This window comes from Pseudomonas sp. ML96, from assembly GCF_000761545.1.
Lineage (GTDB): Bacteria > Pseudomonadota > Gammaproteobacteria > Pseudomonadales > Pseudomonadaceae > Aquipseudomonas.
Genome location: NZ_JPMY01000003.1, coordinates 226,286 through 278,275 on the forward strand (window position 1 = coordinate 226,286; position 51,990 = coordinate 278,275).

Here is a 51,990-nt window from a genome sequence, read left to right on the forward strand (position 1 = left end):
TGGTTCTGCTGCTGCGCGAGCAGATCGCCAATATCTACAGCCCGGACCCGGCGGTGATCGCCATGGCGGCCACCCTGTTGGTGTATTCGGCGCTGTTCCAGTTCTCCGACGCGGTCCAGGTTACCGCCGCCGGCGCCCTGCGCGGTTATCAGGACACCCGCGCGACCATGCTGATCACTTTGGTCGCCTACTGGGGCATCGGCCTGCCGGTGGGGTATGCCCTGGGACTGTCCGACTGGTTCGGCACGCCGTCCGGGCCGAGCGGGCTATGGCAAGGTCTGGTGGTGGGCCTGACCTGCGCCGCCGTGCTGCTCGCCGTGCGCCTGGCACGCAGTGCACGTCGGCATATCCGCGCCGCGCGCTAACGCTGGCTCAGTCGAGCTTCTTGCGAATCCAGTACTGGTAGGTGCCGCCGTCCTCGCCCTGCTCCAGCAGCTCGTGGCCGAGGAACATGCAGAACTTGGGGATATCGCGCTTGGTCGAGGGGTCGGTGGCCAGCACCTGCAGCAGGCCACCGGCCGGCAGGTCGCGCACCTTGTTGTGCAGCATCATCACCGGCTCGGGACAGAACAGGCCGGTGGCGTCGAGGATGGCGTCGGGTTGCAGGGACATGAATCTAACTCCGAAAACAAGCCGGCATTATCGCCCAAGCGGGCGGCCGGGTCTGCCCCGCCGCATCAGATCCAGATAAAGAGCGCGATCACCACCGCCAGCAGCAGCCACTGCAGGCCGTAATAGAGGCTGCGATTGCGTTTCTTCAGGGCCTTGGCGCGCAGGCGCAGGCGGTAGAGCTGCTGGAAGGCGCGGTTGATCCCGCCGGTGGCGTCCTGCTCGTCGTTCGGCGAGCTGGCCGCCGCCATCACATTGCGACTGAACCAGCGATTCAGCGCCGCGGCCCAGCGGTAGCGCAGCGGGCGCTCGACGTCGCAGAACAGGATCACCCGGTCCTGCTCGGTCTTGTTCTCGGCGTAGTGGATGAAGGTCTCGTCGAACAGCACCGCCTCGCCGTCGCGCCAGAAGTAGCGCTCGCCATCGACCTCGATGAAGCACTCGTCCGAGTTCGGCGTGACCAGCCCCAGGTGATAGCGCAGCGAGCCAGCGTAAGGGTCGCGATGGCGCACCAGGCGCGCACCGGGCGGCAGCTCGGCGAACATCGCCGCCTTGATCTGCGGAATCGATTTGACCAGCGCCGTGGTCTGCGGGCACAGCTCCGCCGCAGACGGGTGACTGTCGCCGTACCACTTGAGATAGAAGCGCTTCCAGCCGGTCTTGAAGAAGGAGTTGAAGCCGGCATCGTTGTAGCCGTCGGCCTTGCGGATGCGCCCGGCCTCGCGCAGCTGCAGGGCTTCGTGGCGGATGCTCTGCCAGTTCTCCTGCAGCACACCCAGCTCGGGGAAATCCTGCGGCGAGTAGTAGGCCTGACCCGGCAGCCGCGAGCTCAGATAGAGCAGCGAGTTGATCGGCGCGAGGAAGGTCGAGTGGTCCTTCAGCTGCCGACCGATGCCGTGACGAACCCGGCCGCGCAGATGAACGTGGCACACACTGGCAACGAACAGCAGCAGAACGACGATCTTCATCGCGACGGACTCATGCCGGAAAGTCGCACTCTAGCCGCGAATCCCCCGAGTCGACAACGGCCCTACTTCAGCCCAGGCGGCGCAGATGGCAGGTCACTTCCTCGCGGTCGTGGTAGAGCTGCTTGCAGGCGATGGACACCTTGAGCTTGCGCGCGCTGAAGGCATCCTCCATGCGCTGCAGCAGCTTGCACACCTCGGCGTAGCGCTGCTTCATCGGCAGCTTGAGGTTGACCACCGCCTCGCGGCAGTGTCCGCCGCCGATCCACTCCTCGATCATCGCCGCGGTACGCGCCGGCTTCTCGACGATGTCGCAGACCATCCAGTCCACCGGCTGCTTGGGCTTCCAGGTGAAGCCGTCGACCATCAGGTGGGTAACCAGGCCGGTATCCATCAGGCTTTCGGCCATCGGGCCGTTGTCGATGGCGGTGACCAGCATGCCGCGGCGCACCAGCTGGTAGGTCCAGCCGCCGGGAGCGGCGCCCAGGTCGACGCCGGTCATCTCGTCCGACAGCCGTGTTTCCCACTGCTCGCGCGGGATGAAGGTGTGCCAGGCCTCTTCCAACTTGAGGGTCGAGCGGCTCGGCGCCTCGCGGGGGAACTTCAGGCGCGGGATGCCCATCGGCCATTGCGCCTGGTTGTTGGCCTCGGCGAGGCCGAGGAACACCTCGCGGCCGCTGACGAAGGTCAGCAGCAGGCGCGGCTTGCTCGCGTCCTCGACCAGCCGCCCGGACTTCTCCAGCGCCTTGCGCAGCGGGCCCTCGAACTTCTTGCAGAAGTTCGACAGCTCCTTGCCCTCGTTGGTGTCGAACACTTCCAGCCACAGGCCGCCGCACACCGGGTATTCAGCCAGGGCCTGCTGCACCACGCTGATGCGATCCGTCTCCGGCAGTTGCAGATAGCTGCCCCGCGCCCACTGACGCGGGAAGATCAGGCGCTTGAACTGCACGCCCTGCATCAGGCGCTCGGCGCCGCCGGGCTCCATGCAGGTGAACTCGGCGTGGGCGCTGTTCGGTTTGGCCTTGGCGTAGCCGGCCACGCCCAGGCGCGCGGCCTGGTCGCTGATCTCGGCGCAGACTTCACCCTCGAAACCGGGGCGGCAATGCAACAACACAACGTTCATGGGGGGACTCTCCTCAGGCCGCGCATGATAGCGAAGTCGGGAACCCCCGGCGCGCCCAACCTGTCCAGACCAATGGCAGGAGCTGGCCTGACGGTCTAGTTTCACTAGTTCAATCGAACAGGAGTGCAACCATGCCCTCGCTGGATAGCCTGAAAAGCCGACGTGAATTGCAGGTGGGCAACAAGACCTACCACTACTTCAGCCTGCCGGAGGCCGCCAAGAGCCTCGGCAACATGGACCAACTGCCCATGTCGCTCAAGGTGCTGCTGGAGAACCTGCTGCGCTTCGAGGACAACGCCACGGTCAGCGCCTACGACATCAAGGCGATGATCGACTGGCTCAAGGAGCGGCGCAGCGACCACGAGATCCAGTACCGCCCCGCGCGGGTGCTGATGCAGGACTTCACCGGCGTGCCGGCGGTGGTCGACCTCGCCGCGATGCGCGCGGCCATGGCCGGCGCCGGTGGCGACCCGCAGAAGATCAACCCGCTGTCGCCGGTGGACCTGGTCATCGACCACTCGGTGATGGTCGACAAGTACGCCTCCGCCGCCGCCTTCGAGCAGAACGTCGACATCGAGATGCAGCGTAATGGCGAGCGCTACGCCTTCCTGCGCTGGGGCCAAAGCGCCTTCGCCAACTTCAGCGTGGTGCCGCCGGGCACCGGCATCTGCCACCAGGTCAACCTGGAATACCTGGCGCGCACCGTGTGGACCAAGGACGAGGACGGCGTCACCTTCGCCTTCCCCGACACCCTGGTCGGCACCGACTCGCACACCACCATGGTCAACGGCCTCGGCGTGCTCGGCTGGGGCGTGGGCGGCATCGAGGCCGAGGCGGCCATGCTTGGCCAGCCGGTGTCGATGCTGATTCCCGAGGTGATCGGCTTCCGCCTCAGCGGCAAGCTGCGCGAGGGCATCACCGCCACCGACCTGGTGCTGACCGTGACGCAGATGCTGCGCAAGAAGGGCGTGGTGGGCAAATTCGTCGAGTTCTATGGCGACGGCCTGGCCGACCTGCCGCTGGCCGACCGCGCCACCATCGCCAACATGGCCCCGGAATACGGCGCCACCTGCGGTTTCTTCCCGGTGGACGACATCACCCTCGGCTATTTGCGCCTGTCCGGCCGCCCGGAGGACAGCGTGCAACTGGTGGAGGCCTACGCCAAGGCCCAGGGCCTGTGGCGCGAGCCCGGCCACGAGCCGCTGTTCACCGACAGCCTGGAGCTGGACCTCGGCGAGGTCGAGGCCAGCCTGGCCGGGCCCAAGCGCCCGCAGGACCGCGTTCTGCTGTCCAACGTGCCGCGCACCTTCGACGAGCTGGTCGGCCTGCAGCTCAAGTCGCCGCCCCAGGAGGAAGGTCGCCTGCTCAGCGAAGGCGGTGGCGGTGTCGCGGTGGGCAACGCCGCCCTGGTCGGCGAATCCGACTACCACTACGAGGGTGCTACCCATCGGCTCAAGCATGGCGCTGTGGTCATCGCCGCCATCACCTCCTGCACCAACACCTCCAACCCCAGCGTGATGATGGCTGCCGGGCTGCTGGCGAAGAAGGCAGTGGAGAAAGGCCTGCAGCGCAAACCCTGGGTGAAGAGCTCGCTGGCACCCGGCTCCAAGGTGGTCACCGAGTACTTCAAGGCCGCCGGCCTGACCACCTACCTCGACCAGCTCGGCTTCGACCTGGTCGGCTATGGCTGCACCACCTGCATCGGCAACTCCGGCCCGTTGCTCGAGCCGATCGAGAAGGCCATCCAGCAGAGCGACCTGACTGTGGCCTCGGTGCTCTCCGGCAACCGCAACTTCGAAGGCCGCGTGCACCCGCTGGTGAAGACCAACTGGCTGGCCTCGCCGCCGCTGGTAGTGGCCTATGCCCTGGCCGGCAGCGTGCGAGTCAACCTCGGTGAAGACCCACTGGGTACCGGCAAGGACGGCCAACCGGTGTACCTGCGGGACATCTGGCCGAGCCAGCGGGAAATCGCCGAGGCCGTGGCCAAGGTCGATACCGCCATGTTCCGCCGCGAGTACGCCGAAGTGTTCGCCGGCGACGCCCAGTGGCAGGCCATCGCCGTGCCCCAGGCCGCCACCTACGAATGGCAGGCGGACTCCACCTACATCCAGCATCCACCGTTCTTCGAGGGCATCGCCGGCGAGCCACCACATATCGGCGACATCAAGGATGCCCGGGTGCTCGCCCTGCTTGGCGACTCGGTGACCACCGACCACATCTCCCCCGCCGGCAACATCAAGAAGGACAGCCCGGCTGGCCGCTACCTCAGCGAGCACGGCGTGACACCGGTGGACTTCAACTCCTACGGCTCGCGGCGCGGCAACCACGAGGTGATGATGCGCGGCACCTTCGCCAACATCCGCATCCGCAACGAGATGCTCGGCGGCGAGGAAGGCGGTAACACCCGCCATGTTCCGAGCGGCGACAAGCTGGCGATCTACGACGCAGCCATGCGCTATCGCGACGAGGGTGTGCCGCTAGTGATCTTTGCCGGCAAGGAGTACGGCACCGGCTCATCGCGCGACTGGGCGGCCAAGGGCACCAACCTGCTCGGGGTAAAGGCGGTGATCGCCGAGAGCTTCGAGCGCATCCACCGTTCCAACCTGGTCGGCATGGGCGTGCTGCCGCTGCAGTTCCAGAACGGCCAGGACCGCAAGAGTCTGGGCCTGACCGGCAACGAGCGGATCAGCATCAAAGGCCTGGATGGCGCCGAGCTGCGCCCGCGCATGACCCTGACTCTGGATATCCAGGCAGAAGACGGCAAACGGCAGCAGGTCGAGGTGCTCTGCCGCATCGATACACAGAACGAGGTGGAGTACTTCAAGGCCGGCGGCATCCTGCACTACGTGCTGCGCCAGCTGCTCAAGGAGTAACCTTCGGCGAGATGAAAAAGGGCGGCCAGTGGCCGCCCTTTTTCATTCACGCAGCTGACTCAGCCAACCGAAGCCGACTGCAGCTGGGTGCGCCCGTAGACGTCCTCGAGGCGCTCGATATCGTCCTCGCCCAGGTAGCTGCCCGACTGTACTTCGATGATCTCCAGCGGGATCTTGCCGGGGTTGGACAGGCGATGCACCGAGGCGATCGGGATGTAGGTCGACTGGTTCTCGGTGAGCAGGAACACCTTGTCGTCACAGGTCACCTGAGCCGTGCCGGAGACCACGATCCAGTGCTCGGCGCGATGGTGGTGCATCTGCAGCGACAGCTGCGCGCCGGGGCGCACGGTGATGTGCTTGACCTGGTGGCGATTGCCGTTGTCCACCGAGTCGTAGCTGCCCCAGGGGCGGTACACGGCGCAATGGCTCTGGGTTTCCTGGCGGCCCTGGGAGTCCAGCACGTTGACCAGCTTCTTCACGTCCTGCACGGCGTTCTTGTGGGCGATCATCACCGCATCCTTGGTCTCGACCACCACCACGTCGTCCATGCCGATCAAGGTCACCAGCTTGGAGGTGCCGTGCACGAAGCTGTTGTGGCTGGAATGGGTCACCACGTCGCCCTTGAGCACGTTGCCGTCGCTGTCCTTCTCGTGCACGTCCCACAGCGAGGACCAGCTGCCCACATCATTCCAGCCGGCGGCCAGCGGTACCACGCAGGCGCGGCTGGTTTTCTCCATCACCGCGTAGTCGATGGAATTGTCCGGGCAGCACTCGAAGGTACCTGGGTCGATGTTGACCACCCCGTCCACCGCCTTGCTGCGCTCCAGGGCCAGCACGCAGGTGTCGTAGATGTCCGGCTCGTGGCTGCGCAGTTCGTCGAGGAAGCGGCTGGCGCGGAACAGGAACATGCCGCTGTTCCAGTAGTAGCCACCGCTACGCACGAACTCGCTGGCGCGCTCGTGATCGGGCTTCTCGACGAATTGCTGGACGCGATAGGCGCCCGGCACCAGATCGTCGCCCTCCTCCAGACGCGCCGCTTTGATGTAGCCGAAACCGGTTTCCGGGCTGTTGGCTGGAATGCCGAACAGCACCATCTCGCCTTCGTCGGCGGCGATGCGCGCCAGCTCCAGCGCCTTGCGCAGGCCCAGTTCGTCATCGATCACGTGATCGGCCGGCAGTACCAGCATCAGCTCGTCACGGCCCTCGGCGAGCAGTTGCAGCGCAGCCATGGCCACCGCCGGTGCGGTGTTACGGCCGAAGGGTTCGAGCACCATGCTCTGCGTGGTGATGCCGATCTTGGTCAGCTGCTCGTTGACGATGAAGCGGTGTTCGACGTTGCACACCACCAGGGGCTTCTGCATGCCGTCGAAGCTCAGCCGCTTCAGCGTCTGCTGAAACAGCGACTGCTCGCCGGTAAGGGCGAGGAACTGCTTGGGGTACATCTTGCGGGACAGGGGCCAGAGGCGTGAACCGCTACCGCCAGAGAGGATTACCGGAATCATGGTGTTTCTCCTTTCAAATCTCTGTCGTTCCCGGGCCAAGCCCGGGGTTGCACATCAGGGCCGAACTCAAGGCAGTTGCCCGGAAAACAGCTGGGTCAGGTCGCCACCGAGCCGGTAGGTGCTCAGTGGCTCGATCGAGCGTCGCCACGCATTGGTGCTCTGCGAGCACGGATACAGCGCGCAGTAAGGCTCCAGCCAGGCAAACCGGCTGCTCTGTTGCAGGTCTACATCTGCCTGCTCATGGCCGGTTTTTTGTTGGAATTTCTGTGGGTCGCGGAGGCCGTTCTCCACGTTCTTGACCAGGCGCAACATGGCGCCATCGTTCTCGCCACGCAGGTCGAGGCCATTGGCCTTGGCGAAGGCGGAAACCATCAGCAGCGGCGCGATGCTGTAGTTGTGGTAGGACAGCGCGCGGGTCTCGCGCACCAGCTCGCGGGGTAGATAGCCGTCATTGGTTATCTGATCCACGCCGCGGCGATATTGTTCAACCGACCAGTCGAACAGATCGCGACGATCGAGGGCCACGGCGCTGGCCATCACCGACCAGGCCGCCCAGTAGTTGTGGTTGTTGCTGCGCTCCTTGGGATAGGCATTCCAGTCGCTCACCACCTTGTCGGCCAGCTTGCCGAACCAGGCCTCGACCTTCTGGCTCTGCGCGGCGTGGGCCTTCAGCGGCTGCGAAGTGGAGAACTTCAGCTGCAGGTAGGCGCCCGCCAGGCTGCCCAGGGTCCATTTGCGCACCGACATGCCGGTATGGTTGTGCTCGTCGTTGAGCAGCGCGCCGGCATCGGCCCAGCTCTCCAGCCAGTCCATGGCGCAATCGACCTCCTGCGGGCGGCCGTACTTGAAGTAACGACCGACCATGCGATTGACGCCCATTTCCATCTCGCGCATGTCGCCGGTGAGCTTGAGATAGCGCTGCTCGGCGCCGCGGTTGAGCTGGTCACGGGCCTTGCCCGAGCCCTCGTACTTGCTGGGGAAATTGAGGCTGCCGGTATACGGCTGCGGCGGCTTCTCGCACTCGCGCGGCTTGCCCTCCGCCTCGGGCGCTGCGCGGTAGTAGCCGGTTGGCGCCACCAGAGCCCCGGAACTCGCCGAACCACCCTCGTGGCTCGGCGAGCAGCCCGCCAGCAGTGCGCTCAGCACTGCGACGGACAGGCCCAGACGCGCCGGCATCACTCGCATCACTCTGCGCCCGCCGGGCGCTGTACCCACACCGGGGTCAGGCTGGAGCCGCTGCCGGTGACGTAGAGGGCAGCCACTTCACCGCGCTCGAGCACGACCTGGTTGAGGTCGCTGACCTTCTTGTCGCCAGCGAACAGCGCCAAGCGCACCTTGACCGGATTGATCTCGCGGTCGCCACGGCCCTTGCCGGCGACGGCTGGAACGACCTCGGTCTTACCATCGGCGGTCTTCAGGGTCACCGGGGTATCGGACAGGTTCTGCACGCGCACCAGGGCCTTCTGGCGGTTCTTGAAGGCCGGGTCCTCGACCAGGTTCAGGTTGCCGCCGGGCATCTGCACCAGGGTGTAGTACTGGTTGGCCTTGAGGTCCACCGGCAGGCTCTTGCCCGCGGCACTGGCGCTGTAGCTGCCGGCCGGGAGGAAGGAGAAGTCGCTGCTGCCGCGCGGCGCCACGTCCTTGATGTTGACCGAGCCGAGGCTCAGGTTGAGCTCCGAGGAGCCGGCGTTGTAGGCGCGAACGAAGGCCGAGCCGGCCGGTGCGGTCGGGCCGTAGAGGCCGCCCTCGTCGGCATGGGCGAGGTTCATGGCGGCCGCGAGGCTAAGGCAGCCCAGTCCCAGGGCCAGCTTGCGAAGGGTGGTTTGCATGGTCATCTTCCTTTCGTGAGTACTTATTGGGCCGCCAGGGATTTGGCGGGGCCTTTCGCGGCCAACTGGTTGGCCGGTGCGTGGCCGGAGCCCAGCTGGGCCAGCCATTGCGGATCGAATTCGCTGAGGTCGCTGGACAGGGTCAGGTAGCGCTCCGGCACCTCCCACAGCACCAGCTTGAGGCCCTGGGTCTCCTCCTCGCCCTTGGCCAGCAGGCGCAGCATCGGCACCAGCGGGCCGTGGCCGTCCTCGGCGTAGTTGTAGAGGTCGGTGCCCAGCGCCTGGCGCAGCGCGCCGAGGAAGTTCCACTTCGGATTGGCGCTGTAGCTGGTACCGACCAGAGCGATCTGCGGTGCGCTGTCGCCGAACAGGTCGCCACCAGCGCCCTCGTCACTCTGTTCGGTCACGCGTTTCTCCAGGGGTTCCTTCGCCGGTTGCATGGCGGCGAAGTACGGGTCGAGCGGCAGGTAGCTGAGCAGGTCGCCCTTGTGCGTCTCGCTGCCGACGCGACGGGTCTCGTAGCTCAGCGCACCGCTCTGCCACAGGTTGCGCTGCAGCAGGTCCTCGGCCACCGCGCGGGCGGCCAGGTCGGCGCCCAGCGGCGTCCAGTGGGTGTCGGTGCGCAGGAACACCAGGCCCTGGCTCTTGCCCGCATCGAGCACGCTGAACAGGTCGGCGCCCTGCAGGCCTAGGCCCTGCAGGCGCTGCCGAGCCTGCTCGTACAACGCCTGTTGCTGGGCCACCGGACGCTGCTCGGCGACGAACTCCGGATACAGCCGCGCCTTGGCCGGCAGCAGCACGACCTGCAGCTGGATGCCACGACGTTGCAGCTCATCGCGCACGCCGGTGATCAGCTTCCAGTTGTCTTCGACCTGACTCGGCTTGATCGCCGGCTTGAACTCTTCGCTGGTGAACAACCAGCCCTTACGGCCGATCACCACGCCCGGCCGGCCCTCGCCGAACAGGCCGTACTCCAGGGCAGCCCAGGCATTGGTGCCGAGTTCCTTGACCGGGAAGCCCTTGTCATAGTGCTTCTCGATGGCGTGGGTCAGCTTGCCGTTGAGGAAGGTGGTTTCCGAAGCTGCCGAGAAGCGGAACAGGTTCGGCAGCGAAGCCAGCGACAACGCCGCGAGCACCACGACGAAGGTCAGGCTGTAGAGAATGTGGATGGTGCGCATGTCGGCTCCTCCTCAGAACTGGAAGTACAGGAAGGGTGAAAAGCTTTGCGCCGACAGCTTCAGTACCGAGGCGACAAACAGCAGCAGGACCAGCAGGCGGCCAAGCGCGACCGCGTAGGCCGGGGCCACGCCGGCGGCTACCGCAGTGGCGCCGCCCAGCGGGGCGACACTGCCCTCCTCGCCGGCCTTGGCCTTGGGTGCGCGGCTGGTCAGCGGATTGGCGTAGAACTGGCGGATGCCGAAGAAAGCGATCACGCCGTAGGCCAGGACCAGGGTGGCGATCTGCAGGCTGGTGAGCTGCGCGACAGTCAGCTCGGACAGCCCCCAGTCGGAGAACTCGAACATGGCCGAATACATGCGCCAGGCCACGTCGAGGTTCTCGGCGCGGAAGATCACCCAGCCGAGCACCACCAGCAGGAAGGTGAAGGCCCATTTCAGCGGGTTGATGGTGCGCGGCGCGGCGTCCGTGCCCAGGGCGCGTTCGATGGCCAGCCACATGCCATGCCAGGCGCCCCAGATGATGTAGGTGAAGTTGGCGCCGTGCCACAGACCGCCCAGCAGCATGGTCAGGAACAGGTTGCGGTAGGTCTGGAAGGTGGTACCGCGGTTGCCGCCCAGGCTGATGTACAGGTAGTCACGCAGCCAGGTCGACAGGCTGATGTGCCAGCGCCGCCAGAACTCGGTGATCGACTGGCTGATGTAGGGCTGGTTGAAGTTCTCCATGAAGCGGAAACCCATCATCAGGCCCAGGCCGATGGCCATGCTGCTATAGCCGGCGAAGTCGAAGTACAGCTGCGCGGTGTAGGCCACGGCGCCGAGCCAGGCCTCACCGGTGGTCGGGTCGGACAGCGCGAAGCAGTGGTCGGCAATCGGTGCCACGCTGTCGGCGATGAACACCTTCATGATGAAACCCTGCATGAAGCGCGTGCAGCCCTCGGCGAACTTGTCCACCGTGTGGGTACGGTGGTTGAACTGGTCCACCAGGTCGCGGAAGCGCAGCACCGGGCCGGCGATCAGGTGCGGGAAGATCGCCACGAAGGCCGCGAAGTCGATCAGGTTGTGGGTGGCCGGCGTATCGCCGCGGTACACGTCGATGATGTAGCTGATCGACTCGAACACGTAGAACGAGATACCGATCGGCAACAGGATATGGGTCAGCACGAAGGGGTCCATGCCGAAGGAGCTGACCACCATGTTGAAGCTCTCGACCCCGAAGTTGGCGTACTTGAAGTAGCCCAGCACGCAGAGGTCGACCACCACACCGAGGATCAGCCAGCGCTGCGCGGCCTTGGTCCGCACGCCAGCGGCGCCGATACGCAGGCCGATCCAGTAGTTGAACACGGTGACGCCGGCGAACAGCGCGAGGAAGTCCACCCGCCACCAGGCATAGAAGATGTAGCTGGCGACCAACAGCAGCAGGTTGCGGTAGCGATTACCGCTCAGGTAGTACAAGCCGAGGAAGATCGGCAGGAACAGGAACAGAAACACGTTCGACGAGAAAACCATCCTAGCTTCTCCTGGGAATGGGTTTGCCACCGGCCGCCGCAGCGACCGGGCCGGAACAAGGCAGAATCAAGGGTTGCTGGCGACGTGCTGACGGCCGCCGCTGTCGCGGCGCTTGCACACGGTTGCCTCCACGGTGAGGCCTTCCGGCATGTTTTCGGGCGCTTCCATTTCCAGGCCCATGAGGGTCAGGTCGGCCCAGTCGTTTTCGTCACGCAGCTCGAACAGATAGCGGCCACCGGTATCGATGCGCTCGCTCTGCTCCAGCTTGTAGCCCTCCTTGCGCCCGCTGAAGTACCAGACGGTGCTCTTCGCCTCGTGGATGGCCGGGTCGCTGAAGCGCACGTCGATCATGTGGTCGGCGCTGCGCAGCTCCTTCAGGCCACTGGTGCCGTTGAGCAGGATCTGGTTGTTGCCCGGGTGCATCTTGACCTTGGCGGTCATCAGCGCCGGCTGGCCGACGCAGCCGTTGTCGACCATCGGCACCGCCTGGCGGTAGAAGTCGCGTAGCGACATGTCGTAGTGGGTAGCGAACTCCCAGACCACCACCTTGGGCGGGTTCTTCTGGAATTCCTCGCTGGCTAGCAGCTGCAGCATGGCCGCCTCGTAGCCGCCGCCGGTAACGGCCATGTTCATCACCGACACGCCGCTGTACTGCTCCAGGTAACCGGCGAAGTTGTAGGCAACGCCGCTGTTACTGGTACCAACCAGCACCACGTCGGGGCTGGACTCGTCGCCGAACAGGCTGTCGCCGGAGCTTTCGTCCGCCGGCTCGGTGGTGAAGCGGTCGACGTACTCGGTGTCGTAGCTGTTGTTGCAGATCTTGCCTGCGGCTTCGCCGGAGCTGCCCGGACTGCCGAGGATGCCGACGCGCTTGGTGACGAACTCCTTCTTCGGCATATCGGCGTAGGCCGGAATCTGCTTCAGCACCTCGGCCGTCAAACGGGCCGTGTCCTTGGCACCGCGCGGGGTCCAGTGGTGGTCGTCCTTGAAGAAGAAGTCGGTCTGCTTGCCCTGCTCATCGAACAGCGGCGAGTAGTCGGCCGCCCAGATCCCCGCCTTGCGGAAGTTCTCGATGGTCTTGATGTAGTTTGCCTTCGCCGTCTCGTAGTCGAACTTGGAGTACCACTCGGGCGTCAGCTTGTTGCGTACCACCAGGCCCTTGGTCGGCTGGAACACGATCAGCAGCTCGGTGCCACGCGCCTTCAGCGCGTCGCGGAAGCGCTTGAGCTGGGCGTAGCCCTGCGGCGTGGTGCCGATGTCGGTGCGCAGGTCGTTCTTGGTGCGGAACAGCCAGCCGTTCTGCCCATCGATCAACATGCTGTGGAAGTCGAGTTCCTTGGTGTTGTAGTTGGCCGGGTTGTGCGCCGCCGGGCACAGGCCGTCGATCAGTTCGATGTCGTACTGGGGAAACTCCGCCGCGAAGGCGGTCGATGCGGACAGCAGCAGGCCCAGCGCCATGCTGCCGCGAGCACTTGGAAACAGGCTCATCGTGCGGCCTCCATGTCCTTGCCGAGGTAATCGATCAGTACCGGTTTGTCCTGGCGCACCATCAGGTCGAGGATCTTGTCCTGGAAGGGGCCGAGGATGCCCGGCAGAGTGATGCCGGCGCTCTTGGTCGGTGAGAGCATTTCCACGCGGTAGAGCTCGAGGCTCAGGGGCGAATCCACCCCCATCGGCCCGGAGGCGTTGGCCACCAGCTTGCCGCCAACGATGAGCATGGAGATGTTGGTCTCGAAGGGGTCGAGGAGGATGTCGCGGTCGGTGTTGCTGAGGTCCTTCACGTGGCCGTAGACGCCCAGCTTGCCGTTGGTCACCACCAGGTTCTCGTACAGCTTGACGTTCATGCTGTTGCGCACGCGGATGCCGTGGCGCTGGTTGTTGTAGGCCTTGTTGCCCCACAACAGGTTGTTGCCGCTCTCGTAGATGGTCACGCCGTCGGACTTGTTGCGGTACGTCTCGTTGTAGGCCAGTACGTTGTTCACGCTGCTACGGTCGATGACGATGCCGGACAGCTCGTTGTCGTAGGAACGGTTGTTGAAGATCCAGCTGTCGTTGACCTCGCGCGAGATGATGATGCCGTGCTTCTGCTTGGTGCCGTAGGCGGTGTTCTCGGCGATGATCAGGCGGCGCGAACGGTCGTGCGGGTCGATGCCGTAGACCAGGTTGTTGCGGTAGGTGTTGCCACGGATCACCACGTCGTCGGCCTCGTAGCAGTAGAAGCCGTACCACATGTCGTCCCACATCGAATTGAGCAGCCAGCCGGTGGGATGGCCGCGCTTCATCTTCGGATGCATCGACGGGCTGTACTGCGAGATCGAGAAGCCGTAGGACTTACTCTTGGTGTAACCGAGGCTGGAGATGGTCGAGCCGACGATGTAGGTCTCGGTGCCCCCCCAGGAGTTGATGAAGGGACGGAACTCGCCCTTCTTGGCGAACCAGTCCTGCTCCTTCTTCGCCTCGTTCCAGGCGGTGACGCGGGTGTCGGTGACGAACAGCTTTCCGTCGTTGACGATGAACGCGCCGCGGTCCTTGGACAGGCGGAAATCCTTGGTCGCCTGGTCGATGTGCAGGGTCGCGCCAGGCATCACCACCAGCGGCAGGCGCAAGGTGTAGATGCCCGGTTCGGTCTCCTCGAAATAACGCGGCTGCAGCGCCTTGGCCAGGTCGGCCGGGGTGACGTAGCCACCCTGGATGACGATGGCCTGCGGCATGCCGCCCTGGCGGCTGACCCACTCGCGCAGGCGCTGGTCACCGCCGGTGAACTCGCTCAGCTGGTCCATGCCGATCATGCGTTGCAGGCCGATGCTGCCGGCGGGCTTGCGCTGGATCTTGGCCTGCACCGCCTCGGGGGTGTAGGGCGTCAGGTCCGGCAGCTTGGGCGCCTCCATGTGCAGCGGCTCGGCCGGTGCACTACTCACCCGATAGTTCTCGGGCGAGGCCTCGGTATTCACCGCCTGGGCGCTGCCGGCCATCGCCAGCCAGGCGCAGAGGCCAAGCCCGACGCCGCGCGGCCAGCTGTGATTGCACTGGTTCATGCTCGCCTCCTCAATAACGCCAGATCACGTCGAGCATGACCCGGTGCATGCTCGAATCGGTGCCACTGCCAAAGGCATCGCCAGGGAAGAACACGCCGCCGCGCAGGCGTACCAGGGCCGAGTCGGCCTCGACCACGCCCAGCTCGCTGCGATCGAAGTAGCGGGTCAGCACCAGGTCGACTTCCTGGCCGAGGTCCTTCTCGCCCGGCTCCAGGGCCACGTTCAGGCCACTGGCGCTGTCCGCATCGTCGTCCACGCGCCAGAAGCGGTGGTAGACCAGGCTGGCGTCATACTGCTTGTCCATGATCCAGCTGCCGAACAGCGACGCGGCCTGCAGGTTGTTCAGCTCGCCGCGGTAGGCCTCGCCGAAGCGGTGCACGGTGGAACGGGTGCCGGTGAAGCGCGCGCGGTTGCTCTGCAGGTCAGTCTGCATGAACTGGTCGGAATCGCCGTCGCTGTCGCCACCGCCGCTGGCCCGCGACAGGGTGCCGCCGACGCGCCAGCTCTCATCGATGTTCCAGCGCAGGCCGAGGTCGACGGCCCAGCCATCGACGTCCTGATCGCGGCTGCCCACCGCCAGGCGCTCGCCGCTGACGTTGCTGGTCTGCAGCAGCTCGGCGTCGCCTTGCATCACGGTGGCGGCGGCCCAGTAGTTGACCGGCGCGGTGCTACGCGGATTGAAGAAATCGCCGTTGAGTTCGGCACCCAGCCAGGTGATGTCGCCGGTGTAGGTCTTGCTCAGCTCGTCGATGCGCTCGCCGGGCTTGGGCAGGCTGCCGTTGTCGCGGCTGTGGTGCAGCTTGAGGCCGGCCCAGTGGCCCGGACGCCACTGGGTGGAAACGTCGGCCATGAAGTGCTGGCGATCCTCGTCCTGGGGCGCCAGGTCGTCGAGGTCGGTGCGATAGTCGCTGAAGCGCTCAGCGACGCCGATGTGGGCGTCGAGCAGCGTGGTCTCGAAGTTCCAGCGCAGCGCTTCGATGTTGGTATCCCACCACAGGCCATCGTTGGCGCGAATGCGCTGGCGACCGAAGCGCAGCGACTCGCCGGGGTAGGAGGTCAGGCCGCCGTAGTCGACCCAGAATTCGTGCAGCGCGAGGAAGTTCTCGTCGCGCTCGCGGGAGTCGGAAGAATCGATGGTGTCGCCGTTGACCTGGGACGACTCCAGTACATCGCTGGCGACGAAGGCCTCGCCGAGCACATAGCCCGACCAGTCGCCACGCGTGCCATAGACCCAGGGCCGGGCGCTGAGGCCGACGCCGTTGAAGTCGCCTTCGTCCTGGGTGCCCAGGTCCAGATCTTCGGTGGACTGGGCGGTGAATTTGAAGTTGATGCCGTAATCGAAGCTCGACGCTTCTTCGGCGCGCACGCCACTGACGGTCAAGGTCCCACTGGCCGCAATGACGACACTGAGAAGTGATCTTCTGAAGGTCATAGTGTTTCCCGCACTTGATTATTGGAGGTGCCCAGACTCAGCTGTTCGCCGGTCCTGGCCGCCTTTTCCTTGGCCACCATCGCCCTCACCCGCTCCATGTCACCGGGCTGCAGGCGTGGCGCGATGCGCTCGAGCCACTGATCGGCCTGGGGCATGCCCTGCTCCTTGGCCAAGGTGGCGAAGCCGTACGCGTAGACGGGGTTGATGCGGATGCCGCGGCCCTCGCCGAACAGCTGGGCCAGGGCCACGTCGGCGCTGGGATTGCCGCTGCGTGCGACGATCAGCAGTTGATCGCGGGCCTTGTCCGGCTCGACCGCGCCGAGTTTTCCCTCGCGGTACAGGCGCGCCAGCATGATTCGCGCCTTGGGCTCCTGCGGCGCGGCCATCAGCAGGTACTTCTCGGCTTTGTCCGGCTCCGCCGGTACCAGTTGGCCGTTCAGATAGACCTGACCGAGACCGGCGGCAGCCTTGCTGGAGCCGGCTTCGACGCCCTTCTCCAGGTACTCGACCACCTGCTCGCCCTCACCCAGTTGCGGGTAATTGCGCACCAGGTCGGCCAGGCCGGCCCAGGCATCCGGCCACTGCGGGGCGATCATTTCGTAAAGCTGCTTGGCTTCCTCCGGGCGTGGCTCGCCGGAGCCCTCGCCCGCCAGTGCGCGGGCCACCGACTTGACCTGGGCCGGCGGCACCTGCTCGCTGGCATAGGCGCCGTCGAGACGTGCGAGCAGCGCCTTGAGCGCGTCCTCGTCGCCCTGGATGCGGTACACGGTGGCCAGCTCCACGTAGCAATCGCCGACTTCGTTGAGCCAGGTCTCGCAGGACTGACGCACCTCATCCAGGTGCTGCTCATAGTCGCCACGGGCGCGGTACAGAATGATCCAGCCGAGCTTGGCCTGCGGCATGCCCTGGGCCTGCCAGCCCTTGAGCTGACTCTCGACCGCGGCGATATCCGGCTGCGGTTCGGCCAGTTCCAGGCGCACCAGGGCCAGCAGCACGCTCTGGTCGCCGCTGTCGATGGCCGCACGCAGCAGGCTCTTGGCCTCCTGACGCTCGGCCTCGCTGGCGTTCTCCTTCACCGCCAGCCACTTGCCCAGCTTGATCCGCGCGATCAGCGAGTCATTCGCCGCGCGCCGGTAGATGGCCTCGCCCTCGGCCTGGCGCTGCGGGTCGGGGCTCTGCACCAGCACGTCGGCCAGGCCGACCTCGGCGTCCTCGTAGCCCAGCTCCGCCAGCGAGCGGAAATTACTCTCCGCCGTCTGCAGATCGCCGCCGGTTCTGGCCTGCTTGGCCAGCTCCATGTCAGGCAGCTGGGCGCAGCCGGCCGCAGCGGCCACGCACAGGGCGATTACGCTCAGCCGGGCGTTCATTTGCTGGCCGCCGCGTCGCTGGCCGGCAGCAGCTTGCTGGCAAGCATTTCGCCCTCAGCGGCCAGGCGATTGTCGAAGATGCCGCCGAGCGGACGAATGCGCACATCCACCGGACGCTTGGCCAGCTCGGTTTCCAGCGGCTGGTCCGGCTGGATAATCACGCGGATGTCCGAGGCTAGGCCGCCTTCCTGCAGGGCCAGAGTGCTGATGTGGCCGCTGCGCTCGCTGTCTTCGCCGGCGACGGTGAAGCTGACCACGGTGCCCGGCTGCAGCTCGTCGAACGAGCGATAAGGGAAGCGCGCCTCGACCGTGGCCACCGCATCCACCGGCGACAGCAGGAACACCGGGGCGCCCTTGCCCGCGGTCTGGCCGTCACCGACCAGCTGGGCGGTCACTCGGCAATCGCAGGGGCTGGTCAGGGTGCCCTGGAAGGTCTTGCCGAACAGGCGTTGCAGGTTGTCCGGGGTCAGGTCCTCGGTCGGCAGCACGCCCTTGAGCACGTCCATCATGTTCGAGGAGAAGGTGCCCACCGGCGCGCCCTTGGCCACGGTATCGCCGACCTTGACCAGGGCCTGCACGGCACCCTCGCGCGGTAGCGAGACCTGCTGCCCCGGTACGGCGACCTGGGCCGAGTCGGCATGAGTGATGAAGTAGATGTCGTACAGCTGGTACAGCACGTAGGTGCAGGCGGCGACCCCGACCAGGAAGATCGCCAGGCTCAGGCCAGTGGCACGCAGGCGGCCGAAGAAGCCCACCGGGGCGCCATCACCGCCTTTGCGCGCTTTGGTGAAGTTTTCCCGCTGCAAGGTGCTGATCAGGTCGCCGACGTTGATCAGCTCACCGCTGAGGAAGGAGCTGATCACGTAGCGCAGCGCCGACATCTCGCGCGGCTTGAGATTGTGGAATTCGCAGCCGGCACGTTTGCCGCCGGCCAGGGAGCGAACCTGGAACTCCACGTCCATGGCGAAGCCGATGCCTTCGACCTCGAACATCAACCGGCCGCGATGGTGCTGGCCTTCGTGCAGCACGTTGCTGCCCGGCTGGAAGGAGAAGCCGCCGACCGATAGGTCCAGCAGCTGCGCCTCCTGCACCTGGCCCTGCTTGGTCTGGTAGCGGATCTTCGCTGGCAGCTTGAGGCGCGCGTACTGGCGCTGGGCTTCGGCTTCGTGAACCACGTTGCTGTTGATGCTGGGGCTGATCACTGCGCTCATATTTCGTTCCTTTATGAATTCTGAAGTCTGGAAAGAGGCCCAATGGGCGCTAGACCACCCACATCAGGGCGGCGACGAAGACACTTCCGGCAGAGAAAGTCATGGCCCGCGACGACCAGGTGTTGAACCAGCGCTGGAAGCTGGCGAGGTCGCGGTTGAGCTTGGTTTTCTGGCGCGTCCAGGACTGCTGATCCAGGCGGAAGAACACGTACACCTTCACGAGGGCGCCGACGATCTGGTTGTAATAGAGAATCAACGGGTAGGCCGGCCCGATGCTGTGCCCGGAGGCCAGCAACAGCAGGGTCAACACCAACCGGGTGAGGCCGATCCACAGCAGGTAAATCAGCAGGTAGGCGAAGCCGTATTTGATGCTGGCGATGATCGCCACCGAGGGCCCCAGCAGGCTGGTCCACATGGACACCCGCTGATCCAGCAGCACCACGCTGGTGAAGGCGCCCAGGCGACGCATGCCGAGGTGCAGCGCCCGCGAGTTCTGCCGCAGGTTGTTGCCGTACCAGCGGAACATCAGCTTGCGGCTGGCCTTGATGAAGCTCTTCTCCGGCGGGTGCTCCACGGTGTGGATGGCCGCATCCGGCACGTAGAAGGTGTCGTACCCCAGGCGCATCAGGCTGTACCAGCTGGACTTGTCGTCGCCGGTGAGGAACTTGAAACGGCCCAGGCGCCAGTGCTCGAGGTGATCGTTCTCGACGTCGGCGATGAAGCTCGCATCGACGACCACCTCGGCGCGGAACACCGACATGCGCCCGGTCAGGGTCAGCACACGCTTGGACAGGGCCATCGAGCACATGTTGATGTGCCGCTGGGCGAAGCGCAGCTTGTGCCATTCCTGCATCACATAGCTGCCGCGCACCTCGCAGAACTCGTTGGTGGTGAGGCCGCCGAGGTTGTCGAACAGGGTGAAGTACGGCGCGGTCTGCCGTACCACGCCTGGCGACAGCACGGTGTCGCCATCGATCACCGCCACCACCGCCCGGTTGTCCGGCTGGTGCCGGGAGATGGCGCGGAAGCCCTGGGCCAGGCCATCACGCTTGCCGGTGCCGGGAATCCGCACGATGTCCAGGCGCACGCGTCCGGGCGGCGCGAGCCGGTTCCACAGGTTCTTGATCAGCAGTTCGTCCGACAGCTCGACGATGGAGCAGACCACGGTGGTGGGATAGCCGCAGTCGATCGCCTCCTGGATCACCGAGCGGTACACGGCCGCGGTGGTCAGGGCATCGATGCGGAAACTGGTCACCATCAGGTACACGTGCGACGGGTCGGCAGCTGTTCCCAGCTTGAGCGCCCGGCGCCGGTAATGCGGGTAGACCAGGTAGAGGAAGATCAGGCCACGGACGTAGTGGATCGCGCCCATGGAGTAGCGCCAGATACCCACCACTCCGAGGAGCAGGAGGAAGTCCGTCGACTCCGGATCGAAGACGCTGTGCGGCAGCAGCAAGGCCATACCACCCAGCACCGAGATGTAGAACAACCAGCCTGCGCCGTTGCGCAAGCGTCCCTGGATACTTTCCATTTGTTGCTAACCCCGTTTGAGTTACTGCTCTGCAACGGGGGCGCTGTTGTTATTGTTGTAACGCCCTGTGCACCTTTGGTCGCAGCAGTCGCTACCAGCAGAGGCCCTCTTTGACCTCGTCGCTGCACTGACGCATGAAGCCGACCAGGTCGATGAGCTTCTTGCCCGGGGGCAGCTGTTGAACCACGGTCTCGAACAGCTCGTCGCCATTGCCGAGGACAATGACGTCGGCCTCTGCCACCACCTGATTCAGGTCGGAACGCAGCAGCGAGGAAACGTGGGGGATTTTTGACTCGATGTACTCACGGTTGGCGCCGTGAACGCGGGCGTACTCGACGTTGCGGTCGAAGATCTTCAGGTCGAAGCCCTTGCCGATCAGCATCTCGGCCAGTTCCACCAGCGGGCTCTCACGCAGGTCGTCGGTACCGGCCTTGAAGCTCAGACCGAGCAGCGCGACGCTGCGTTTGTCCTGACTGGCGATCAGGTTGTAGGCGTTGCGCACCTGGGCCTCGTTGCTGGGCATCAGCGAGCTGATCAGCGGCGAGTCGACGTCCAGTTGGGTAGCCCGGTAGTTCAGCGCACGCACGTCCTTGGGCAGGCAGGAGCCGCCGAAGGCGAAGCCAGGACGCATGTAGTACTTGGACAGGTTGAGTTTGTGATCCTGGCAGATCACCTCCATCACCTCGCGGCCATCGACGCCCACCGCCTTGGCGATGTTGCCGATCTCGTTGGCGAAGGTGATCTTGGTCGCGTGCCAGACGTTGCAGGTGTACTTGATCATCTCGGCGACCTCGACGGTCTTGCGGATGATCGGGGCGTCCAGCTCGCTGTAGATCTCTTCCAGCAGATCGCCGGAGGTCTGATCCAGTTCGCCGATCACGGTCATGGCCGGGAAGTCGTAGTCCTTGATCGCCGTGCTCTCGCGCAGGAACTCGGGGTTCACCGCCACGCCGAAATCTTTGCCGGCCTTGAGCCCGGAGTATTGCTCCAGGGTCGGGATCACCACGTTGCGCAGAGTGCCTGGCAGCACGGTGCTGCGTACCACCACGGTGTGGCGGCTGGTTTTCTCCGGTAGGACCTTGCCAATCTGCTGGCAGACTTCCTCGATGTAGGACACATCGAGGTCGCCGTTGCGTTTGCTCGGCGTCGGCGGCGCCAGGAAGGAGATGTCGGTCTCCAGTATGGCTTCCCGCACATTCAGCGTACCGCGCAGCTTGCCGCTGGCGACGCCCTTCTGTAGCAGCTCTTCCAGCCCAGGCTCTACGATCGGCGACTTGCCGTCGTTGATCAGATCGATTTTCAGCGGTGAGATGTCCACCCCGACGATCTGATGCCCCCTCGCGGAAAGGCATCCTGCACACACCGCACCCACATAGCCCAGCCCAAAAATGCTGATACGCATTGGACGATCTCCTCCTTGCGTTGATCGATGCAGCAACCCATGGTTGCCAACTACTTCTTCGCGAGACCGGACAGCAGGCAAACAACTTCCTCTGGTCTCTGTTTACTACTTTGGCCGCGCTTCGCCTCAACTTTCAAAATGGTTGAAGTTATAGCGACCTCGAGCAAAACAGATACGTCGTGAAACAACAAAGTTCCGCGACCGGCAGTAGGAAAGTTAAACTTTTGAAATCAGTGATCTAGTTATCAGTGACGAACCGTGCAACTTGCAAGATGGCCATCACTACGCCACTGCAGCGAACGGAGCGCTCTAGGAGGCAGATTACAGCGCACCTTTTAGAAAGCGACACCTAGTTTTTGACGCTCAACACAAACTATTGATGAATTTATTCCTGCACGGCGAACATGCGCGACCAATTAATGACGCCAAAAAATAGTTAGCGGAGCGGCAAATACTTAATTAAGGCAATCTGCCATCATCGCAACTTCCAAATATTTCGGCGACCCAACTTAATTAATAAAGTTTCATATTTATATTTGCTCTTCGGACGAAAGGAAATTTCATATAGGTGAAACTTCCTATCCAACCCGTCAATTTTCACCCTTCTTCCGCGCTCAACCTTTCCGGTAAGCTGCCGACTTCTATGACATAAGTCCTACGCCGAAGAAGCGAGCCGCATGAGAAACAACCAGCCCGTCACCCAGCGCGAGCGCACATTCCCCGCCCAGCAGCGCCTGATCTCCACCACCGACCTCAAGGGGCAGATCACCTACTGCAACGAGGCCTTCATCGAGATCAGTGGCTTCTCGCGTGACGAGCTGATGCGCGCGCCACACAACCTGGTGCGCCACCCGGATGTGCCGCCGGCGGTGTTCGATCACATGTGGCAGACCCTGAAAAAGGGCCGCCCGTGGATGGGTGTGGTGAAGAACCGCAGCAAGAACGGTGACCACTACTGGGTCAACGCCTACGTCACGCCGATGCTCGACAAGGGCCAGGTGGTGGGATACGAGTCGGTCCGCTCCAAGCCGACCGCAGAGCAGGTGCGCCGCGCCGAGGCGCTCTATACGCGCATCAATTCCGGCAAGGCGGCCATTCCCGCTACCGATCGCTGGCTACCGGTGCTGCAGGCCTGGGTACCCTTCATCCTGATCAGCCAGATCGGCTTCCTTATCGGCCACTGGATGGGCTCGACCTGGGGCTTCCTGCTCGCCGCCCTGCTCTCCGTGCCGCTGGGCCTGGTTGGCCTGGGCTGGCAGAACCGCGGCGTGCGGCGCCTGCTGCGCATCGCCGAGCAGACCACCTCGGACCCGGTGATCGCGCAGATGTACACCGACAGCCGCGGCGCCGAGGCGCGCCTGGAAATGGCCATGCTCAGCCAGGAAGCGCGCCTGAAAACCTGCCTGACCCGCCTGCAGGACACCGCCGAACGCCTGACCAGCCAGGCGCGCGAAGCCGACCAACTGGCCCACAACAGCTCCGAAGGCCTGGAGCGCCAGCGCGTGGAAACCGAACAGGTGGCCACCGCCATCAACGAGATGGCCGCCACCACCCTGGAAGTCGCCAGCAACGTGGCCCGCGCCGCCATCGCCACCCAGGAAGCCAACCGCCTGACCGGCGAAGGCCGCAACGTTGCCTCGGAAACCCGCGAAGCCATCCAGCGCCTGTCGGTATCGGTCGGCGAGACCGGCGAGACCGTGTCGCGCCTGGCTCAGGACAGCAACGAGATCGGCGGCGTGGTCGACGTGATCAAGGGCATCGCCGACCAGACCAACCTGCTCGCGCTCAACGCCGCCATCGAGGCCGCGCGCGCCGGTGAAATGGGCCGCGGCTTCGCCGTGGTCGCCGACGAGGTCCGCTCGCTGGCCCAGCGTACCGCCGAATCGACCGAACAGATCCACGCGCTGATCGCCAAGCTGCAGCGCACCGCCGAAGAAGCGGTGATGACCATGGAGATCGGTCGCAAGCAGGCCGACGAAGGTGTGGAGCGCGTGCAGAAGGCCGACGAGGCCCTGCAGGGCATCAGCGATGCGGTGGCCAACATCACCGACATGGCCAACCAGATCGCCGCCGCTGCCGAGGAACAGAGCGCCGTGGCCGACGAGATCAACCAGAACATCACCACCATCGCCCACCTGGCCGACCAGACCTCGGGCGAAGCGCAGAGCACTGCGCAGCTGAGCAAGGAGCTGACCGCCACCGCGCAGGACCAGTACTCCCTGGTGGAGCGCTTCAACCGCTAAGCGCACCCCATGAAAAAGGCCGGCAATCGCCGGCCTTTTTTCTGCCCGTGAATCAGCCGCGCAGGAAAGTCGCCACCACCGCGGCCGCCTGCTGCAGATGCTGCTCGTGGCTGAAACCGGAGGACTTCAGCGGCTTCAGATCATGATCGGCGGCCGTCAGCCATTCGATGGCGAGGCTGGGCGCCAGGCTGTAGCCGCTCACCGTCTCGCGATTGCCCAGAGCATCACGCTCGCCCTGTACGATCAAACTGCGCGTGCGCAGCTGCGCCAGATGCGCCACGCGCGGCTTCTCCGGCTTGCCCGCCGCATAGAAGGGATAGCCCAGGCAGACCAGCGCATCGGCGCCCAGCTCGTCCGCCAGCAGGCTGGCCATGCGCCCGCCCATGGACTTGCCGCCGATGGCCAGCGGCCCGTCTACCTGCGCCCGTACCTCGCGATAGACCTCGCGCCAGCACTCCAGCAGCTGCGCCTGGGGGTTCGGCGGACGCTTGCCGCCATCCAGGCGCCTCTGCGCCATGTAGGGAAACTCGAAGCGCAGCACGTTCACCCCGCGCTGCGCGAGCAGCTCGGCCATGCGCTGCATGAAGCCGCTGTCCATCGGTGCGCCAGCGCCGTGAGCCAGTATCAGGGTGGCCTGCGACATTCGGTCCGCCCCATCCCATAGCCAGCCCCGCGTGCGGCATTGATCCCCGTCAATAAACCCTGCCTTGCCATTACCCATGCTTGCCCTGCTTTTTATAACCGTGGATGGAAGCCCAACACATGAACACAACCAGTAGCGCGGCCTACAACTACAAGGTGGTCCGCCAGTTCGCCATTATGACGGTGGTTTGGGGCATAGTCGGGATGGGGCTCGGCGTGTTCATCGCCGCTCAGCTGGCATGGCCGGAACTGAACTTCAACTTGCCGTGGACCAGCTTCGGCCGTCTACGCCCCCTGCATACCAATGCGGTGATCTTCGCCTTCGGTGGCTGCGCCCTGTTCGCCACCAGCTACTACTCGCTGCAGCGCACCTGCCAGACCCGGCTGATCTCCGACAAGCTGGCCGCCTTCACCTTCTGGGGCTGGCAGCTGGTGATCGTCCTCGCAGCCATCAGCCTGCCACTGGGCTGGACCAGTTCCAAGGAATACGCCGAACTGGAATGGCCGATCGACATCCTCATCACCATCGTCTGGGTCGCCTACGCGCTGGTGTTCTTCGGCACGCTGATGAAGCGCAAGACCAAGCACATCTACGTGGGCAACTGGTTCTTCGGTGGTTTCATCCTCACCGTGGCGATCCTGCACATCGTCAACAACCTGGAAATCCCGGTCACCCTGACCAAGTCCTACTCGCTGTACGCCGGCGCCACCGACGCCATGATCCAGTGGTGGTACGGCCACAACGCCGTGGGCTTCTTCCTCACCGCCGGCTTCCTGGGGATGATGTACTACTTCGTGCCCAAGCAGGCCGAGCGCCCGGTGTACTCCTATCGCCTGTCGATCGTGCACTTCTGGGCACTGATCACCCTGTACATCTGGGCCGGCCCGCACCACCTGCACTACACCGCGCTGCCGGACTGGGCGCAGAGCCTCGGCATGGTCATGTCCCTGGTGCTGCTGGCGCCGAGCTGGGGCGGCATGATCAACGGCATGATGACCCTCTCGGGTGCCTGGCATAAGTTGCGCACCGACCCGATCCTGCGCTTCCTGGTGGTCTCCCTGGCGTTCTACGGCATGTCGACCTTCGAAGGTCCGATGATGGCCATCAAGACCGTCAACGCCCTGTCGCACTACACCGACTGGACCATCGGCCACGTACACGCCGGTGCACTGGGCTGGGTAGCGATGATCTCCATCGGCTCGCTGTACCACCTGATCCCGAAAGTCTTCGGTCGCGAGCAGATGCACAGCGTCAGCCTGATCAACTCGCACTTCTGGCTCGCCACCATCGGCACCGTGCTGTACATCGCCTCCATGTGGGTCAACGGCATCACCCAGGGCCTGATGTGGCGCGCAGTGAACGACGACGGCACCCTCACCTACTCCTTCGTCGAGGCACTCGAGGCCAGCCACCCAGGCTTCGTCATCCGTGTCGCCGGTGGCGCCATCTTCCTCCTCGGCATGTTCCTGATGGCCTGGAACACCTGGCTGACCGTGCGCGCCGCCAAGCCGGCCGAGTACGACAGCGAAGCCCTGATTCCTGCAGAGGTTGCCCACTGATGAGCAGCAAGCACGAAATACTCGAGAAGAACGTCGGCCTGCTGGCCCTGATGATGGTCTTCGCGGTGAGCATCGGCGGTCTGACCCAGATCGTTCCGCTGTTCTTCCAGAGCGTGGTCAACGAGCCAGTCACGGGCATGAAGCCCTACACCGCGCTGCAGCTGGAAGGCCGTGACATCTACATCAAGGAAGGCTGCGTCGGCTGCCACTCGCAGATGATCCGTCCGTTCCGCGCCGAGACCGAGCGTTATGGCCACTACTCCGTGGCCGGCGAGAGCGTCTGGGACCACCCGTTCCTGTGGGGCTCCAAGCGTACCGGCCCGGACCTGGCCCGCGTCGGCGGCCGCTACTCGGACGACTGGCACCGCGCGCACCTGTACAACCCGCGCAACGTGGTGCCGGAGTCGAAGATGCCGGCCTACCCCTGGCTGGTCGAGAAGAGCCTCGACGGCAAGGACACCGCCGCCAAGATGGGCGCCCTGCGCACCCTCGGCGTGCCGTACAGCGACGAAGACCTCGCCGGCGCGAGCGAAGCGGTCAAGGGCAAGACCGAGATGGAGGCACTGGTGGCCTATCTGCAAGTGCTCGGCACCAGCCTGAAGAACAAGAGGTAAGCGGACATGACCACTTTCTGGAGCTGGTACATCACCATTCTCACCCTGGGCAGCCTGGTCGCCCTGCTGTGGCTGATCTTCGCCACCCGCGGCGGCCAACAGCCTGGCCAGACCGACCAGACCCTCGGCCATGCCTTCGACGGCATCGAGGAGTTCGACAATCCGCTGCCCAAGTGGTGGTTCCTGCTGTTCGTCGGCACCATCGTCTTCGGCGCGGGCTACCTGGCGCTGTACCCAGGTCTCGGCAACTTCGCCGGCAAGCTGCCGGGTTACGAAGGCGGCTGGACTCAGGTCAAGCAATGGCAACGCGAGATGGACAAGGCGGACCAGCAGTTCGGCCCGATCTACGCCGGCTACGCCAAGATGCCGGTCGAAGAAGTCGCCAAGGACGAGCGCGCGCTGAAAATGGGCGGTCGCCTGTTCGCCTCCAACTGCTCGGTGTGCCACGGCTCAGACGCCAAGGGCGCCTACGGCTTCCCCAACCTGACCGACAACGAATGGCGCTGGGGCGGCACTCCTGACTCGATCAAGCAGACCATCGCCGGTGGCCGCAGCGGCATGATGCCGCCGCAAGCCGCGATGATTGGCGAGGAAGGCGTGGTCAACGTGGCCGCCTACGTGCTCACCGAGCTGGCCGGGCGCAAGCTGCCGGAAGGCGAGACCGCCGACATCGGCGCGGGCCAGAAGATCTTCGCCGGCACCTGCTTCGCCTGCCACGGCGCGGACGGCAAGGGCACCCCGAGCATGGGCGCACCGAACCTGACCCAGCCGAGCGCGTTCATCTACGGCAGCAGCTTCGCCCAGCTGCAGCAGACCATCCGCTACGGCCGCAGCGGCCACATGCCGGCGCAGCTGCAATATGTCGGCAGCGAAGACAAGGTCCACCTGCTCGCCGCCTACGTCTATAGCCTGTCGCAGAAACAGCCAACCGCCGAGGAAACCCTGGCTAGCGAATGACCCACCCCTTCCGCGGGTGCCGCCCTGGCACCCGCGACCTTCCGCTAATGCGACCCGATGTCGCACCCTCCTGACCGCTTGCACACCGCGTTTGTGGACTTGGTCTAAGCTGCCCAAAAGTCGCACTTGGTAACAACCCCACGGATTTCCCCCCTTGGAGCAGGGTTACTCGGTTCGCAGCAGGCCCCGGCGAAGAGTCCTTCGCTCGCCGCAAAAGGCCGCTAAAACCTTGATCGCACAGGCATCCGGCGTTGCAATGGGTACCTCATTTCTCCATACTTGCCGCCGATTTTTTACCCCAAAAAAACTCCATTAACCGTGGTACCCCTAGCATGAGCACAGCAATCAGTCAGACTGCTTATAACTACAAGGTGGTCCGCCAGTTCGCCGTTATGACGGTAATCTGGGGGGTCATCGGGATGGGTCTCGGAGTGTTCATCGCCGCGCAACTTGTGTGGCCTGAGCTCAATCTGAACCTGCCGTGGACCAGCTTCGGCCGTCTGCGCCCGCTGCACACCAACGCGGTGATCTTCGCCTTCGGCGGCTGCGCCCTGTTCGCCACGTCTTACTACGTGGTTCAGCGCACCTGCCAGGCTCGCCTGATCTCCGACAGTCTGGCCGCTTTCACTTTCTGGGGCTGGCAAGCCGTGATCGTGCTGGCCATCATCACTCTGCCGCTGGGCTACACCTCCTCCAAGGAGTACGCCGAGCTGGAGTGGCCGATCGACATCCTCCTCGGGATCGTCTGGATCACCTACCTGGTGGTCTTCTTCGGCACCATCGTCAAGCGCAAGACCAAGCACATCTATGTGGGCAACTGGTTCTTCGGCGCCTTCATCGTCGTGACCGCCATGCTGCACATCGTCAACAGCATGGAAATGCCGGTCACCCTGTTCAAGTCGTACTCGGTGTATGCCGGTGCCACTGACGCGATGATCCAGTGGTGGTACGGCCACAACGCCGTAGGCTTCTTCCTGACCACCGGCTTCCTCGGCATGATGTATTACTTCGTACCGAAGCAGGCCGAGCGTCCGATCTACTCCTATCGTCTGTCCATCGTGCACTTCTGGGCGCTGATCACCCTGTACATCTGGGCCGGTCCGCACCACCTGCACTACACCGCCCTGCCGGACTGGACCCAGTCCCTCGGCATGGCCATGTCCGTCATCCTCCTGGCTCCGAGCTGGGGCGGCATGATCAACGGCATGATGAGCCTGTCCGGCGCCTGGCATAAGCTGCGCACCGACCCGATCCTGCGCTTCCTGGTGGTGTCCCTGGCCTTCTACGGCATGTCCACCTTCGAAGGCCCGATGATGGCCATCAAGACCGTCAACGCCCTGTCCCACTACACCGACTGGACCATCGGCCACGTGCACGCTGGCGCCCTCGGCTGGGTAGCGATGATCTCCATCGGCTCGCTGTACCACCTGATCCCGAAAGTGTTCGGTCGCGAGCAGATGCACAGCATCGGCCTGATCAACGCGCACTTCTGGCTCGCCACCATCGGTACCGTGCTGTACATCGCCTCCATGTGGGTCAACGGCATCACTCAGGGCCTGATGTGGCGTGCAGTCAACGAAGACGGCACCCTCACCTACTCGTTCGTTGAAGCCCTCGAAGCCAGCCACCTGGGTTACATGGTCCGCGCCCTCGGCGGTGCGTTCTTCGTGACCGGTATGCTGCTGATGGCCTACAACACCTGGCGTACCGTGCGTGCCGCTGACAAGAGCAAGTACGACGTCGCCGCTCAGATTCCTGCAGAGGTCGCGCACTGATGGCCGGTAGCAAACACGAGATTTTCGAGAAGAACATCGGCCTGCTGGCCATCGGCATGGTTCTGGCCGTGAGCATCGGTGGTCTGACCCAGATCGTTCCGCTGTTCTTCCAGGACGTCACCAACACCCCGGTGGAAGGCATGAAGCCGCGCACCGCGCTGGAGCTGGAAGGCCGTGACATCTACATCCGCGAAGGTTGCGTAGGCTGCCACTCGCAGATGATCCGTCCGTTCCGTGCCGAGACCGAGCGTTATGGCCACTACTCCGTAGCTGGCGAGAGCGTCTGGGATCACCCGTTCCTGTGGGGCTCCAAGCGTACCGGTCCGGACCTGGCCCGCGTCGGCGGCCGCTACTCGGACGACTGGCACCGCGCTCACCTGTACAACCCGCGCAACGTAGTACCGGAATCGAAGATGCCGGCCTACCCGTGGCTGGTTGAGAACAAGCTCGACGGCAAAGACACTGCCGCCAAGATGGAAGCCCTGCGTACCCTGGGCGTCCCCTACACCGCCGAAGACATCGCCGGTGCTCGTGAAGCCGTCAAAGGCAAGACCGAGATGGACGCCCTGGTTGCCTTCCTGCAAGGCCTGGGCACCTCTATCAAGAACAAACGGTAACGCACGATGGATATCGGGACGATTCGCGGCATCGGTACGGTCATAGTCTTCGTCGCCTTCATCGGCGTGGTTCTCTGGGCTTACAACAGCAAGCGCAAGAGCAGCTTCGACGAGGCGGCCAACCTGCCCTTCGCCGACGACGTCCCAGCCACCAAGCGTGACGAGCAAGATTCTGGGAGCAATAAAGAATGACTCTGTTCTGGAGTATCTACATCAGCGTACTGAGCCTCGGCACCATCGTGGCTCTCACCGCGCTGCTCTTCGGTATTCGTAAGGGCCAGCGCCCGGACGCCACCGAAGACACCGTCGGCCATGCCTTCGACGGCATCGAGGAGTTCGACAACCCGCTGCCGAAGTGGTGGTTCATGCTGTTCGTGGCCACCGTCGTCTTCGCCCTCGGCTACCTGGTCCTGTACCCAGGCCTGGGCACCTGGAAAGGCCTGCTGCCGGGCTACAACGAGGCCGGCGACGGTCGTCCGTTTGCCAACGGCGAATCCGGCTGGACCGGCGTACACCAGTGGGAGAAGGAAATGCTCCGCGCTGACAAGCAGTACGCGCCGATCTACGCCAAGTACGCCCAGATGCCGATCGAGGAAGTGGCCAAGGACGAGCAAGCCCTGAAAATGGGTGGCCGTCTGTTCGCCTCCAACTGCTCGGTGTGCCACGGTTCCGACGCCAAGGGTGCCTACGGCTTCCCCAACCTGACCGACAACGAGTGGCGTTGGGGCGGTGCTCCGGCAACCATCAAGGAGACCATCATCGGTGGTCGCCACGGCATGATGCCGGCTCAGGGCCCGACCATTGGCGAAGATGGCGTACGTAACGTCGCCGCCTACGTGCTGACCGAACTGGGCGGCCGCAAGCTGCCGGAAGGCGTCACCGCCGACGTGGCCGCTGGTAAGCAAGTGTTCGAAAGCGTCTGCTTCGCCTGCCACACCAAGGAAGGCACCGGTACCCCGAGCATGGGTGCACCGAACCTGACCAACCCGAGCGCCTTCATCTACGGCAGCAGCTACGCCCAGCTGCAGCAGACCATCCGTTACGGCCGCAGCGGCAACATGCCGGCGCAGCTGCCGTACGTGGGTAGCGAAGACAAGGTGCACCTGCTGGCCGCCTACGTGTACAGCCTGTCGCACGGCAACACCGACGCAGCCGTCGAGAAGTAAGGCTTCACCCGCCCGGACGCGACCGCCGGTCGCACCCGGGCAATGCTCGATCAGGCGTACCATAGTGCCGTGAAATTCTGACTCCTTCGGCAAGTATCGAAGGAGCACTCACCCAAGCCGTGGTACGACCCTGATGAGCGAACAGATTCCAGTCCGAAACATCACCCCTCCCCCGGCCAAGAGCGGCGAAACCGTCGACCTCTACGCCAGCCGCGAAAAGATCTACACCCGCGCCTTCACCGGCCTGTTCCGCAACCTGCGACTGAGCGGCGGAGCCTTCCTCTTCATTCTCTACTTCGGCACCGTATGGCTGAGCTGGAACGACCGTCAGGCCGTCTGGTGGAACCTCCCGGAGCGTAAATTCTTCATCTTCGGCGCCACCTTCTGGCCGCAGGACTTCATCCTGCTCTCGGCGCTGCTGATCATTGCCGCCTTCGGCCTGTTCTTCATCACCGTGTTCGCCGGCCGCGTCTGGTGTGGCTATACCTGCCCACAGAGCGTATGGACCTGGATCTTCATGTGGTGCGAGAAGGTCACCGAGGGCGACCGCAACCAGCGCATGAAGCTGGACAAGGCGCCGATGAGCGCCAACAAGTTCGCCCGCAAGGCCGCCAAGCACAGCCTGTGGATCCTCATCGGCCTGGCCACCGGCCTGACCTTCGTCGGCTACTTCGCGCCGATCCGCGAGCTGATCCCCGAGCTGCTCACCGGCGACGCCGATGGCTGGGCCTATTTCTGGGTCGGCTTCTTCACCCTCGCCACCTACGGCAACGCCGGCTGGCTGCGCGAGCAGGTGTGCATCTACATGTGCCCCTACGCGCGCTTCCAGAGCGTGATGTTCGACGCTGACACCCTGATCGTCTCCTACGATCCGCGCCGCGGCGAGCACCGTGGCCCACGCAAGAAGAACGTCGACTACAAGGCCGAGGGCCTCGGCGACTGCATCGACTGCACCATGTGCGTCCAGGTTTGCCCCACCGGCATCGACATCCGCGACGGCCTGCAGATCGAGTGCATCGGCTGCGCCGCCTGCATCGACGCCTGCGACAGCATCATGGACAAGATGGGCTACCCCAAGGGCCTGATCAGCTACACAACCGAACACAATCTTTCCGGGCAGAAGACCCATCTGCTGCGGCCGCGCCTGATAGGCTACGCCGTCGCGCTGGTGGCGATGATGGCCATGTTCGCCTGGGCCATCGCCAGCCGCTCGCTGGTGGAGATCGACGTACTCAAGGACCGCGTGCTGTTCCGCGAGAACGAACAGGGCCACGTCGAGAACGTCTACACCGTGAAACTGATGAACAAGGCCCAGCGCGACCTGACCTACCTGATTTCCGTCGAGGGCATCGACGGCCTCGAGTACGAAGGCAAACGCGAAGTGAAGGCAATCGCCGGCGAAGTGCTGTCGATTCCGGTGGAACTGTCCATCGAGCCGGAGAAGCTGCCTTCCAGCGCCAATGAAATCCGCTTCAGGGTCAAAGCCCTGGAAGATCCATCCATCGAGAACGACGCCGACAGCCGATTCATCGGCCCGAGCGTGCGCTGAACAAGGCTATCCAATGTCGTCGCAACAAACCCCGGTCAACCCCTGGTACAAAGAAGTCTGGGTCTGGTTCATCCTCGGCATCCTCGGCCTCTCCGTGGTGCTGGGTACCAGCATGCTGGTGATCGCCACCAAGAATCCGCCGGGCCTGCTGTCGGACAACTACTACGACGTCGGCAAGGGCATCAACACCTCGCTGGAACGCGAGGAGCTGGCCGAGCGTCTCAAGCTCAAGGCGGCGCTGACCCTGGACAACGAGCGCGGCACCGTCAGCCTGCAGCTGCAGGGCTACAGCAACCCACCGCAACTGGTGCTCAACCTGATCTCGCCGACCCAGCCGGAGCGTGATCGCCGCGTGGTGCTGCAGACCCAGGCCGACGGCAGCTACGCCGGCAACCTGCTGGACGCCGTCGAGGGTCGTCGCTTCGTCGAGCTGATCGGCCAGGAAGGCGGCAAGGACTGGCGCCTGTTCGAGGAAGAACAGGTGGCCAGCGGCCAACCCATCCAGCTCGGCGAGTAAGTTTCCCCGCGCATGAGCAGCCCTCTTCCCTGCTATCACTGCGGCCTGCCGGTTCCTGCCGGCAGCCGTTTCGAGGCCCGCGTACTCGACGAGACGCGGGCCTTCTGCTGCCCGGGTTGCCAGGCCGTGGCCGAAGCCATCGTGGCTGGCGGCCTGGACGGTTACTACCGCCACCGCAGCGACAACGCGATCAACCCGCAGGCCCTGCCCAAGGCCCTGCCGGACGAGCTGGAGCTATATGATCGCGACGAGGTGCAGCAGGGCTTCGTGCAGCACGAGGGCGAGCTGAGCGAGACACGACTGCTGATCGAAGGCATCAGCTGCGCCGCCTGCGGCTGGCTGATCGAGAAACACCTGCGCAGCCTGCCAGGCATTGCCGAGGCCAGCCTCAACCTGTCCAACCAGCGCCTGCTGGTGCGCTGGTCCGACAGCCAGCTGCCGCTCAGCCAGCTACTCGCCGAGCTGCGTCGCATCGGCTACGCCGGCCACCCCTGGCAGGACGACGAAGCCAGCGCGCGCCTGGCCGAGGAGAACCGCCGCTCGATGCGCCAGATCGGCGTCGCCGGGCTGCTGTGGCTGCAGGTGATGATGGCGACCATGGCCACCTGGCCGGAGGTCAATGTCGACCTCTCGCCGGAGCTGGACATGATCCTGCGCTGGACCAGCCTGTTCCTCACCACGCCCATCGTCTTCTACTGCTGCGGCCAGTTCTTCCGCGGCGCGCTGCGCGACCTGCGCACCCGTCACCTGACCATGGACGTCTCGGTATCCCTGGCCATCGGCGGCGCCTACCTGGCCGGCATCTGGTCGACCATCACCGGCGACGGCGAGCTGTACTTCGACGCCGTCGGAATGTTCGCCCTGTTCCTGCTGGCCGGCCGCTACTTGGAGCGGCGCGCCCGCGAACGCACCGCGGCGGCCACCGCGCAACTGGTCAGCCTGCTGCCACCCTCGTGCCTGCGCCTGGACTCCAGCGGGCAGAGCCAGCGCGTACTGCTGCGCGAGCTGGCGATTGGCGACCATGTACTGGTCCCGCCGGGCGCCCAGCTGCCGGCGGACGGGCGCATCATCGCCGGCCAGTCCAGCGTCGACGAGTCGCTGCTCACCGGTGAATACCTGCCGCTGCCGCGCGCCGAAGGCGACTGCGTCACCGCCGGCACGCTCAACGTCGAAGGCCCGTTGACCGTCGAGGTCCAGGCCCTGGGCGAGAAAACCCGGCTGTCCGCCATCGTCCGCCTGCTCGAACGCGCCCAGGCCGACAAGCCGCGCATGGCCGAACTGGCCGACCGCGTGGCGCAATGGTTCCTGCTGATCGTGCTGGCCTTTGCCGCCGTGGTCGGCCTGGTCTGGTGGCAGATCGACAGCGAGCGCGCGTTCTGGATCGTCCTCGCCCTGCTGGTCGCCACCTGCCCCTGCGCGCTGTCGCTGGCCACGCCGACCGCCCTCACCACCGCCACCGGCAGCCTGCACAAGCTCGGCCTGCTGCTGACCCGTGGTCATGTGCTGGAAGGCCTGAAGCAGATCGACACGGTGATCTTCGACAAGACCGGTACCCTCAGCGAAGGCCGTCTGACCCTGAGCCGCATCGAGACCCTGCGCGAGCTGGACTCTGACGCCTGCCTGGGCCTGGCAGCTGCGCTGGAGCACGGCTCGGAACACCCCATCGCCCGCGCCTTCGGCCACAGCAGCCGTGGCGCCGAACAGCTGGTCAGCGCACCAGGCCAAGGCCTTGAAGGCGTGATCGAGGGGCGCCGCCTGCGCATCGGCCAGCCGGGTTATGTCGCCGCCCTGGCCGGGCGTGACACACCGGCGATTCCTGGCGAGCACGGCCAGTGGCTGCTGCTCGGTGACGAGCGCGGCCCGCTGGCCTGGTTCGTCCTCGACGACCGTCTGCGCGAAGACGCCCCCGAGCTGATCGCCGCCTGCCGCGCCCAGGGCTGGAACATCCTGCTGCTGTCAGGCGACAGTTCGCCCATGGTCGGCGAAGTCGCTCGCCAGCTAGGCATCGAGGATGCCCGCGGCGGCCTCACCCCGGACGCCAAGCTCGCCGTACTCAAGGAGCTGCATGAGAGTGATCGCCGCGTGCTGATGCTCGGCGATGGCGTCAACGACGTGCCGGTGCTGGCCGGCGCCGATATCAGCGTGGCCATGGGCAGCGCCACTGACCTCGCCAAGACCAGTGCCGACGCCGTGCTGCTGTCCAACCGCCTCAGCAGCCTGGTGCAGGCCTTCGCCCTGGCCCGCCGCACCCGCCGGGTGATTGTCGAGAACCTGGCCTGGGCGACTCTGTACAATGGCCTGGTGTTGCCGTTCGCCGCCATCGGCTGGATCACCCCGATGTGGGCTGCGGTCGGCATGTCGGTCAGCTCGTTGCTGGTGGTGCTGAACGCCCTGCGCCTGGCCCGCGTGCAGTCCTGATGCGGCCATTCACCTGCGCCGTGTAAATCCCGGAGCCTCCATGTCCGCCATCTACATTCTCATCCCTATTGCCGTGGCCCTGGTCGGAGTCGCCATCTGGGTCTTCTTCTGGGCAGTGGACAGCGGCCAGTACGATGACCTGGATGGCCCGGCCCACAGCATCCTGTTCGACGACGAAGACCCGCAGCACAAGGCCGGCATCGCCGAGGCAGACAGCGGCGACGACGCCAAGGACGAGCCGCGTGCCTGAGCTGGCACCCCAGCTGCTTTCCGCGCTGATCCTCGGCCTGCTCGGCGGCGGTCACTGCCTGGGCATGTGCGGCGGGCTGATGGGCGCCCTGACCCTGGCCATCCCGCCCGAGCAACGCAACCGCCGTCTGCGCCTGCTGCTGGCCTACAACCTCGGCCGCATCCTCAGCTATGCCGCCGCCGGCCTGCTGATCGGCCTGGCCGGCTGGGCCGTGGCCAGCAGTCCTGCGGCCATGCTCCTGCGGGTGATCGCCGGCCTGTTGCTGATCACCATGGGCCTGTACCTGGCCGGCTGGTGGAGCGGCCTGACCCGCATCGAGGGCCTCGGCCGCCATCTGTGGCGCCATCTGCAGCCGATCGCCAGCCGCCTGATGCCGGTCAGCAGCCTGCCACGTGCCCTGCTGCTCGGCGCGATCTGGGGCTGGCTACCCTGCGGCCTGGTCTACAGCACCCTGCTGTGGGCCTCCAGCCAGGGCTCGCCGGTCGACAGCGGCCTGCTGATGCTGGCCTTCGGTCTCGGCACCTGGCCGGTGCTGCTGGCCACCGGCATGGCCGCCGAACGCATCACCGCCCTGCTGCGCAAGCGTGGCGTGCGTATCGCCGGTGGCCTGCTGGTGATCCTGTTCGGCCTCTGGACCCTGCCCGGGCCGCACCAGCACTGGCTGATGGGCCATTGATACAAATCAAAAGGCTCAACGACGCGACTCCCTAGACTGGCTGCACTGTCCATTCCAGGGATTCTCCAATGCTCGACGCCATCCACTGGGACGCCGACCTGATCCGCCGCCACGACCGGCCAGGCCCGCGCTACACCTCCTACCCCACCGCCGTGCAGTTCCACGGCGAAGTCGGCTCCTTCGACCTGCTGCATGCGCTGCGTGACAGCCGCAAGGCCATGCGCCCGCTGTCGCTCTACGTGCATGTGCCGTTCTGCGCCAACATCTGCTACTACTGCGCCTGCAACAAGGTGATCACCAAGGATCGCGGCCGCGCCCTGCCGTACCTGGAACGCCTGGAGCAGGAAATCGAGCTGATCGCCTGCCACCTCGACAAGGGCCAGGTGGTCGAGCAACTGCACTTCGGCGGCGGCACCCCGACCTTCCTCAGCCACGACGAGCTGCGTCGGCTGATGGAGCACCTGCGCAAACACTTCCACCTGCTGGACGACGATAGCGGCGACTACGGCATCGAGATCGACCCGCGCGAGGCAGACTGGTCGACCATGGGCCTGCTGCGCGAGCTCGGTTTCAACCGCGTCAGCCTCGGCGTGCAGGACCTCGACCCCGAGGTACAGCGCGCGATCAATCGCCTGCAGACCCTGGAGCAGACCCGCGCCATCGTCGACGCGGCGCATGCCCTGCAGTTCCGCTCGGTGAATATCGACCTGATCTACGGCTTGCCGCGGCAAACCCCGGAACGCTTCGCCCGCACGGTGGACGAGGTCATCGCGCTGCAGCCGGATCGCCTGTCGGTGTTCAACTACGCCCACCTGCCCGAGCGTTTCATGCCGCAGCGACGGATCAACGAGAGCGAACTACCCAGCCCGGCGCAGAAGCTGGAAATGCTCCAGCGCAGCATCGAACAGCTCACCAGAGCAGGCTACCGCTACATCGGCATGGACCACTTCGCCCTGCCCGACGACGAGCTGGCCATGGCCCAGGAAGACGGCACCCTGCAGCGCAACTTCCAGGGCTACACCACCCACGGCCACTGCGACCTGATCGGCCTGGGCGTATCGGCCATCAGCCAGGTCGGTGATCTCTACAGCCAGAACAGCAGCGACCTGAACAACTACCAGCAAAGCCTGGGCAACGACCAGTTGCCTACCCAGCGCGGCCTGCAGTGCAACGACGACGACCGTGTCCGCCGCGCCGTGATTCAGGCACTGATCTGCCAGTTCCAGCTGGATTTCGCTGACATCGAGCAGCGTTTTGCCATCGACTTCCGCAGCTACTTCTCGGCCATCTGGCCACAGCTACAGCAACTGGCCCGCGACGGCCTGATCGACCTGCATGAACGTGGCATCGAGGTGAAACCGGCAGGACGCCTGCTGGTGCGCTCGCTGTGCATGCTGTTCGACCACTACCTGGAGCAGCAGAACCAGCAGCGCTTCTCGCGGGTGATCTGAGGGCCTGCCAGTCCTGGCTCAGGCCATGGCCAGGCTGGCCGCTTGCATCCGCTGATCATCGCTCAGGCGCTGATCCTTGAGCGCCTGCACCAGGCCGGCCTGCGCCGTGCTCAGCGCGCCCTGCAGCGAGGCCAGCTCGCTGCGTAGCGCCTCGGCCTTCGCCTGCTGCAGTTGCGGGTCCGCCCCTGATTCCGCCATCAGCGCCTGCAGTTCGGCCTGCTTCTCGGCGATCTGCTGGCGCAGGGCGCGGATCAGCTTGAGGATTTCCTTGATGTTGTCCGGCAGGTTGGCCTCGTCGATATCGTCGTTCTTGGCCGCTGCGCGCACCTTCCCCAGCTCGGACAGGCTCACCCGCAGGCCATCACGCACTTCCTGCTCGCTCGGCACCTCGCCCTCGGCACGAGCGGCTTGGCGCTGCACGCCGAGGGCCAGGCGCTCGCTCAAGCTATTCACGTTTATTTTCAACATGGAGTTCCCCTCGGCGCGTCTCTAGCCTGCATATCGGGCCGCTGCGGGAAAACTTGAGCAATCAGTCAGACCTATACCACCATGGTCACCCTGGCCCACGAGCGGGGCCATGGGTTACCCTTTGTCTTTGTGTGTGATCTGCAGTCAGGGAACTCCGATGTCAGAAACCATCAAGGTACACAGCCCCCATCAAGCCCATTGCAAGGATTGCAGCCTGGCGCCCCTGTGCCTGCCGCTGTCCTTGAACCTGGAGGACATGGACGCGCTGGATCGCATCGTCAAACGCGGCCGCCCGCTGAAGAAGGGCGAATTCCTGTTCCGCCAGGGCGATGCCTTCGACTCGGTGTTCGCCGTGCGCGCCGGCGCCCTGAAGACCTTCACCCTGAGCGATGCGGGCGAGGAGCAGATCACCGGCTTCCACCTGCCCAGCGAGCTGGTCGGCCTGTCCGGCGTCGATACCGAGGTTTACCCGGTGTCGGCCCAGGCGCTGGAAACCACCTCGGTTTGCGAGATTCCCTTCGAACGCCTGGACGAGCTGTCCGTACAGCTGCCACAGCTGCGCCGCCAACTGATGCGGGTGATGAGCCGCGAGATCCGCGACGACCAGCAGATGATGCTGCTGCTCTCCAAGAAGACCGCCGACGAGCGCATCGCCACCTTCCTGGTCAACCTGTCCGCACGCTTCCGCGCCCGTGGTTTCTCGGCGCAGCAGTTCCGTCTGTCCATGTCGCGCAACGAGCTGGGCAACTACCTGGGCCTGGCCGTGGAAACCGTGTCGCGGGTGTTCACCCGCTTCCAGCAAAACGGCCTGATCAATGCCGAAGGCAAGGAAGTGCAAATTCTCGACCCCATCGAGCTGTGCTCGCTGGCCGGCGGCAACCTGGCGGACTGAGGCAGTACCCCATGATTTTCGACGAATTCGACATCAAATCGCTGATCCGCCCGGTGCCGGACTTCCCCAAGCCTGGCGTGGTGTTCCGCGACATCACTCCGCTGTTCCAGTCGCCGCGCGCCCAGCGCCTGGTCGCCGACAGCTTCATCCAGCGCTATGTCGAGGCCGATTTCAGCCACGTCGCCGCCATGGACGCCCGCGGCTTCCTGATCGGCTCGGTGATCGCCTATGAGCTGAACAAGCCACTGATCCTGTTCCGCAAGCAAGGCAAGCTGCCGGCCGACGTCATCGCCGAGAGCTACCAGACCGAATACGGCGAAGCGCTGCTGGAAGTACATGCGGACAGCCTGTGCGAAGGCGACCGCGTGCTGGTCTTCGATGACCTGATCGCCACTGGCGGCACCCTGCTGGCCGCCGCCCGCCTGGTCAGACGCCTCGGCGCCCAGGTGCACGAGGCCGCCGCCATTATCGACCTGCCCGAACTGGGCGGCTCGCAGAAGCTGCAGGACATGGGCATCCCCACCTTCTGCCTGACCGCCTTCGCCCTCGACGAGCGCTGATCTGCGCTCGCCACAGCTGGCAGCTGCGGATTAGCGCAGCTGCTGCAACCTGGATCGGATCAGGGCCGCCTTGTCCTCGCCCTGATTGATCGCCTGGCAAGACTCGTTCAACGACTGCTTCTCCGCGCTACCTGCGGCGTAGAACAGCGCCTCGCAGTCACAGCTCAGCGTCGCCTTCGGCTCGCCGCTCGCCACATCACGCACCTGGGCCACCCAGCAGGCATCACCGCAACCACAGGAGCGGTAGGCCAGGGTTTCGCCGGCGACGGGCCAATCCAGCTCGTACTCGCCGGAGCCGCCTGCGGCGAACGCCAAAGGGGCAAGAAGAAGGATAAAAGCCGAGAAAATCTTTCTCATACGGTGACTCATAACCGGTATTTGAGGGTTAGCCACAGGCACTGCGGCTCACAAGCAGACACTAGGAAGATTGCCATCAGGGGTCTTCCAAACTCGCGTCTCTGCCACTCGCAGTCCATCCAGTTCGAAATGAACCCGGAGCCTTTGACTACACACCAAGCCCCTAACCTGCCGATAGCAATAGTCTTGTTTACATAGATATCCTTGCTGACTCAGCAAATGCATAGCCTCCTGCTCCGTTTTGCCAGTCAACTTCCAAGATGCAACGGCTGCCTCAAACTCGGCGGCACTCTTGTACTGAGGTTCATCGTCAGGCATGCACGCAGCCACATTGAATAGCAATGCCAGCAGCAAGACTCCCTTGCACCGCTCCCAGACTCTCATTAACTCAGCGTCCTTTTAGAACCCAACTCGGCTTATCCAATGAAGCCAGAAGATCAGGCGAAGCTACTGAGCGGCACCCAACCTGTCGAGGGCAGTCGTCACAGTCCCATCTGCTTGCTGATGATCTCGTTCATGATCTCCCGCGAACCGCCGCCGATAGAGAGGATGCGGTTGTCGCGGTACAGGCGCTCCACCAGCGATTCGCGCATGTAGCCCATGCCGCCGAGGAGCTGCACAGCGTCGTAGGTGATGCGGTCGGCCACATCGGTGGCGAAGTTCTTGGCCATGGAGATTTCCTTGATCACGCTCTTGCCGGCAGCCATTTTGGCGGCCTGGCGATAGGTGAACTCGCGCGAGACTTCCAGCTGGGTGGCCATCTCGGCCAGGCGGTGCTTGAGCACCTGGAACTTGCCGATCGGCTTGCCGAAGGCCTCGCGCTCGCGGGCCCAGGCCATGGCTTCCTCCAGCGCCATCTGCGAGGTCATGTTGGCCATCAGCGCCAGGCTCAGGCGTTCACTCTGGAAGTTAGCCATGATGCAGGCAAAGCCCATGTTCTCGGCGCCGATCAGGTTCTCCACTGGCACCTGGCAGTCGTCGAAGAACAGCTCGGCGGTGTCCGAGGCCCACCAGCCCATCTTCTTCAGCGAGCGGCCGACACTGAAGCCGGGCGTACCCTTCTCGATCAGCAGCAGGCTGACGCCGCCAAAACCCTCGCTGCCGGTACGCACGGCCACCGTGTAGTAGTCGGCGCGCACGCCGCTGGTGATGAAGGTCTTGCTGCCACTGACGCGGTAGAAATCGCCATCGCGCACGGCGCGGGTCTTGAGGTTGGCCACGTCCGAGCCGCCGGAGGGCTCGGTCACCGCCAGGGCCATGATCTTCTCGCCGGCCAGCACGGCGGGTACCACACGCTCACGCAGCGCCGGCTTGGCCCACTTGAGCACCGGCGGCAGGCCGATATCCAGCGAACCGAGGCCGGCCACCAGACCACCGGAGCCGGAGCGCATCAGTTCCTCGCTGGCCGCCACCTTGGCGAACAGGTCGCCCTCGTGGCTGCCGCCGTACTGCTCCGGATAGCCGATACCGAGGATGCCGGCGGCGCCAGCCTTACGGTACAGCTCGCAGGGAAACTCCTCGGCCTCCTCCCAGTCCGCCACATGCGGCAGGACCTCGCGCTCGATGAAGCGGCGCACCGAGTCACGGACCAGTTGATGGGATTGGTCGAAGTATTCCTGTAAGGCGGACATGCGGGTGGCTCCCGTTTTTGTTTTCGCCACCCTAACCGAGCGCTTGCTTGGTTTTCAAGTCATGGCGTTTTTGCCGCACGCAATGCCCGCATCACCTGAATCTGCATGTCGTAGGCCGGCTTCTCCACCGACTCGAAGTCGCGGGTGTAGCGCTGGGCAAACACGGTCGAGCCCCACTCGCGATACTGCTTGGCGTGCCACAGTTCGTGGGCCCACAGGGCGATGTCCTGCTCGGCGGCCTCCTGGCTGCGGAACACCACCACATCGACCAAGGTCACCGCCTGGATGTCCGGGTTCTGCAGCATGGCGCTGGCCACGTCCATCTCGTCGAGCGCACCGACGCGGAAGCGAACCGTATCGAGCAAGGCGCTGTCGTAATAGGACGTCAGCTGTGCACGCATCTCCAGTGGCATCGGCTGGGTACCGGCCATCAGGGCGGTATCGCGCGATTGCAGGATCCAGCGTTCGAGCGTCACCGACGCCGAGCCGAGCACCTGGGTACGAACCTGCTCGACATCGGGCACGCAGATACAACTGGTGAAGCAGATTTCCATCTGCCCCACCGGGCAGGCAGCAGAGGCGCCGAGCGGCACGCCCAGGATGGCGAGCAGCGCGGCGCGGCGAAGATAAGCAGGAATCACGAATTTTCCAGGGAGTAGTTCGGGGGGAGCGCTGGGCCGCCATCATGGCAGCGGATGGCGGACGACGCTATGACCGGCGCGGGGGCCGGAATATCCCGAACTCGCTGCCTGGGAGAAAGAAAATGCGCGCCATCTGCATCGCCCTGCTGCTGGTGGGTTGCACCACGCTGAGCTACCAGCCCCAGGCCATCTCCGAACGCGAGGCCTACGCGGTGATCACCGAGGTAGCGGCACAGCAGCCCGCCGCCACCTATCTGGACAGTCGCTACCTGGGCTTTCGCGACAGCGCGGACGACGCCACCGGTACGCCACAGGACATTCGCGAGCGCATCTACTTCAGCTCGCTCGATGGCATCCAGTTGCGCCGCAGCGGCACGGGCTACCTGGTGCGCCTGAGCGGCCCGAGTGGCGACACGCTGCGCGACTTCCACATTGCCGAGCGCCAGCAGGCCGAGCGCTTCGTCGACGCCCTCGCCTACTACCGCGCCAACGCCCCTGCCTTCACCGGACTGAAGTGAGCGCTGCAGCCTCGCCACGTCGCCCGGCAAAGCGCCGTGCACGCTGTTTGCGCCACCAGATGACGATGCCGGTGACGCTGAGCACGGCGATGGCCAGGCCCAGCACGGCGATCAGCACCCGCCCGGGGAAGCCGAGGATGCGCCCGCCGTGGATCGGCAGCTGCAGCTGATAGAAGCGCTCGCCAAGAGTGCCGACACCGGGAATCTCGCGGCCGATCACGCTGCCATCCTGGCCATGCACGAAGACCCAGGCATTGCCTTCGTCGCTAGCGTGGTCGCCGAAGCCGGCGCCGAAGAAGTTGTACTCGAAGCTGTAGTACAGCTCGGTGATCGGTGCGTGCAGGCCAAGGCGATCGCCCTCCTCGCGCGCCAGCCGGTAAGCCTGGCGATAATCCAGCCTCAACTCGCCCAACTCTTCCTTGGGCAGACGCCCACGCGCCTCGTAGGTGCTCAGCGGCACCTCGGAGAACAGCGACACTACCGGTTTGAATACCTCCGCCGGCAGGTTCATCGCCACGCTGCTCACTGCCACCGGCGCCAGCAGCAACCACAGCCACAGGCCGCCGGCGCGATGCACGTCGTGGTTGAGGCGCTGGCGCTTGATCTTCCAGGCCTTGCCCCACTTGCGCCAGAACGGCCGCCCGCGCGGCAGGGTCAGCCACAGCGAGACCAGGCAATCGAGGGTCCAGGCAATGGCGACCAGGCCCATCAGCCAGATGCCCCAGTTGCCCGGCAGGCTGAGGTTGTAGTGGAACTCGAGAGTGAACGGCACCAGGTTCTCCTTCGAGAAGCAGCAGGCGCCCCACTCGCGCTCGCCCAGCACCTTGCCGTCTGCCGGGTCGAGATAGAACACCCGTGGCGCCAGCGGATACGGTTGGCCGGTGGCCGGATCGGTACGCGGCATGGTGGCCAGCAGCGCCGAGTGCCCGGGCTCGTCCGGCTGCTCCAGGTACCAGACCAGGCGCTGCGGGTATTGCGCCTCCAGCTGCTCGATCAGGCTCGGCCCATCCATACGCACCGTGGCGGCATGGTCGGTCTGGTAGAACTGTGGGTTGAGCCATTCGTCCAGCTCGTGATGGAAGGCCAGCACGCTGCCGGTGAGGCCGGCCAGTGCGAGGAATACCGCCGTGGCCAGCCCCAGGTAGCGATGCAGCAGGACCAGAATGTTGCGCGTCATGATTTTCCGTTTCGCAGACAGTAGAAAGCCGCCGCTCCTCGCGAAGCGGCGGCCGTATCAAGGCATCAGAACTCTTGGGTGATGGTCGCCATTACGTTGCGCTCCTCGCCGTAGTAGCAGTAGTTGAGGTTGCCGCACGAAGCCACATAACGCTCGTCGAGCAGGTTATTGGCATTGAGGCGTACCGAGGCCCCGTGCAACCCGACCTGAGCGAGGTCGTAGCTAAGCAACGCGTCCCACAGGGTGTAAGACGGCACGTGTACGGTGTTCTCTGCATCCGCCCAGCTTTTGCCGACATAGCGCACACCGAGACCAGCACCCACGCCAGTGAGAGCACCTTGATTGAAGCGATAGTCGGCCCACAGACTGGCCATATGCTCCGGAGCCTGCGCCGGGGTATTGCCCTTCACATCAGTGACGACCTGACTGATATCGGCACTGAAGTAGCTCTTGCTGTACTCCACGTCGGTGTAGGTATAGCTACCCAGCAGGCGCAGGTTATCCGTTAGCTGTACCCGCCCCTCCAGCTCCACGCCTCGAGACTGAACCTCGCCAACATTGCGGTAGAAGGACTCATTGGCCAACTTGGTCGCTACGTTCTGCTGACGAATGTCGAACAGGGAAAGGGAATACAGATCATCGCTACCGTTGGGCTGGTATTTCAGACCTACCTCCCACTGCTTGCCCTCGGATGGATCGATCAGGCTGCCCGCGGCATCGCTGTATGTGGACGGGTTGAACGACTCGGAATAGCTGATGTAGGGCGCCAGACCATTATCGAAGCGGTACAGCACGCCAGCACGGCCGGTCAGCTTTTGGTCATCTAGGGAATTTTCAGTGCCGCCTGGACGAGCTACCACATAGCCAGGAATGTTCGTATCCCAAGCGAACTCGTCTATACGGTTCTCTTCTGAGACATCAAACCAGTCATTGCGCAGGCCCAGCGAAATGTTCCAATTACCAGCCTCGATGAGATCCTGCACGTAGACACCTGTCTGCTCTTTACGGCGCAGATAGCTGTACAGATCGGTCGGCGGGGTAAAAGCAACAGTGTCATTGCCGTAGGCCGGATTGAACGGATTAAGGTTGCTGGCTGCACCATTGGTCCAATCCACCACTGTCTTCATGCGTTGGTAGTCCAGCCCCATGACCAGGGTATGTGTGGCCGGACCAGTGGCGAACTCTGCCTGCAGCATGTTGTCCACGATCCACGAGTGCAACGCCTCTTCCGCGCCGGTGTAGAGACGGTAGAGCTCGTTAGGATTTGGCGTGTAGATGTCGTAGCCATAGGCATAGATCTGATCAACCGTCATGGTCGAGTCGAGGTAGCGGAAGTTCTGCCGCGCACTCCAAACATCGTTGAAACGATGCTCCAGCTCGTAGCCGACCATTTGCTGCTCACGCGAGGCAGTATCGAAACCGGACTCTCCTTCAAAGAAGTTCTCGTCGATGCGTTTGCCGTTGCTGTGCGGATAGAGCGTTCCGGAAGCAGGCAAGCCTCCGTGGTAACCACCTTGCGGGTCACTTTGCAGATAGGCGTAAAGATTAAGTGCGGTGTCTTCGCTAAAGTTGATGGCCAGGCTCGGCATCAGGGTGTAGCGGGTCTCTTCGGTGTAATCGAACTGGGTATCGCTGTCCTTGGCCAAGCCAACCAGACGGTAGGCAACACTCTCGGTCAGTGGCCCAGTGGAATCGAAGCCAATGCTCTTGTAGTCATGACTACCGGCAGATAGCTGAACTTCGTTCTGCGCATCGAACTGCGCCCGTTTAGTAGTCAGAGCAGCCAAACCACCTGGGTTGCTTCGCCCGTAAAGTACCGAGGAAGGCCCCTTGAGAATGTCGATACGCTCGATGAAATACGGATCAACTTGTAGGCTGCTGTAAGTACCAGCATCCCCCATGGACTTCAGACCATCGACGATGATGTTGTCGACTGAACCGTCATTGAAGCCGCGCATGGCAACATAGTCGTAACGGTGAGTCGCACCGTAGGGGTTGATCAGCACCCCAGGGGCATAGCGCATGGCCTCAGATACGGTCCGGGAACCCTGATCGTCCATCTGATCGCGGGTCACAACGGAAACCGACTGAGAGGTTTGCAGTAGCGGCAGACTGGTCTTGGTCGCCACGCTGCTGTGGGTGGCGTTGTAGCCATCCATGCTGCCCAGCGCGTTGCCCAGGGCAAAACCTTCCACGTTGGTGGTTTCCAGCGACAGGCTAGCGCCCTCGCCCGCCAGGCTCAGCGAGTAGCCGCCGCTGGCGTCCCGCACCACTTGCAGACCGCTACCTTGCAGCAGCTGGGCCAGGCCCTCATCCACCGAATACTGGCCCTGCAGGCCGGTGCTCTGCTTGCCGGCAGTGAGCTGGCCGTCCACGGCAAGGAGAATCTGCGACTCGCTGGCGAACTGGCTCAGGGCGCTCGACAGCGGGCCGGCCGCGATGCTGTAGCTGCGCAGGCTCTGCTCGGTATCCGCGGCATGGGCCACGCCAACCAGCGCCGGCTGCAGGGCCGCCAGCGGCATGGCCAGCACGGCGGCGCGGATGGCACGGCGCAGGGCCTGAGGGGCCGGGCGTTGGATATGAGTGGTAGACATGGAAATCCCCTGGGTCTTGATGAAATGGCGGGCGAAATCGCCCTTTTGCACCTAGAGCCAGGCGAGATAGAAAAAGGGGAACCGCAAATGAAAAATATTTTCGCCTGCACTCAAACCGCAGCTGAGTCGCGTGGCTCGATGCTGATCCACCACGGCAGGCGACGTACCACACGTACCGGCAGACTGGCTTCCAGCGCGGCGTAGATGCGCTCCGGCTCGGCCAGGGGGAAGGCGCCGACCAGGCGCAGATGGGCCACTTGCGGGTCGCAACCCAGGTGGCCGCGCTGGTAGCGCCCCAGCTCGGCGATGAACTCGCCCAGCGGCATGTCGTCAGCCTGCAGGATGCCATGGGCCCAGGCCTGCTGGCCCGGACGTAGCGGCGCCGGCTGACCCACCCTGAGCGCATCGAAGCAGACCTGTTGCCCTGCCGCCAGGGCCTGATGCCGGGTACCGAGGATCTCCAGCGCGCCACGTTCGGCCGAAACCAGATAGCCGTCGTCGCGCTGGCGTACGGCGAAGCGCCCACCCTGCACACGCAGCCGCGCATGCTCGGTTTCCAGCCACAGCGGCCGGTCATCCTCGGCCACATCCACCAGCACTTCGCCGCGGTACAGCGCCAGGCGGCGCAGGCTGGCGCTGAAGTCCACATCCAGGGCGCTATCGGTGTTCAACCACAGACGGCTGCCATCGGCCAGCTGGCTGCCCTGCACCTCGCCCACCGCCGTGCGCTGGTTGGCCTGCCACTGTTGCCAGGGCAAACCACGACCAGCGAAGGCCAGCAAGGTACCGCCACTGATCACGGATAGCACCTTGAGCGCCTGGCGCCGATCCATGCCCCGCGCCTGCAGCGCCGAGCGCGCAGCCTGACGCTGTGGCAGACGTTCGAACTGACTGCTGATCATCTCTACCCGCTGCCAGGCCTGACGATGCTGCGGCTGTGCCTCCAGCCAGAGCTGCCAGGCGAGGCGATCCTGCTCGCTGACGCGTTCGTCACGCAGCCGGGCAAACCATTCGGCGGCCTGCTCCAGCGCACTGAAATCGATGCTCTGGCTCATGCGTCAGTCCTGCGCCAGGGTCAGGCAGTGCAGCATGGCCTGGGCCATGTACTTCTTCACCATGCGCTCGGACACGCCGAGCTTGGCGGCAATCTGCACGTAGGTCAGGCCATCGAGCTGGGCCATGAGGAAGGCATCGCGCACTTTGCTCGGCAGGCGGCGCAACATGGCGTCGATCTGCAGCAGGGTAGCCATAATCAGCTCACGCTCCTCCGGCGACGGCGCGTAATGCTCCGGCTGCAGAGCCAGGGATTCCAGGTAGGCGCGTTCGATAGCCAGACGACGCCAGTGGTTGACCAGCAGGGAATGGGCGATGGTCGACAGGTAAGCACGCGGATCACGCAGCGGGCTGAGGTCGCGTTCCTTGCTCAGCAGACGCAGGAAGGTGTCCTGGGCCAGATCGGCGGCGTTCTGCGCGCAGCCCATGCGTTGCCGCAGCCAGCCGTGCAACCAACCGTGGTGATCCTGATAGAGCTGCTGGAGCGCCTGCTGTTGAGGGGTCGCGCTGACCGCCATGGGAAACATCCGTCATCCACGCCGAAAGAGCGCGAATGGTAATGCTTCTCAAGTTTGAGTTGCCAGCAAAATTAGCGGCGCCGCGTAACCAGGCAGCGAATCAGTGGCCGATCGGCCGCCGCCCGGCTAGGGCATGCGCCAGGGTGCCGCCGTCTACCAACTCCAGCTCACCACCCAGCGGCACGCCGTGGGCGATGCGCGACAGGACGATGCCCTTGTCGCCAAGCATCTGCGCGATGTAGTGGGCGGTTGCCTCACCTTCCACCGTCGGATTGGTGGCGAGGATCACTTCGCCGTACTGGCTGGCGCCGATATGCGCGAGCAGCTCGGGAATGCCAATAGCCTCCGGCCCCAGGCCGTCGAGCGGCGAGAGATGGCCCTTGAGCACGAAGTAGCGCCCGCGGTAGCCGGTCTGCTCCACGGCGAACACGTCCAGCGGCCCTTCCACCACGCACAGCAGCGCATTGTCGCGGCGCGGATCGCTGCACTGCGGGCACAGTTCGTCCTCGCTCAGGGTACGGCAGCGCTTGCAATGCCCTACTCCCTCCATCGCCGCCGCCAGCGCCTGCGACAGACGCATGCCGCCACTGCGGTCACGCTCCAGCAACTGCAGAGCCATGCGCTGCGCAGTCTTTTGCCCCACGCCGGGGAGAAGGCGCAGCGAATCGATCAGTTGGCGGATCAGGGGGCTGAAGCTCATGGGGACTACCGGGTGCTGGCTTTTCTGGAGCCACTGCGGTGTAAGTGCCGTTCAGACGCTGTGCAGAGCAAGGCGCAAGACGGCACGGGCACCGGAGTTTACTGGCCGTAAATGAGGATGCCCGGGCCGGCTTGCAACACAGCTATGTGCAGTGGCTGGGCGGCACGTTTATCAGAAAGGCATTTTGAAGCCGGGGGGGAGCTGCATACCGGCGGTCATGCCGGACATCTTCTCCTGGCTGTTCTGCTCGACCTTGCGCACGGCATCGTTCACCGCGGCGGCGATCAGGTCTTCCAGCACTTCCTTGTCTTCCTGCATCAGGCTGTCGTCCAGGGTGATGCGCTTGACGTCGTGGCGACCGGTCATCACCACGCTCACCAGGCCGGCGCCGGACTGGCCGGTGACTTCGGCGTTGGCCAGCTCTTCCTGCATCTTCTGCATCTTTTCCTGCATCTGCTGCGCCTGCTTCATCAGGCCTGCCATGCCACCTTTCATCATGGTGATGTTCCTCTGCTATGCGACTCAGGGAGTCAGGGGTTCGATGGAGTCGGCGCGGATCGACGCGCCAAACTGTTGAATCATCTGCTGGACCAGCGGGTCGTCATGGATCGACTGCTCTGCCTGACGCTGGCGCTCCGCACGCTTGCGCGAGGCGGCCTGGGCCGGAGTTTCCTGCTCGGGGCGAATCAGCTCGATGCGCAGCTGCAGATTACGCCCCAGGTGCTGGTTCAGCGCCTCGTTCAGGCGGCGCTGCTGGGTGGCATTGAACAGCGCGCTGTGTGCCGGGTCCAGGTGCAAGAGCCAGTCGTCGCCGTTGGCTTCGATCAGGGTGCAGTTGGCGCCGATGCTGCCAGTCATGCCGGACAGGCCCAGGCGCGGGAATAGATCCAGCCATTCGGCAGCCAGGCCAGTGGCCGGCTGTGCGGCCGGTAGTGGCTCGGCCACCACGGCTTCCGGCTGCGCCGGAGCATCAAAGTCGTAGTCGAGGCTGTCGGCATCGGGCTCGTAGTAGTCGTAGTCACCGGGCGGCGGCTCGTCGTCATCATCCGCCTCGGCGCTGGCCGTCGGCGCGCTGTCGACCACCTGCGCCGTCGATTCGCCCAGCGGCAGAGCCATAGGCGCGGCTGGCTGATTTTCGACGATAACGGCCTGCGCCTCGGCCGGCACCGAAGCCGCTGGCAGACGCTCTTCGACCGGAGCAACCGCCGCGCTGGTTTCCCACGGCACATCGACGGCTACGGCCGGCTCGGCAACTGCTTCGACCATCGCGGCCGACTCGGCGGACGGCGCGACGACCACAGGCACAGGAGCAGGCTCGACTGGTGCAGCAGTAACCACCGGAGCTGGAGCTGGAGCTGGAGCTGGAGCTGGAGCTGGAGCTGGAGCTGCGACAGGTTCGGGAGCAGGCGCAGGTTGTGCAACAACCGGAGCAACCGGAGCAACCGGAGCAACCGGAGCAACGATAGCGGCCGGCGCGCCAACAGGGGCAGCGCCGGCCACTGGGGTCTTGTCGGAATCAGCTGTGGCCTTGCTGATCCCCAGATTCTTTAGCGGCGACCTGGGCGCGCCATCGGCATCGGCCGGGCGGAACGCCAGCATGCGCAGCAGCACCATCTCGAAGCCGCCGCGCGGGTCCGGCGCCAGTGGCAGGTCGCGACGGCCGATCAGGCCCATCTGGTAGTAGAACTGCACATCCTCGGCCGGCAACGCCTGGGCCAGAGCCAGGACCTTGTCACGGTCGCCCTGGCCGTTGTCCACGGCTTCCGGCAGCGCCTGAGCGATGGCCACGCGGTGCAGCACGTTGAGCATTTCGGAGAGCACGCCGCTCCAGTCCGGGCCCTGCTCGGCCAGGTGGCGCACCGCTTCCAGTAATGCACGGGCATCGCCTTCCAGCAGCGCATGCAGCACGCCGTAGACCTGGCCGTGGTCGAGCGTACCGAGCATCGAACGCACATCGGTCGCCAGCACCTTGCCCTCACCGAAGGCGATGGCCTGGTCGGTCAGGCTCATGGCGTCGCGCATCGAACCATCGGCGGCGCGGCCGAGCAGCCACAGGGCGTCTTCCTCGAACGGAATGCTTTCGGCAGTCAGTACGTGGGTCAGGTGCTCGACCACCCGCTCCGGCGGCATGTTTTTCAGCGAGAACTGCAGGCAGCGCGAGAGGATGGTGACCGGCAGTTTCTGCGGGTCGGTGGTGGCGAGCAGGAATTTGACATGGGGCGGCGGCTCTTCGAGGGTCTTGAGCAGCGCGTTGAACGAGTGCGTGGAGAGCATGTGCACTTCGTCGATCAGGTAGACCTTGTAACGGCCGCGGGTCGGTGCGTACTGCACGTTCTCCAGCAGCTCGCGGGTGTCCTCGACCTTGGTGCGGCTCGCCGCGTCCACCTCGATCAGGTCGACGAAACGGCCCTCGTCGATCTCCCGGCACACCGAGCACTGGCCACAGGGGCTGGCGCTGATGCCGGTTTCGCAGTTCAGGCACTTGGCGATGATCCGCGCGATGGTGGTCTTGCCCACGCCCCGGGTACCGGTGAACAGGTAGGCGTGGTGCAGGCGCTGGCTATCCAGCGCGTTGATCAGGGCCTTGAGCACATGGGTCTGCCCGACCATCTCGCGGAAGCTGCGCGGGCGCCATTTGCGTGCAAGAACCTGATAACTCATGAAAAACCGTCGCGGCTGGGATAGCGGAAGTGGCTAATCCTAGCGGAGCACCGGGTAAATTGCATCCGCCACGCAGGATGACGCTCGATAGCGGCAAACGACAGGCAAGCGTATACCCCGCATACCATGCAACGGGCTGCGAAGAAGAGAGAATTCAAGGAGATAGATTGGAGGCGGCCCCACCAGCCACACCCCGGCACACGATGTTCCCGCTGTGGCTGC

At 64.5% G+C, this 51,990-nt stretch carries 46 protein-coding genes (1 of these 46 running past the window's edge); 19 read left to right on the top strand and 27 right to left on the bottom strand.

Features of this window, described 5'->3' with window-relative positions:
- A protein-coding gene (locus tag IP89_RS02775; protein WP_043307490.1) for an MATE family efflux transporter crosses the window boundary here: on the top strand, positions 1 to 365 show its 3' end. Its footprint begins 1,009 nt before the window's first position; 365 of the gene's 1,374 nt are visible here — the last part of the coding sequence; its start codon lies off the left edge, out of view; the stop codon is at positions 363 to 365.
- 7 nt (positions 366 to 372) lie between these two features.
- On the opposite strand, the gene tusA is transcribed toward IP89_RS02775, so the two are convergent.
- From tusA to rlmM, 3 genes are all read right to left on the bottom strand, one after another.
- Positions 373 to 612 (bottom strand): sulfurtransferase TusA, encoded by a 240-nt coding sequence (gene tusA / locus IP89_RS02780; RefSeq protein ID WP_043307492.1) that lies wholly within the window; start codon positions 610 to 612, stop codon positions 373 to 375.
- A gap of 65 nt (positions 613 to 677) precedes the next feature.
- Entirely contained in the window at positions 678 to 1,577 is a 900-nt protein-coding gene (lpxO, locus tag IP89_RS02785; protein WP_043307494.1) for a lipid A hydroxylase LpxO, read from the bottom strand.
- A gap of 67 nt (positions 1,578 to 1,644) precedes the next feature.
- The gene (rlmM, locus tag IP89_RS02790) at positions 1,645 to 2,697 is read right to left on the bottom strand and encodes a 23S rRNA (cytidine(2498)-2'-O)-methyltransferase RlmM (protein WP_043307497.1); all 1,053 of its coding nucleotides are present in this window, start codon (positions 2,695 to 2,697) and stop codon (positions 1,645 to 1,647) included.
- 131 nt (positions 2,698 to 2,828) lie between these two features.
- On the opposite strand from rlmM, the gene acnA reads away from it, so the two are divergent.
- Positions 2,829 to 5,570: an aconitate hydratase AcnA gene (acnA, locus tag IP89_RS02795; protein ID WP_043307498.1), complete on the top strand. Its 2,742-nt coding sequence runs from the start codon at positions 2,829 to 2,831 to the stop codon at positions 5,568 to 5,570.
- A 59-nt stretch (positions 5,571 to 5,629) separates the two neighbouring features.
- Here the strand turns inward: acnA and IP89_RS02800 are convergent, their stop codons facing one another.
- The 12 genes from IP89_RS02800 to IP89_RS02855 form a co-directional block, all read right to left on the bottom strand.
- Positions 5,630 to 7,072, bottom strand: a complete 1,443-nt coding sequence (locus IP89_RS02800; RefSeq protein ID WP_043307500.1) for a mannose-1-phosphate guanylyltransferase/mannose-6-phosphate isomerase — start codon at positions 7,070 to 7,072, stop codon at positions 5,630 to 5,632.
- Positions 7,073 to 7,138: 66 nt separating this feature from the next.
- Positions 7,139 to 8,251 (bottom strand): mannuronate-specific alginate lyase, encoded by a 1,113-nt coding sequence (locus IP89_RS02805; RefSeq protein ID WP_043307601.1) that lies wholly within the window; start codon positions 8,249 to 8,251, stop codon positions 7,139 to 7,141.
- Between the two features lie 5 nt (positions 8,252 to 8,256).
- Positions 8,257 to 8,907 carry an alginate O-acetyltransferase AlgF gene (locus tag IP89_RS02810; protein ID WP_043307502.1) on the bottom strand — a complete coding sequence of 217 codons (651 nt, stop codon included), beginning with the start codon at positions 8,905 to 8,907 and terminating at the stop codon, positions 8,257 to 8,259.
- Positions 8,908 to 8,924: 17 nt separating this feature from the next.
- Positions 8,925 to 10,079, bottom strand: a complete 1,155-nt coding sequence (locus tag IP89_RS02815; protein WP_043307503.1) for an alginate O-acetyltransferase — start codon at positions 10,077 to 10,079, stop codon at positions 8,925 to 8,927.
- Between the two features lie 12 nt (positions 10,080 to 10,091).
- Entirely contained in the window at positions 10,092 to 11,585 is a 1,494-nt protein-coding gene (locus IP89_RS02820) for an MBOAT family protein (RefSeq protein WP_043307505.1), read from the bottom strand.
- A gap of 66 nt (positions 11,586 to 11,651) precedes the next feature.
- Positions 11,652 to 13,073 carry an alginate O-acetyltransferase gene (locus tag IP89_RS02825; RefSeq protein WP_043307507.1) on the bottom strand — a complete coding sequence of 474 codons (1,422 nt, stop codon included), beginning with the start codon at positions 13,071 to 13,073 and terminating at the stop codon, positions 11,652 to 11,654.
- The gene (gene algG / locus IP89_RS02830; RefSeq protein ID WP_371261931.1) at positions 13,070 to 14,557 is read right to left on the bottom strand and encodes a mannuronan 5-epimerase AlgG; all 1,488 of its coding nucleotides are present in this window, start codon (positions 14,555 to 14,557) and stop codon (positions 13,070 to 13,072) included. Before algG ends, IP89_RS02825 begins: the two co-directional genes overlap by 4 nt.
- A gap of 73 nt (positions 14,558 to 14,630) precedes the next feature.
- On the bottom strand, positions 14,631 to 16,001 hold the full coding sequence (locus IP89_RS02835; protein WP_256203092.1) for an alginate export family protein: 1,371 nt from the start codon (positions 15,999 to 16,001) through the stop codon (positions 14,631 to 14,633).
- Positions 16,002 to 16,048: 47 nt separating this feature from the next.
- A complete protein-coding gene (locus IP89_RS02840) occupies positions 16,049 to 17,419 on the bottom strand; it encodes an SEL1-like repeat protein (protein WP_043307513.1) in 1,371 nt (456 codons plus the stop codon).
- Complete coding sequence (locus IP89_RS02845; protein ID WP_043307515.1) at positions 17,416 to 18,630, bottom strand: PilZ domain-containing protein; 1,215 nt, start codon at positions 18,628 to 18,630, stop codon at positions 17,416 to 17,418. The genes IP89_RS02840 and IP89_RS02845 overlap by 4 nt, the downstream gene beginning before the upstream one ends.
- Positions 18,631 to 18,679: 49 nt before the next feature.
- The gene (locus IP89_RS02850; protein WP_043307517.1) at positions 18,680 to 20,161 is read right to left on the bottom strand and encodes a glycosyltransferase family 2 protein; all 1,482 of its coding nucleotides are present in this window, start codon (positions 20,159 to 20,161) and stop codon (positions 18,680 to 18,682) included.
- A gap of 91 nt (positions 20,162 to 20,252) precedes the next feature.
- Positions 20,253 to 21,563 (bottom strand): nucleotide sugar dehydrogenase, encoded by a 1,311-nt coding sequence (locus IP89_RS02855; protein ID WP_043307519.1) that lies wholly within the window; start codon positions 21,561 to 21,563, stop codon positions 20,253 to 20,255.
- Positions 21,564 to 22,240: 677 nt separating this feature from the next.
- On the opposite strand from IP89_RS02855, the gene IP89_RS02860 reads away from it, so the two are divergent.
- On the top strand, positions 22,241 to 23,806 hold the full coding sequence (locus IP89_RS02860) for a PAS domain-containing methyl-accepting chemotaxis protein (RefSeq protein ID WP_043307520.1): 1,566 nt from the start codon (positions 22,241 to 22,243) through the stop codon (positions 23,804 to 23,806).
- 52 nt (positions 23,807 to 23,858) lie between these two features.
- On the opposite strand, the gene IP89_RS02865 is transcribed toward IP89_RS02860, so the two are convergent.
- A complete protein-coding gene (locus IP89_RS02865) occupies positions 23,859 to 24,527 on the bottom strand; it encodes an alpha/beta family hydrolase (RefSeq protein WP_052080926.1) in 669 nt (222 codons plus the stop codon).
- A gap of 41 nt (positions 24,528 to 24,568) precedes the next feature.
- Here IP89_RS02865 and ccoN (IP89_RS02870) point away from each other — a divergent pair, with 41 nt between their 5' ends.
- The 13 genes from ccoN (IP89_RS02870) to hemN all read left to right on the top strand — a co-directional run bounded on the left by ccoN (IP89_RS02870) (position 24,569) and on the right by hemN (position 37,998).
- Positions 24,569 to 26,008, top strand: coding sequence for a cytochrome-c oxidase, cbb3-type subunit I (gene ccoN / locus IP89_RS02870; protein WP_043307524.1), 1,440 nt, complete (start codon positions 24,569 to 24,571; stop codon positions 26,006 to 26,008).
- Positions 26,008 to 26,622, top strand: a complete 615-nt coding sequence (gene ccoO / locus IP89_RS02875; RefSeq protein WP_043307525.1) for a cytochrome-c oxidase, cbb3-type subunit II — start codon at positions 26,008 to 26,010, stop codon at positions 26,620 to 26,622. Before ccoN (IP89_RS02870) ends, ccoO (IP89_RS02875) begins: the two co-directional genes overlap by 1 nt.
- 6 nt (positions 26,623 to 26,628) lie before the next feature.
- Positions 26,629 to 27,579 (top strand): cytochrome-c oxidase, cbb3-type subunit III, encoded by a 951-nt coding sequence (gene ccoP / locus IP89_RS02880; protein WP_043307527.1) that lies wholly within the window; start codon positions 26,629 to 26,631, stop codon positions 27,577 to 27,579.
- A gap of 332 nt (positions 27,580 to 27,911) precedes the next feature.
- Positions 27,912 to 29,354, top strand: coding sequence for a cytochrome-c oxidase, cbb3-type subunit I (ccoN, locus tag IP89_RS02885; RefSeq protein ID WP_043307529.1), 1,443 nt, complete (start codon positions 27,912 to 27,914; stop codon positions 29,352 to 29,354).
- Positions 29,354 to 29,971 carry a cytochrome-c oxidase, cbb3-type subunit II gene (gene ccoO, locus IP89_RS02890; RefSeq protein WP_043307530.1) on the top strand — a complete coding sequence of 206 codons (618 nt, stop codon included), beginning with the start codon at positions 29,354 to 29,356 and terminating at the stop codon, positions 29,969 to 29,971. Before ccoN (IP89_RS02885) ends, ccoO (IP89_RS02890) begins: the two co-directional genes overlap by 1 nt.
- A gap of 6 nt (positions 29,972 to 29,977) precedes the next feature.
- On the top strand, positions 29,978 to 30,163 hold the full coding sequence (locus tag IP89_RS02895; protein ID WP_043307532.1) for a CcoQ/FixQ family Cbb3-type cytochrome c oxidase assembly chaperone: 186 nt from the start codon (positions 29,978 to 29,980) through the stop codon (positions 30,161 to 30,163).
- Complete coding sequence (ccoP, locus tag IP89_RS02900; RefSeq protein ID WP_043307533.1) at positions 30,160 to 31,137, top strand: cytochrome-c oxidase, cbb3-type subunit III; 978 nt, start codon at positions 30,160 to 30,162, stop codon at positions 31,135 to 31,137. Before IP89_RS02895 ends, ccoP (IP89_RS02900) begins: the two co-directional genes overlap by 4 nt.
- A gap of 133 nt (positions 31,138 to 31,270) precedes the next feature.
- Positions 31,271 to 32,686, top strand: a complete 1,416-nt coding sequence (gene ccoG / locus IP89_RS02905) for a cytochrome c oxidase accessory protein CcoG (RefSeq protein WP_043307535.1) — start codon at positions 31,271 to 31,273, stop codon at positions 32,684 to 32,686.
- Between the two features lie 13 nt (positions 32,687 to 32,699).
- Positions 32,700 to 33,203 carry a FixH family protein gene (locus tag IP89_RS02910; RefSeq protein ID WP_043307537.1) on the top strand — a complete coding sequence of 168 codons (504 nt, stop codon included), beginning with the start codon at positions 32,700 to 32,702 and terminating at the stop codon, positions 33,201 to 33,203.
- Between the two features lie 12 nt (positions 33,204 to 33,215).
- Positions 33,216 to 35,621: a heavy metal translocating P-type ATPase gene (locus tag IP89_RS02915; protein ID WP_043307538.1), complete on the top strand. Its 2,406-nt coding sequence runs from the start codon at positions 33,216 to 33,218 to the stop codon at positions 35,619 to 35,621.
- A 40-nt stretch (positions 35,622 to 35,661) separates the two neighbouring features.
- Positions 35,662 to 35,871, top strand: a complete 210-nt coding sequence (gene ccoS / locus IP89_RS02920) for a cbb3-type cytochrome oxidase assembly protein CcoS (RefSeq protein WP_043307540.1) — start codon at positions 35,662 to 35,664, stop codon at positions 35,869 to 35,871.
- The gene (locus IP89_RS02925; protein ID WP_043307542.1) at positions 35,864 to 36,547 is read left to right on the top strand and encodes a sulfite exporter TauE/SafE family protein; all 684 of its coding nucleotides are present in this window, start codon (positions 35,864 to 35,866) and stop codon (positions 36,545 to 36,547) included. Before ccoS ends, IP89_RS02925 begins: the two co-directional genes overlap by 8 nt.
- A 68-nt stretch (positions 36,548 to 36,615) precedes the next feature.
- Complete coding sequence (gene hemN / locus IP89_RS02930) at positions 36,616 to 37,998, top strand: oxygen-independent coproporphyrinogen III oxidase (RefSeq protein WP_043307544.1); 1,383 nt, start codon at positions 36,616 to 36,618, stop codon at positions 37,996 to 37,998.
- Positions 37,999 to 38,016: 18 nt separating this feature from the next.
- Here hemN and IP89_RS02935 read toward each other — a convergent pair whose 3' ends face one another.
- Complete coding sequence (locus IP89_RS02935; protein WP_043307546.1) at positions 38,017 to 38,451, bottom strand: hypothetical protein; 435 nt, start codon at positions 38,449 to 38,451, stop codon at positions 38,017 to 38,019.
- A 172-nt stretch (positions 38,452 to 38,623) separates the two neighbouring features.
- Between IP89_RS02935 and fnr the strand changes: the two genes are divergently transcribed.
- Together fnr and IP89_RS02945 are read left to right on the top strand one after the other, a co-directional pair.
- Entirely contained in the window at positions 38,624 to 39,358 is a 735-nt protein-coding gene (fnr, locus tag IP89_RS02940) for a fumarate/nitrate reduction transcriptional regulator Fnr (RefSeq protein WP_043307547.1), read from the top strand.
- Between the two features lie 11 nt (positions 39,359 to 39,369).
- Positions 39,370 to 39,918, top strand: coding sequence for an adenine phosphoribosyltransferase (locus tag IP89_RS02945; protein ID WP_043307549.1), 549 nt, complete (start codon positions 39,370 to 39,372; stop codon positions 39,916 to 39,918).
- 30 nt (positions 39,919 to 39,948) lie between these two features.
- Here IP89_RS02945 and IP89_RS02950 read toward each other — a convergent pair whose 3' ends face one another.
- The 3 genes from IP89_RS02950 to IP89_RS02960 all read right to left on the bottom strand — a co-directional run bounded on the left by IP89_RS02950 (position 39,949) and on the right by IP89_RS02960 (position 42,547).
- Positions 39,949 to 40,275 carry a hypothetical protein gene (locus IP89_RS02950; RefSeq protein ID WP_052080928.1) on the bottom strand — a complete coding sequence of 109 codons (327 nt, stop codon included), beginning with the start codon at positions 40,273 to 40,275 and terminating at the stop codon, positions 39,949 to 39,951.
- A 482-nt stretch (positions 40,276 to 40,757) separates the two neighbouring features.
- Entirely contained in the window at positions 40,758 to 41,906 is a 1,149-nt protein-coding gene (locus IP89_RS02955; RefSeq protein ID WP_043307552.1) for an acyl-CoA dehydrogenase family protein, read from the bottom strand.
- Between the two features lie 59 nt (positions 41,907 to 41,965).
- Positions 41,966 to 42,547 (bottom strand): DUF4157 domain-containing protein, encoded by a 582-nt coding sequence (locus IP89_RS02960; RefSeq protein WP_043307554.1) that lies wholly within the window; start codon positions 42,545 to 42,547, stop codon positions 41,966 to 41,968.
- A gap of 122 nt (positions 42,548 to 42,669) precedes the next feature.
- Between IP89_RS02960 and IP89_RS02965 the strand changes: the two genes are divergently transcribed.
- Positions 42,670 to 43,065, top strand: a complete 396-nt coding sequence (locus tag IP89_RS02965) for a hypothetical protein (RefSeq protein WP_043307555.1) — start codon at positions 42,670 to 42,672, stop codon at positions 43,063 to 43,065.
- On the opposite strand, the gene IP89_RS02970 is transcribed toward IP89_RS02965, so the two are convergent.
- The 7 genes from IP89_RS02970 to dnaX form a co-directional block, all read right to left on the bottom strand.
- The gene (locus tag IP89_RS02970) at positions 43,049 to 44,242 is read right to left on the bottom strand and encodes a PepSY domain-containing protein (RefSeq protein WP_043307557.1); all 1,194 of its coding nucleotides are present in this window, start codon (positions 44,240 to 44,242) and stop codon (positions 43,049 to 43,051) included. The two genes, IP89_RS02965 and IP89_RS02970, sit on opposite strands and share 17 nt — an antisense overlap.
- Before the next feature lie 65 nt (positions 44,243 to 44,307).
- Positions 44,308 to 46,836 carry a TonB-dependent siderophore receptor gene (locus IP89_RS02975; protein ID WP_052080933.1) on the bottom strand — a complete coding sequence of 843 codons (2,529 nt, stop codon included), beginning with the start codon at positions 46,834 to 46,836 and terminating at the stop codon, positions 44,308 to 44,310.
- A 110-nt stretch (positions 46,837 to 46,946) separates the two neighbouring features.
- Entirely contained in the window at positions 46,947 to 47,891 is a 945-nt protein-coding gene (locus tag IP89_RS02980; RefSeq protein ID WP_043307559.1) for a FecR domain-containing protein, read from the bottom strand.
- Between the two features lie 3 nt (positions 47,892 to 47,894).
- The gene (locus IP89_RS02985; RefSeq protein WP_043307560.1) at positions 47,895 to 48,407 is read right to left on the bottom strand and encodes a sigma-70 family RNA polymerase sigma factor; all 513 of its coding nucleotides are present in this window, start codon (positions 48,405 to 48,407) and stop codon (positions 47,895 to 47,897) included.
- Between the two features lie 100 nt (positions 48,408 to 48,507).
- Entirely contained in the window at positions 48,508 to 49,107 is a 600-nt protein-coding gene (recR, locus tag IP89_RS02990; protein ID WP_043307562.1) for a recombination mediator RecR, read from the bottom strand.
- Positions 49,108 to 49,278: 171 nt separating this feature from the next.
- Positions 49,279 to 49,605: a YbaB/EbfC family nucleoid-associated protein gene (locus IP89_RS02995; RefSeq protein WP_003460931.1), complete on the bottom strand. Its 327-nt coding sequence runs from the start codon at positions 49,603 to 49,605 to the stop codon at positions 49,279 to 49,281.
- Between the two features lie 24 nt (positions 49,606 to 49,629).
- Positions 49,630 to 51,768 (bottom strand): DNA polymerase III subunit gamma/tau, encoded by a 2,139-nt coding sequence (gene dnaX, locus IP89_RS03000; RefSeq protein ID WP_043307564.1) that lies wholly within the window; start codon positions 51,766 to 51,768, stop codon positions 49,630 to 49,632.
- Positions 51,769 to 51,990: the final 222 nt, after the last annotated feature.

Coding starts and splice junctions, on each gene's coding strand:
- IP89_RS02810 (WP_043307502.1), bottom strand. CDS start 8,907: ATGACCATGCAAACCACCCTTCGCAAGCTGGCCCTGGGACTGGGCTGC.
- IP89_RS02865 (WP_052080926.1), bottom strand. CDS start 24,527: ATGGGTAATGGCAAGGCAGGGTTTATTGACGGGGATCAATGCCGCACG.
- dnaX (WP_043307564.1), bottom strand. CDS start 51,768: ATGAGTTATCAGGTTCTTGCACGCAAATGGCGCCCGCGCAGCTTCCGC.
- ccoG (WP_043307535.1), top strand. CDS start 31,271: ATGAGCGAACAGATTCCAGTCCGAAACATCACCCCTCCCCCGGCCAAG.
- ccoO (WP_043307525.1), top strand. CDS start 26,008: ATGAGCAGCAAGCACGAAATACTCGAGAAGAACGTCGGCCTGCTGGCC.
- ccoP (WP_043307527.1), top strand. CDS start 26,629: ATGACCACTTTCTGGAGCTGGTACATCACCATTCTCACCCTGGGCAGC.
- IP89_RS02840 (WP_043307513.1), bottom strand. CDS start 17,419: ATGAACGCCCGGCTGAGCGTAATCGCCCTGTGCGTGGCCGCTGCGGCC.
- IP89_RS02955 (WP_043307552.1), bottom strand. CDS start 41,906: ATGTCCGCCTTACAGGAATACTTCGACCAATCCCATCAACTGGTCCGT.
- ccoP (WP_043307533.1), top strand. CDS start 30,160: ATGACTCTGTTCTGGAGTATCTACATCAGCGTACTGAGCCTCGGCACC.
- ccoO (WP_043307530.1), top strand. CDS start 29,354: ATGGCCGGTAGCAAACACGAGATTTTCGAGAAGAACATCGGCCTGCTG.
- lpxO (WP_043307494.1), bottom strand. CDS start 1,577: ATGAAGATCGTCGTTCTGCTGCTGTTCGTTGCCAGTGTGTGCCACGTT.
- IP89_RS02915 (WP_043307538.1), top strand. CDS start 33,216: ATGAGCAGCCCTCTTCCCTGCTATCACTGCGGCCTGCCGGTTCCTGCC.
- IP89_RS02985 (WP_043307560.1), bottom strand. CDS start 48,407: ATGGCGGTCAGCGCGACCCCTCAACAGCAGGCGCTCCAGCAGCTCTAT.
- IP89_RS02975 (WP_052080933.1), bottom strand. CDS start 46,836: ATGTCTACCACTCATATCCAACGCCCGGCCCCTCAGGCCCTGCGCCGT.
- ccoN (WP_043307524.1), top strand. CDS start 24,569: ATGAACACAACCAGTAGCGCGGCCTACAACTACAAGGTGGTCCGCCAG.
- IP89_RS02855 (WP_043307519.1), bottom strand. CDS start 21,563: ATGCGTATCAGCATTTTTGGGCTGGGCTATGTGGGTGCGGTGTGTGCA.
- ccoS (WP_043307540.1), top strand. CDS start 35,662: ATGTCCGCCATCTACATTCTCATCCCTATTGCCGTGGCCCTGGTCGGA.
- hemN (WP_043307544.1), top strand. CDS start 36,616: ATGCTCGACGCCATCCACTGGGACGCCGACCTGATCCGCCGCCACGAC.
- IP89_RS02950 (WP_052080928.1), bottom strand. CDS start 40,275: ATGAGAAAGATTTTCTCGGCTTTTATCCTTCTTCTTGCCCCTTTGGCG.
- algG (WP_371261931.1), bottom strand. CDS start 14,557: ATGGCCGGCAGCGCCCAGGCGGTGAATACCGAGGCCTCGCCCGAGAAC.
- IP89_RS02995 (WP_003460931.1), bottom strand. CDS start 49,605: ATGATGAAAGGTGGCATGGCAGGCCTGATGAAGCAGGCGCAGCAGATG.
- IP89_RS02980 (WP_043307559.1), bottom strand. CDS start 47,891: ATGAGCCAGAGCATCGATTTCAGTGCGCTGGAGCAGGCCGCCGAATGG.
- IP89_RS02800 (WP_043307500.1), bottom strand. CDS start 7,072: ATGATTCCGGTAATCCTCTCTGGCGGTAGCGGTTCACGCCTCTGGCCC.
- acnA (WP_043307498.1), top strand. CDS start 2,829: ATGCCCTCGCTGGATAGCCTGAAAAGCCGACGTGAATTGCAGGTGGGC.
- IP89_RS02945 (WP_043307549.1), top strand. CDS start 39,370: ATGATTTTCGACGAATTCGACATCAAATCGCTGATCCGCCCGGTGCCG.
- IP89_RS02965 (WP_043307555.1), top strand. CDS start 42,670: ATGCGCGCCATCTGCATCGCCCTGCTGCTGGTGGGTTGCACCACGCTG.
- fnr (WP_043307547.1), top strand. CDS start 38,624: ATGTCAGAAACCATCAAGGTACACAGCCCCCATCAAGCCCATTGCAAG.
- IP89_RS02850 (WP_043307517.1), bottom strand. CDS start 20,161: ATGGAAAGTATCCAGGGACGCTTGCGCAACGGCGCAGGCTGGTTGTTC.
- recR (WP_043307562.1), bottom strand. CDS start 49,107: ATGAGCTTCAGCCCCCTGATCCGCCAACTGATCGATTCGCTGCGCCTT.
- rlmM (WP_043307497.1), bottom strand. CDS start 2,697: ATGAACGTTGTGTTGTTGCATTGCCGCCCCGGTTTCGAGGGTGAAGTC.
- IP89_RS02820 (WP_043307505.1), bottom strand. CDS start 11,585: ATGGTTTTCTCGTCGAACGTGTTTCTGTTCCTGTTCCTGCCGATCTTC.
- IP89_RS02860 (WP_043307520.1), top strand. CDS start 22,241: ATGAGAAACAACCAGCCCGTCACCCAGCGCGAGCGCACATTCCCCGCC.
- tusA (WP_043307492.1), bottom strand. CDS start 612: ATGTCCCTGCAACCCGACGCCATCCTCGACGCCACCGGCCTGTTCTGT.
- IP89_RS02895 (WP_043307532.1), top strand. CDS start 29,978: ATGGATATCGGGACGATTCGCGGCATCGGTACGGTCATAGTCTTCGTC.
- IP89_RS02970 (WP_043307557.1), bottom strand. CDS start 44,242: ATGACGCGCAACATTCTGGTCCTGCTGCATCGCTACCTGGGGCTGGCC.
- IP89_RS02910 (WP_043307537.1), top strand. CDS start 32,700: ATGTCGTCGCAACAAACCCCGGTCAACCCCTGGTACAAAGAAGTCTGG.
- IP89_RS02825 (WP_043307507.1), bottom strand. CDS start 13,073: ATGAGCCTGTTTCCAAGTGCTCGCGGCAGCATGGCGCTGGGCCTGCTG.
- IP89_RS02845 (WP_043307515.1), bottom strand. CDS start 18,630: ATGAGCGCAGTGATCAGCCCCAGCATCAACAGCAACGTGGTTCACGAA.
- IP89_RS02815 (WP_043307503.1), bottom strand. CDS start 10,079: ATGCGCACCATCCACATTCTCTACAGCCTGACCTTCGTCGTGGTGCTC.
- ccoN (WP_043307529.1), top strand. CDS start 27,912: ATGAGCACAGCAATCAGTCAGACTGCTTATAACTACAAGGTGGTCCGC.